This is a genomic window from Acanthopleuribacter pedis (genome assembly GCF_017377855.1).
GTDB classification, from domain to species: Bacteria; Acidobacteriota; Holophagae; order Acanthopleuribacterales; family Acanthopleuribacteraceae; genus Acanthopleuribacter; species Acanthopleuribacter pedis.
In genome coordinates this window covers 346,028-403,698 of sequence record NZ_JAFREP010000002.1, presented here as the reverse complement: position 1 = coordinate 403,698, position 57,671 = coordinate 346,028, and the positions used below count along the sequence as shown (strand labels likewise).

At 56.7% G+C, this 57,671-nt stretch carries 45 protein-coding genes and 2 tRNA genes (2 of these 47 running past the window's edge); 22 read left to right on the top strand and 25 right to left on the bottom strand.

Annotated features, from left to right (window positions below):
• From J3U88_RS03155 to J3U88_RS03140, 4 genes are all read left to right on the top strand, one after another.
• Positions 1 to 666, top strand: the 3' portion of a protein-coding gene (locus J3U88_RS03155; protein WP_207856678.1) for a response regulator. 501 nt of this gene lie to the left of the window's left edge; 666 of the gene's 1,167 nt are visible here — the last part of the coding sequence; its start codon lies beyond the left edge, outside the window; it ends in the stop codon at positions 664 to 666.
• Complete coding sequence (locus J3U88_RS03150; protein ID WP_207856677.1) at positions 663 to 1,820, top strand: HD domain-containing phosphohydrolase; 1,158 nt, start codon at positions 663 to 665, stop codon at positions 1,818 to 1,820. Before J3U88_RS03155 ends, J3U88_RS03150 begins: the two co-directional genes overlap by 4 nt.
• 560 nt (positions 1,821 to 2,380) lie before the next feature.
• Entirely contained in the window at positions 2,381 to 6,478 is a 4,098-nt protein-coding gene (locus J3U88_RS03145; protein ID WP_207856676.1) for a non-ribosomal peptide synthetase, read from the top strand.
• A 203-nt stretch (positions 6,479 to 6,681) separates the two neighbouring features.
• Entirely contained in the window at positions 6,682 to 8,226 is a 1,545-nt protein-coding gene (locus tag J3U88_RS03140; protein ID WP_207856675.1) for a PQQ-binding-like beta-propeller repeat protein, read from the top strand.
• A gap of 14 nt (positions 8,227 to 8,240) precedes the next feature.
• Here the strand turns inward: J3U88_RS03140 and J3U88_RS03135 are convergent, their stop codons facing one another.
• Entirely contained in the window at positions 8,241 to 8,900 is a 660-nt protein-coding gene (locus tag J3U88_RS03135) for a GNAT family N-acetyltransferase (protein WP_207856674.1), read from the bottom strand.
• Positions 8,901 to 9,676: 776 nt separating this feature from the next.
• On the opposite strand from J3U88_RS03135, the gene J3U88_RS03130 reads away from it, so the two are divergent.
• Complete coding sequence (locus J3U88_RS03130) at positions 9,677 to 10,105, top strand: VOC family protein (protein ID WP_207856673.1); 429 nt, start codon at positions 9,677 to 9,679, stop codon at positions 10,103 to 10,105.
• Positions 10,106 to 10,202: 97 nt separating this feature from the next.
• On the opposite strand, the gene J3U88_RS03125 is transcribed toward J3U88_RS03130, so the two are convergent.
• The gene (locus tag J3U88_RS03125; RefSeq protein WP_207856672.1) at positions 10,203 to 10,427 is read right to left on the bottom strand and encodes a hypothetical protein; all 225 of its coding nucleotides are present in this window, start codon (positions 10,425 to 10,427) and stop codon (positions 10,203 to 10,205) included.
• 233 nt (positions 10,428 to 10,660) lie between these two features.
• On the opposite strand from J3U88_RS03125, the gene J3U88_RS03120 reads away from it, so the two are divergent.
• Complete coding sequence (locus J3U88_RS03120) at positions 10,661 to 11,071, top strand: VOC family protein (RefSeq protein ID WP_207856671.1); 411 nt, start codon at positions 10,661 to 10,663, stop codon at positions 11,069 to 11,071.
• Positions 11,072 to 11,274: 203 nt separating this feature from the next.
• Positions 11,275 to 12,126, top strand: coding sequence for a hypothetical protein (locus J3U88_RS03115; protein WP_207856670.1), 852 nt, complete (start codon positions 11,275 to 11,277; stop codon positions 12,124 to 12,126).
• 97 nt (positions 12,127 to 12,223) lie between these two features.
• On the opposite strand, the gene J3U88_RS03110 is transcribed toward J3U88_RS03115, so the two are convergent.
• Positions 12,224 to 13,474 (bottom strand): glutamyl-tRNA reductase, encoded by a 1,251-nt coding sequence (locus J3U88_RS03110; RefSeq protein ID WP_207856669.1) that lies wholly within the window; start codon positions 13,472 to 13,474, stop codon positions 12,224 to 12,226.
• Between the two features lie 762 nt (positions 13,475 to 14,236).
• Between J3U88_RS03110 and J3U88_RS03105 the strand changes: the two genes are divergently transcribed.
• Positions 14,237 to 15,205, top strand: coding sequence for a fasciclin domain-containing protein (locus J3U88_RS03105; protein WP_207856668.1), 969 nt, complete (start codon positions 14,237 to 14,239; stop codon positions 15,203 to 15,205).
• A gap of 138 nt (positions 15,206 to 15,343) precedes the next feature.
• Here J3U88_RS03105 and J3U88_RS03100 read toward each other — a convergent pair whose 3' ends face one another.
• Together J3U88_RS03100 and J3U88_RS34930 are read right to left on the bottom strand one after the other, a co-directional pair.
• Positions 15,344 to 17,632: an Rv1355c family protein gene (locus J3U88_RS03100; RefSeq protein ID WP_207856667.1), complete on the bottom strand. Its 2,289-nt coding sequence runs from the start codon at positions 17,630 to 17,632 to the stop codon at positions 15,344 to 15,346.
• 178 nt (positions 17,633 to 17,810) lie between these two features.
• A complete protein-coding gene (locus tag J3U88_RS34930; RefSeq protein ID WP_207856666.1) occupies positions 17,811 to 18,743 on the bottom strand; it encodes an N-acyl amino acid synthase FeeM domain-containing protein in 933 nt (310 codons plus the stop codon).
• A 901-nt stretch (positions 18,744 to 19,644) separates the two neighbouring features.
• On the opposite strand from J3U88_RS34930, the gene J3U88_RS03090 reads away from it, so the two are divergent.
• From J3U88_RS03090 to J3U88_RS03080, 3 genes are read left to right on the top strand one after another with little or no spacing between them, the layout of a single operon-like run.
• Positions 19,645 to 20,760, top strand: a complete 1,116-nt coding sequence (locus J3U88_RS03090) for a nucleotidyltransferase family protein (RefSeq protein ID WP_207856665.1) — start codon at positions 19,645 to 19,647, stop codon at positions 20,758 to 20,760.
• Positions 20,757 to 20,984, top strand: coding sequence for a hypothetical protein (locus J3U88_RS03085; RefSeq protein ID WP_207856664.1), 228 nt, complete (start codon positions 20,757 to 20,759; stop codon positions 20,982 to 20,984). Before J3U88_RS03090 ends, J3U88_RS03085 begins: the two co-directional genes overlap by 4 nt.
• A gap of 41 nt (positions 20,985 to 21,025) precedes the next feature.
• On the top strand, positions 21,026 to 21,280 hold the full coding sequence (locus J3U88_RS03080; protein ID WP_207856663.1) for a hypothetical protein: 255 nt from the start codon (positions 21,026 to 21,028) through the stop codon (positions 21,278 to 21,280).
• Here the strand turns inward: J3U88_RS03080 and J3U88_RS03075 are convergent.
• Both J3U88_RS03075 and J3U88_RS03070 read right to left on the bottom strand, forming a co-directional pair.
• Entirely contained in the window at positions 21,277 to 21,474 is a 198-nt protein-coding gene (locus J3U88_RS03075; RefSeq protein ID WP_207856662.1) for a tautomerase family protein, read from the bottom strand. The genes J3U88_RS03080 and J3U88_RS03075 overlap by 4 nt on opposite strands.
• Before the next feature lie 26 nt (positions 21,475 to 21,500).
• Positions 21,501 to 22,235 carry an SDR family NAD(P)-dependent oxidoreductase gene (locus tag J3U88_RS03070; protein WP_207856661.1) on the bottom strand — a complete coding sequence of 245 codons (735 nt, stop codon included), beginning with the start codon at positions 22,233 to 22,235 and terminating at the stop codon, positions 21,501 to 21,503.
• 138 nt (positions 22,236 to 22,373) lie between these two features.
• Between J3U88_RS03070 and J3U88_RS03065 the strand changes: the two genes are divergently transcribed.
• Positions 22,374 to 23,258 (top strand): LysR family transcriptional regulator, encoded by an 885-nt coding sequence (locus tag J3U88_RS03065; RefSeq protein ID WP_207856660.1) that lies wholly within the window; start codon positions 22,374 to 22,376, stop codon positions 23,256 to 23,258.
• Between the two features lie 143 nt (positions 23,259 to 23,401).
• Complete coding sequence (locus tag J3U88_RS03060; protein WP_207856659.1) at positions 23,402 to 24,634, top strand: PQQ-binding-like beta-propeller repeat protein; 1,233 nt, start codon at positions 23,402 to 23,404, stop codon at positions 24,632 to 24,634.
• Between the two features lie 21 nt (positions 24,635 to 24,655).
• On the opposite strand, the gene J3U88_RS03055 is transcribed toward J3U88_RS03060, so the two are convergent.
• A complete protein-coding gene (locus tag J3U88_RS03055) occupies positions 24,656 to 26,395 on the bottom strand; it encodes a DUF885 domain-containing protein (protein ID WP_207856658.1) in 1,740 nt (579 codons plus the stop codon).
• A 267-nt stretch (positions 26,396 to 26,662) separates the two neighbouring features.
• Between J3U88_RS03055 and J3U88_RS03050 the strand changes: the two genes are divergently transcribed.
• The gene (locus J3U88_RS03050; protein ID WP_207856657.1) at positions 26,663 to 27,115 is read left to right on the top strand and encodes a hypothetical protein; all 453 of its coding nucleotides are present in this window, start codon (positions 26,663 to 26,665) and stop codon (positions 27,113 to 27,115) included.
• On the opposite strand, the gene J3U88_RS03045 is transcribed toward J3U88_RS03050, so the two are convergent.
• Genes J3U88_RS03045 through J3U88_RS03035 form a run of 3 tightly spaced genes read right to left on the bottom strand, consistent with a single transcriptional unit; the run spans position 27,109 to position 29,353 of the window.
• Positions 27,109 to 27,768 carry a Crp/Fnr family transcriptional regulator gene (locus J3U88_RS03045; RefSeq protein ID WP_207856656.1) on the bottom strand — a complete coding sequence of 220 codons (660 nt, stop codon included), beginning with the start codon at positions 27,766 to 27,768 and terminating at the stop codon, positions 27,109 to 27,111. The two genes, J3U88_RS03050 and J3U88_RS03045, sit on opposite strands and share 7 nt — an antisense overlap.
• Positions 27,768 to 28,874 (bottom strand): hypothetical protein, encoded by a 1,107-nt coding sequence (locus tag J3U88_RS03040; RefSeq protein ID WP_207856655.1) that lies wholly within the window; start codon positions 28,872 to 28,874, stop codon positions 27,768 to 27,770. The genes J3U88_RS03045 and J3U88_RS03040 overlap by 1 nt, the downstream gene beginning before the upstream one ends.
• 11 nt (positions 28,875 to 28,885) lie before the next feature.
• The gene (locus tag J3U88_RS03035) at positions 28,886 to 29,353 is read right to left on the bottom strand and encodes a glycine-rich domain-containing protein (RefSeq protein WP_207856654.1); all 468 of its coding nucleotides are present in this window, start codon (positions 29,351 to 29,353) and stop codon (positions 28,886 to 28,888) included.
• Between the two features lie 214 nt (positions 29,354 to 29,567).
• Here J3U88_RS03035 and J3U88_RS03030 point away from each other — a divergent pair, with 214 nt between their 5' ends.
• Both J3U88_RS03030 and J3U88_RS03025 read left to right on the top strand, forming a co-directional pair.
• Positions 29,568 to 30,107, top strand: a complete 540-nt coding sequence (locus tag J3U88_RS03030; protein ID WP_207856653.1) for an SLOG cluster 4 domain-containing protein — start codon at positions 29,568 to 29,570, stop codon at positions 30,105 to 30,107.
• Positions 30,108 to 30,191: 84 nt separating this feature from the next.
• Positions 30,192 to 30,995 carry an ion transporter gene (locus J3U88_RS03025; RefSeq protein WP_207856652.1) on the top strand — a complete coding sequence of 268 codons (804 nt, stop codon included), beginning with the start codon at positions 30,192 to 30,194 and terminating at the stop codon, positions 30,993 to 30,995.
• Positions 30,996 to 31,529: 534 nt separating this feature from the next.
• Here J3U88_RS03025 and J3U88_RS03020 read toward each other — a convergent pair.
• A complete protein-coding gene (locus J3U88_RS03020) occupies positions 31,530 to 32,516 on the bottom strand; it encodes a 3-oxoacyl-ACP synthase III family protein (protein WP_207856651.1) in 987 nt (328 codons plus the stop codon).
• A gap of 606 nt (positions 32,517 to 33,122) precedes the next feature.
• On the opposite strand from J3U88_RS03020, the gene J3U88_RS03015 reads away from it, so the two are divergent.
• The 3 genes from J3U88_RS03015 (at position 33,123) to J3U88_RS03005 (ending at position 38,532) form a co-directional block, all read left to right on the top strand.
• Positions 33,123 to 33,198 (top strand) — tRNA-Asn (locus J3U88_RS03015).
• 601 nt (positions 33,199 to 33,799) lie between these two features.
• Complete coding sequence (locus tag J3U88_RS03010; protein ID WP_207856650.1) at positions 33,800 to 37,240, top strand: DUF1800 family protein; 3,441 nt, start codon at positions 33,800 to 33,802, stop codon at positions 37,238 to 37,240.
• 20 nt (positions 37,241 to 37,260) lie between these two features.
• Positions 37,261 to 38,532: a DUF1501 domain-containing protein gene (locus J3U88_RS03005; RefSeq protein ID WP_207856649.1), complete on the top strand. Its 1,272-nt coding sequence runs from the start codon at positions 37,261 to 37,263 to the stop codon at positions 38,530 to 38,532.
• Positions 38,533 to 38,888: 356 nt separating this feature from the next.
• On the opposite strand, the gene J3U88_RS03000 is transcribed toward J3U88_RS03005, so the two are convergent.
• The 7 genes from J3U88_RS03000 to J3U88_RS02970 form a co-directional block, all read right to left on the bottom strand.
• Positions 38,889 to 41,978: an efflux RND transporter permease subunit gene (locus J3U88_RS03000; protein WP_207856648.1), complete on the bottom strand. Its 3,090-nt coding sequence runs from the start codon at positions 41,976 to 41,978 to the stop codon at positions 38,889 to 38,891.
• Positions 41,975 to 43,159 carry an efflux RND transporter periplasmic adaptor subunit gene (locus J3U88_RS02995; RefSeq protein ID WP_207856647.1) on the bottom strand — a complete coding sequence of 395 codons (1,185 nt, stop codon included), beginning with the start codon at positions 43,157 to 43,159 and terminating at the stop codon, positions 41,975 to 41,977. The genes J3U88_RS03000 and J3U88_RS02995 overlap by 4 nt, the downstream gene beginning before the upstream one ends.
• 296 nt (positions 43,160 to 43,455) lie before the next feature.
• Entirely contained in the window at positions 43,456 to 43,935 is a 480-nt protein-coding gene (locus J3U88_RS02990) for a hypothetical protein (protein WP_207856646.1), read from the bottom strand.
• 205 nt (positions 43,936 to 44,140) lie between these two features.
• Entirely contained in the window at positions 44,141 to 44,701 is a 561-nt protein-coding gene (locus J3U88_RS02985) for a hypothetical protein (protein WP_207856645.1), read from the bottom strand.
• A 697-nt stretch (positions 44,702 to 45,398) separates the two neighbouring features.
• The gene (locus J3U88_RS02980; protein WP_207856644.1) at positions 45,399 to 45,578 is read right to left on the bottom strand and encodes a hypothetical protein; all 180 of its coding nucleotides are present in this window, start codon (positions 45,576 to 45,578) and stop codon (positions 45,399 to 45,401) included.
• A gap of 246 nt (positions 45,579 to 45,824) precedes the next feature.
• Entirely contained in the window at positions 45,825 to 46,607 is a 783-nt protein-coding gene (locus tag J3U88_RS02975; RefSeq protein ID WP_207856643.1) for a hypothetical protein, read from the bottom strand.
• Positions 46,608 to 46,722: 115 nt separating this feature from the next.
• A complete protein-coding gene (locus tag J3U88_RS02970; RefSeq protein ID WP_207856642.1) occupies positions 46,723 to 48,900 on the bottom strand; it encodes an ABC transporter transmembrane domain-containing protein in 2,178 nt (725 codons plus the stop codon).
• Positions 48,901 to 49,230: 330 nt separating this feature from the next.
• On the opposite strand from J3U88_RS02970, the gene J3U88_RS02965 reads away from it, so the two are divergent.
• A complete protein-coding gene (locus tag J3U88_RS02965; RefSeq protein WP_423842029.1) occupies positions 49,231 to 49,755 on the top strand; it encodes a peroxiredoxin in 525 nt (174 codons plus the stop codon).
• A 193-nt stretch (positions 49,756 to 49,948) separates the two neighbouring features.
• Positions 49,949 to 50,024, top strand: a tRNA-Asn gene (locus J3U88_RS02960).
• A 168-nt stretch (positions 50,025 to 50,192) separates the two neighbouring features.
• Here the strand turns inward: J3U88_RS02960 and J3U88_RS02955 are convergent.
• Positions 50,193 to 51,605 (bottom strand): hypothetical protein, encoded by a 1,413-nt coding sequence (locus tag J3U88_RS02955; RefSeq protein WP_207856640.1) that lies wholly within the window; start codon positions 51,603 to 51,605, stop codon positions 50,193 to 50,195.
• Entirely contained in the window at positions 51,602 to 53,599 is a 1,998-nt protein-coding gene (locus J3U88_RS02950) for a leucine-rich repeat domain-containing protein (protein WP_207856639.1), read from the bottom strand. The genes J3U88_RS02955 and J3U88_RS02950 overlap by 4 nt, the downstream gene beginning before the upstream one ends.
• A 429-nt stretch (positions 53,600 to 54,028) precedes the next feature.
• On the opposite strand from J3U88_RS02950, the gene J3U88_RS02945 reads away from it, so the two are divergent.
• A complete protein-coding gene (locus J3U88_RS02945; RefSeq protein ID WP_207856638.1) occupies positions 54,029 to 54,586 on the top strand; it encodes an O-acetyl-ADP-ribose deacetylase in 558 nt (185 codons plus the stop codon).
• Positions 54,587 to 54,620: 34 nt separating this feature from the next.
• On the opposite strand, the gene J3U88_RS02940 is transcribed toward J3U88_RS02945, so the two are convergent.
• The 4 genes from J3U88_RS02940 to J3U88_RS02925 form a co-directional block, all read right to left on the bottom strand.
• Positions 54,621 to 54,767: a hypothetical protein gene (locus tag J3U88_RS02940; protein ID WP_207856637.1), complete on the bottom strand. Its 147-nt coding sequence runs from the start codon at positions 54,765 to 54,767 to the stop codon at positions 54,621 to 54,623.
• Between the two features lie 155 nt (positions 54,768 to 54,922).
• Positions 54,923 to 55,318, bottom strand: coding sequence for a hypothetical protein (locus J3U88_RS02935; protein ID WP_207856636.1), 396 nt, complete (start codon positions 55,316 to 55,318; stop codon positions 54,923 to 54,925).
• A 164-nt stretch (positions 55,319 to 55,482) separates the two neighbouring features.
• Complete coding sequence (locus J3U88_RS34925; RefSeq protein WP_207856635.1) at positions 55,483 to 56,745, bottom strand: ankyrin repeat domain-containing protein; 1,263 nt, start codon at positions 56,743 to 56,745, stop codon at positions 55,483 to 55,485.
• Positions 56,746 to 57,035: 290 nt separating this feature from the next.
• Positions 57,036 to 57,671 carry the 3' portion of an aryl-sulfate sulfotransferase gene (locus J3U88_RS02925; protein WP_207856634.1) on the bottom strand. It continues 600 nt past the right edge of the window, so the window shows 636 of its 1,236 coding nt (coding positions 601-1,236); its start codon lies off the right edge, out of view — the gene reads right to left on this strand; its stop codon occupies positions 57,036 to 57,038.

The window sequence follows — 57,671 nt, the reverse complement described above, 5'->3', positions numbered from 1 at the left end:
GTGGCGCGCGATGTGTCGATGACGGCCCGCATTCTGCAACTGATCAACTCGCCTTATTTCGGCCTGCGTTATGAAATTCGCAACATCAACCACGCGGTCAACTATCTGGGTTTGGACACGCTGAAATCGCTGGTGCTTCTGATTCACGTCTTTGAATCCAGCGTCAAACAGACGCGCCTGTTGCAAGATTTTTGTGAGCACAGCTTGATGGTCGCCAGCCTGGCGCGCCAAATTTGCCTTCAGGAAGAGGCCGAGCCGGAAGAGGCGGACCAGGCCTTCACCGCGGGGTTGCTGCACGACGTGGGCTGGCTGGTTCTGTTCCACGGCGGCTTCCTGGATGTGCTGCCCTGCAACCACGACGAGGCCAAGCTGCTGTTGGAGGAACGCAAACTATGGGGCAACTGCCATGCCGAGGTCGGTGCCTATTTGCTGTGTATTTGGGGCATTCCAGCCGACATTGTGCGCATTGCCGCCTTCCACCACAAACCCTCCCACGCGGAACGGGGCGGCATTAGCTTGGCCGCGGTCCACGCGGCTGAAATCCTGGCGATGGACCAGCAGGAACCGATTGACCTTCTCTACTTAGAACGCTTAGGCCTCAGTGAACATCTCCCCCACTGGGAGCTGCTTTACCAGAAACTCAAGGTGAAAGGAGTTCGTCTTTGACGCGAAAGGTATTGATCGTTGACGATGATGCGAATTTGTTGGCGGGCTGTCGCCGCCAGCTACGCAAGTTCTGTGAGGTACATACGGCACAAGGCGGCATGGCCGGCTTGCGGGCACTTGAAACAACAGGCCCGTTTCAGGTCTTGGTGAGTGACTTCCGCATGCCGGGCATGGACGGCATTACCTTTCTCAGACAAGCGCGGGAAGTGGACGACGGCGCCATCCACATCATGTTATCCGGCCAGGCCGATATGGACGCCATGATCGAGGTGATTAATTCGGGCACGCTGTTTCGATTTTTGACCAAGCCCTGTCGCACCGGTCAGTTGGCGGAAGCGATCGAAGCCGGTTTTGAGCAGTACCGCTTGGTAAAAAGTGAAGCGGAACTGCTGGAGAAAACCCTCAACGGCAGCATCCAAATGTTGGTGGAGGTCTTGTCGATCACCAACCCCATTGCCTTCAACCGCTCGTTGCGGCTCAAGAAGGCGGCGGTTTCCCTGGGAAAACGCCTCAACGTCGAGAAGCTGTGGCAACTGGAAATTGCGGCCAACCTCTCCCAGGTCGGTTTCGTTTCGGTGCCCAACGAGATTGTGCAAATGGGCCTTAAAGGCGGGCGCTTGTTGGCCCGCGAGGAACAAATGTTTTGGGAATACGTCAAACACGGCAGCCATTTGGTGGCCAATATTCCCCGTTTAGAAGAAGTCGCCCATACCATTGCCTATATTGAAAAACACTACAACGGCGGCGGTTACCCGGACGACAGCGTCGCGGGCGACGCGATCCCGCTGCATTCGCGCATTCTCAAAGCGGTGAGTGATTACGACATGCTCAAGCTGCGTGGTTTTGCCAAAAAACAAATTGAGAGCCAGCTTCAGGAATGGCGCGACCGCTACGATCCCAAAATTTTTAATCTGATGCTGGAAGTGATGGGCTTGAGCGTCCAACTCCAGTGGATCGAAAAAAGTTTGTCCGCGGCCGAGCTCGAGAAAGGGATGATCCTCAAGCAAAACCTTAAAACGAACCGGGGTGTCTTGTTGGTCCCGGCCGGGGTGGAACTAACGGCATTGATGATCACGCGACTGCGCAATTTCGTGGCCAACGGCGCGGTGAACGAACCTTTTTTGGTGAAGATGGAAGCCCCGGCGAACGAATAAGTTCCACCATGGCCTGGGCCGCCTCATGAGCACCAAGTGGTTCCTTGGCGGCACCCTGATTATCAATAAAGACAAAGGCTCCATCCAGACCCTAAAACGCGGGTCTCAAGGTGGAACAGCCGATTTTGATCCGGTATACTGACGGGTTAGCGAACCTTAGCCCGCATTTCTCACGAGGATTCGTCGCGAGAAGCTGAAAGCCTTGTGAGTACGAAGATAACGACCGAGAGCCGGCACAGGGGTCCGACCTTTCGGCGTAGCAGCTGAGGCGAAGGCGGCTCGACCGAGTAATGCGGAAGGCCGCCCCCTCGTAATCGCATGGCATTCGGCTTCGCAGCAGAATTCCTTGTGAGAAATGCGGGTTAGAACTTCTAAGCGTCCTTTCTTTTCAATGCGATCTATCTTTTTCCATATCCATGGATTTTCATTTATTTATTGCAGGTTGCACCATGCCTCATTAGGTACGTGCGCCCGCAACGACGTCTGCCAACCACAGTTAGCCCTTCCAACGAATCACCCGACGGATTCTGTCGACAAAACCAACCTCAATCGGAAGTACCATGCAATCACTTATGTCTTTTCCGCTTACCCCGATGCAGCTCGGGATGCTGTATCAGTGGCGATTGTCGCGCCACGCGGGCGTAAATTTGGAGCAGATGCTCTGCCATCTGCCGGAAGCCATAGACCCCGACCTTATGAAACAGGCCTGGGAACACGCCGTGACCGGTTACGACGCCTTACGCACCGGTTTTGACATCGCCAACCCGGCGAAACCCGAACAAGTCGTTTACGATCAAGTCAAAATTCCGTTTTACACGCTGGACTGGCGTCATCAATCCGAGGCGGAACAAAAAGAAAAATTGGATGCCTTCCTCGCCGAAGACCGGCGCGAAGGTTTTGACATTACCCACCCGCCGTTGATGCGGGTGAACGTGATTCAACATGCCGAGGAACAGTGGACCATGCTGTGGACCTTTCATCACATCGTGTTGGACGGCCGCTCCTTTCCTCTGGTTTTACGCCGATTATTCAACCTATACGCGTCGCTGCAAGCGGGCGAGACCCCGTCACCCCATACAGGGCCACCCTTCGCGGGTTATGAGGAGGCGGTTCGCACCCAATCGTTCGAAAAAGCGGAGCCCTACTGGCGGGATTTATTAGCAGGACTAGAGGATCAAAACCTGCCATTCCCCCACCAATCGCTTCCGATGCTGCAGCAAATCGAGCATGAGCAACACGAGGTGGTGTTAACCCTGCCGGCTGAAGACGTACAGCGTCTTGCCACATTTGCGGCAGACAATAAGGTCACCTTTAACACCTTGGTTCAGGCGGCTTGGGGTCAGACACTCAGCGCCTATACGGGTCAAAGCGACGTGGTCTTCGGGACGGTGCGCGCCTGTCGCTATCTAGACGTCCCCGATCTCAAAGAAATGGCGGGTATGCTGATAAACACCTTGCCGTTCCGCGTTACCATCAACGCGGAAACCAGGGTGGTCGACTGGTTGCAACAACTCCGTCAACAACAAGTCGACGCACGGCCCTTCGAGGCAGTGCCGCTCAATCATATTCAGCAGTGGAGCGGCATGGATATCGAGCACCCAATTGTGCGCACCATGCTGATGTTCGAAAACCAAGTTTTGGAAAAGGTCCTTCAGAAACAAGGCGGCCTCTGGGCAAAACGCGGTTTTAAGCTATTAGAAAAAACCGAGTTTGCGCTGGCGATGAGTGCCTACCAGGATAAGGATCTCAAACTGGTTCTGGAATACAATGCGGGCGTTTACACACCCGAAACGGCAAGGGACATTGCTGAATTAACGGCGCACGTTTTGCGTAGTTTGCCGGATTATGCCCAGCGCACAACGGCTGAATTACCCACGCTGACCCCTGCCACGGAAGCCAAAGTAATGCACTTCCGGTCGGAGGATTTCCCCAAGGACCGAACCCTATTCCAGATGTTCGAAGACAGGGTGGCGAAACAACCGGATACGGAAGCCGTTCGTACCACGGATGAAGTAATTACCTACCAAGCATTAAATGCCTGGGGTAACCAAATCGCCCACTTCCTTATCGAGAAAGGGGTTGCACCCGGTGATTTTGTGGGCCTGAGCTTGTCCAGATCACCCGTCATGATCGCGGCAACCCTGGGCATCCTCAAAGCGGGCGCGGCCTACATCCCGCTCGATCCCAAGTACCCGGAAGAACGCTTGGTGTGGATGATCGAAGACACCGAACCCAAGCTGGTACTCACCCAGACAGCCAACAAAGGCCCCCTGGAGGTCGGCGACACCGCGCTGGTTTGCGTGGACGAAAACCCAGACTGGTTGCAAGCCTATGCAAAAACCAACCCCGACGTGACAGTCACGATGAACAACTGGGCGATGTCTATTTTCACCTCGGGTTCAACCGGGCGCCCCAAGGGCGTGGTGCTCCCCTACCATGCGCTGGTAAACCACATCTGGACCTGCATCCACGATTACGCGATGAAACCGGGCGACCGTATCCCACAAGTCTCCACCATAAACTTTGATGTTTCGGTGGAAGAAATTTTCTCGGCGTTGGGTTCGGGCGCCACACTCGTGCTCCCGGAAGCAACCACCCTGGGTTCGCTCTCGGCATTTCTGCGCTGGATCGACGAGGAACGCATCACCGTGCTTGATCTGACCACGCTATTTTGGACGGAATTGGTTCACTACATGGCGGATCGCGGCTTGACGTTTCCCGATCATGTACGGCTTTTCATTTGCGGCGGTGAACGCGCTACTTGGTCCGCATTTAACGACTGGCTGCGCGTCGGCGGCGAACGCATTCAATGGATTAATGCGTACGGACCTACCGAAACATGCGCGATGGCGACCTACTTCACCACGGATCCAAGCCTTCCCATCGAACCCCTATCCGAGGATCCCCCGATCGGCAAACCGCTCCCCAATTATTGGTGCTACATCATCGATCCCCTGGGTCGCTTAGCGCCGCCCGGGGTTCCCGGTGAGCTGTACATCGCGGGCGCCGGCGTCTCCGACGGTTACCTCAAACGCGACGACCTTACCAAGCAACGGTTTATACCGGATCGGTTCCGCCAGGGTGGCGGTCGCATGTACAAAAGCGGTGATCGTTGCAAACTCGGCCCAGACGGAAATTTTGTCTACCTTGACCGGCTCGATAACCAGGTCAAGTTGCGCGGATTTCGCATTGAATTGGGCGCGGTGGAAAAAGCGTTACACCGCCATCCCGAGGTACAGGACGGCGTGGTGGTCGTCGTCAAAGCGCCCACCGGCAACCGCCAGCTGGTTGCTTATGCCGTGCCAAAAGAAGGCAAGGATCTCACCACGGACGGGGTGCTTGCCACCATGCGCGAAGAGTTACCCGCGTTTATGACGCCGGCGGCGGCGGTGGTCATGCCGGTATTCCCCAAGGCACCGAGTGGGAAAGTCGACCGCAAAAACTTGCCCGAGCCGGAATGGGGAAAGACTTCCGACTCGGGAGGACGCGAACCCGAAACCGAGCTCGAAACCCAACTCCAGGCCATTTGGCAAACGGTGCTCGGTGTTTCGCCAATTTACCTCGACGACGACTTCTTTGCGATGGGCGGCGATTCACTGCGCGCCATGACCATGTCGTCCCAAATCGAGGCCGAACTGGGTCGCACGGTGCCCCTAGCGTTGTTGCTTAAACAGCGAACCTTGGGTGAATATGCCCACGCCTTGGAAAACCAACTTGAACTGGAAGCCTTTGCCCCTTTGGTCCTGATGCGCGGAGGTGCGGGCATCCCGCTCTTCTTGCTCCATTCCTTAGGCGGCGACATTTTGATCTACCGCGAGTTGGCGGAAAATCTTCCCGCCGATGTCCCCATTTACGGCCTACAAATGCAGGGCTTAGATCAACAGACGGACCCGCACGAAACCATAGCCGAAGCGGCCCACGATTTCATTGAGCGGATTCGTGAGATCCAACCCCAAGGACCTTATTATCTGGCCGGTTACTCGTCCGGCGGCATCTTGGCACTGGAAATTGCCCAACAACTCCGCGATCACGGTGACGAGGTCGCGATGGTCGGGATTCTCGACTCAGCGATCCCACCCAAAACGGAAGAAGCCAACGCACCATCGAAACCCGTCTTCGCGGCCCGCTTCCTAAAAAACCTGCCTTGGTTTTTCATGGACCTCAGCTTGTACAATCCCAAGGTCCTTTTTGAGAAAATCCAGCAAAAGTTAAAGGTAACGCGTGAAGCCAAAACCACGCGGCCGGAGACGGGCCAACCGGAAAACGAGGCGGCCCAACCCGCGGTCATCTTTAATTTAAAGGACCATATGGCGGTAGATCCCTCGATCTTCCCGGAATACCGCCTCAAACTCATGGAGAAGCACTACAACGCTTTTTCCAACCATGAACCCAAGCCGTACGGGGGCCGAATCACAGTATTCCGAACCAGACGACAACCGCTCATGTCGCCCCACAACAGCTACCTCGGCTGGGATTTTCTGTGCAACGACAAACCCACCGTGTACCACGTGAACGGTACCCACCGCGAGTTGCTGGAGAAACCCCACGTGCTCCACCTCGCGGGTCAAATGAGCCGGGAACTTGAGCGAACCGGGGCCATGAGCCGCGCCGGTGAGATCCGCACCGACCATGAAATGGATACCCAGCACCCTAATTAAACCGAAACCCCGCGGTTCACCCTCTTTTTCCAACAACGGTCGTCCGGTCATAAACCAGGCGGCCGTTGTCTTCGTTGTACCCTCGGTTTGTCTCCTGATGGGTTGAATAAACCCATCATCACGGCCTTTATTCCCGGCCGCTTGCTCTATCATTAGAATAATGCAAAACGACACACGCCCGCGGGCGTTACCAATGAGGAACTATGAGCCAAGAACACAAAGGGCCGCGCTGGTGGCCGTTGCTCGTCATCTGGGGATTGGCCGGCACGGCATCGCTGGTCATGACCTTCAGTGGGTACCAACTCCACGAACGGCCGCTGTTAATTCGCGCCGTCATCCTGATCATCGCCGCCGGCCTCACCGGCCTGTGGCTGGTCTTTTTTTCACGCCTGCGGTGGCTGACACGGTTTGCGGTGATCGCGGCCGGTTTGGTCGGCATGTTCCTGTTCAACCTGGCCTTTGAAACCCATATGACCGGGGATTTGGTGCCCGAATTTCGCGCCCGTTTCCGCACCATCGATACCCAGCTCGGCGCGGGCGATGCGGCAACCGCCGCCACGGATTACGCCCAATTTATGGGTCCCTCGCGCCGCGCCTACCGACCTGATCTCCACCTTGAGACCGACTGGGAAGAAAACCCGCCGGAGCAGGTCTGGCGCCGCCCGGTCGGCGCGGCATGGTCGGCTTTTGCAGTCGCCGGCAACCTGGCAATCACCCAGGAACAACAGGAAGAAGAAGAATGCGTGATCGCCTACCAACTGGCCACGGGTGAAGAAGTTTGGCGTCAATGTGTCACGGCAAAATTTGCTACAACCATCGGCGGCAGCGGACCCCGTGCCACCCCGACCATTCACGAAAACCGGGTTTACGCCATGGGCGCCTTGGGCGATTTCATGGTACTTGACCGCAACGACGGCCGCGTCATCTGGCAAACCCAACTGTTTGAAAAGTTTGCCGCGGTTCCTCCCGAATGGGGCAGCAGCGTCTCGCCCCTCGTGGTCGACAACCTGATCGTGGTGAGCATGGGCCATACCCAAAAGGGCACCTTGGCCGCGTTCAATCGCGAGGACGGCACCCACGTCTGGACAGCCCAGGGCGATCCTTCCCACTACAGCTCCCCCACCCTGATGACCCTCGGCGGCCAAACCCAAATCGTCATTTTTGCCTCGCAAAGCGTGCGGGCCTTTAACCCGAGCGACGGCGCAACTTTGTGGTCCTACGCTTGGCCGGCGGAAGCGCCGGTGGTGGCGATTCCCGTGCAGGTAGACGACACGCGCCTGATCGTTTCCGCGGGGTACGGCATGGGCGCGGGCGCGATTTCCGTAACGGCGGTGGAAGACGGATCCTGGCAGGTCGAGGAACAATGGCGCAACATCAACCTCAAGGCCAAATTCGCCAACATGATCGTGATCGATGGTTTTGTTTACAGCATGGATAACGGCATCATGACCTGCGTGGATGTCAACGACGGCGAACGCCGTTGGAAGCGCGGGCGTTTCGGCCACGGACAAATGATTCGCGCGGGCAAACACCTCTTGGTGACCACGGAAAAAGGCGAGGTCGTTTTGATGGATCCCAACCCCGAGGCCTACCGCGAATTGGGCCGTTTCCAGGCCGTTGAGGGCAAAAGCTGGAACCCGGCGGCCTTGGCCGACAATTTCTTATTGGTCCGCAACGCCGAAGAGGCGGCTTGCTTCCGGCTCAAAACCGACGAACCCGCCGTCGCAACGGAACCCGCGACCGAATAAGCCGCGGCCGTGGGTTACTTCAGCGGCAGAACCATGAATTTGGTGGACTCGGCGTTGGGAACGGCGCCGAACACCTTTTTGCCCTCGAAGGTATAGTCACTGTAGCGAATTTCATGCGTCGGTTGGAAATCGTGGTATTCCTGAAAGAGTTTCTGGGAACGGGGCCCGGTAGCTTCCACCACGGCGGTCTGGAAACCCAGCTCACGGGCCATCGCCACGGAGTGATCAATCAAGTTGTCGCCGACCCGCTGACCGCTTACATCCAGGTCAACCGCCAGCATGAACATGTGAAAGAACCGGCGCTTGATCGGCGGGTTGGCTTCCAAGTAGGGACCCCCCACCCTCTCCAAAAGGTCAAAAATGGGATGGAAGGTTTCGTGTAGGTCGTTAAAAATCTCAGGCTGCGGATCGTTTAAGTCTTCATTGATCATGGCGCCGAGAACGCGGTTGTCCTCCCGGTTAACAGCAATTTTGGTCAATCCGTCTTCCAGAGTTCGCGCCAAAAGCACTTTGACAAAATCGGTATAGATGGTTTTGGGAATGTTTTGGACAATCGTCATGGGCTCGTGGTTGAGGAACATATGGGATACGAGCTCGGCGGTTTCATCCAAATATTCGGCGGAAAAAGATTTGTAGATGATTTCAGGAATGGGCTTGAGGACACTTTGTGTCATGATGATTCCCCCGTGGTTCAAGTGAGAACAAGGACCTTTTATCGGCCGCAATCGATGTGGTTCACTGTGAAAACCATGGTGGCCTCTCGCAAAAAGCGACGCCAAAAAAATCAACCCAACCGCGTAAAAAGCAGTGCATACAGGTTGCGGGTGGCGCCGGTTAAGTCAAGAAACCGACTGTTGATAAGCCAAACCATGGAAAGCGTGCGGTGACATCAATGTATCGCAATTTCACCGTGATGCGAACAAAAACATCGATTTGGCAGTCAAGGTCCACATGGTTCATCGGGTCGGTCGAAGCCCATGGGCAAGCGGCATCTCACGAGACACTACGACTTGATGTAAAGCAAACCAGATGCAAACTTACCAAAGACACCATGCTTTCGCCAACATTATCTATTCATTTTTTGCGAAGTCTTTAAACTTCCCTAAATACAGCTAACTTACTCGGAATTTGCGCAAAAAATGTCAAGAACCAGGTGGTCTCAATCGTTTAGATTGCCTCTAGAGCACTTGAGAAGTGTCCACCGGTGGAAGCTCAAAGGCACAGAAAGGTTTCGTTCCTCAACCTAACACGCATCGTTTCAGAGGTTAAAGCCTGATAGGATAGGTCGATCCATCACGCGTTGATGTGCCGGCCAAATCGTGTCGCGGTTACCGAGACCGATCCAATGCCTCTCAAGGGCCCCGTTCCTAGCCACCCATGGCGCCATGGGTACGGCCTCGTCAGCGAAGGCCGAGGAACGGGAACATCCAATTCATTGAAGGAGTGACCCATGAAACTCTCCACCATTTACCCTGTCATCACCACGCAGAAGCTCCAAGAATCCAAGGCTTTCTACACGGAACTTTTTGGCTTCCAGATCTTCTTCGAAAATGACTGGTATATCCACATGGGCAACGGCACCCAGCAGCTTGCATTTATGCTGCCGGACCACCCAACCCAGCAAGACATCTTCAAAAAAGCGTACAACGGCGAAGGTTTGGTTCTCTGCTTTGAGGTCAAAGACGCGAACGCTGAATTTGAAGCTTTCCAGCAAAAAAACGTGGCCATTGAAGTCCCGTTGACCGATGAAGCATGGGGCGAACGCCATTTCGCGCTGTACGATCCCAACGGTATCGCGATCAACGTAACCCAAATGACCCAACCCAGCGCGGAATACCAGGAAGGTTACGCGCCACAGGGGGAGCCGGCCGCCGGTTAAACCGTGCGACCGATCATCGGGCGATCCAATCAAAAAGGGCGACATCACGCGGTGTCGCCCTTCTTGCGTTTGAGGTAGGGCCGAAGGCGGCCGGTGTTCAAACGGGATGAATTTTCGCCGGGTTCCGAACTATATAAATGGTTACGGTGGCGGTGTGATCGCCAGGCAAGGTGTAGGTAAAGGAGGTTTCGCCCAGGAAGTCCGTGTAGGCCAAAAACGACCATTCGCCGTTGCTCCAGCGTAAACCACGCGCGTTGAACTCAGGCGGGCTGTAACGGTTGCGCTCGAGGTACACATCGTTGGCGAACACATTTAGGGTCATGCCGGCCACGCTCAAGCGTGAAGCTATCGTCGCGGGCCACGTTCTTCGTGGCACCCCGAACGAAAATTTCCAGTCGGCCGGGTACCTCGTGGGTGCCGTCGGTAACCCAGTACGTCACCACATAAGTACCTGAACGCCCTTCAGCAAAGGGGTGCAGTTCTCGCCGGACCATGGTAAAAATCGAACCCGTCCAAAGAAACAACACGCGGTGAACGGCGCGCGAGGGGGAACCGATGAGTCAATACGTCAGCGGCATCCGGTTATTGGTTCAGGATTACGATGAGGCCATTGATTTTTATGTGGATCGTTTGGGATTCACCTTGGTGGAAGATACGGCCCTAGATGACCAAGGGAAACGATGGGTGACGGTGGCGCCACCGGGTTCACGGGAGACGCGCCTGCTGTTGGCAAAGGCCGCGGATCGAGACGAACGGGGCATGATCGGCTGTCAAAGCGGCGGTCGGGTGTTTCTCTTTTTGACCACGGACAACCTCAAACGCGATTACGAACGGTACAAAAGAAACGACATCGTGTTTGTGCGTGAGCCGGTGGTTCAGCCCTACGGCACGGTGGCGGTTTTCCGCGATCTCTACGGCAACCTGTGGGACCTGATCCAACCGGCGGAACCGGCTGTCTCAGGTTAATCCCGCCAAAAGTCGTTTTCAGGGTGCACCACATGGGCTAAGCGTCCGACGATGCGCTATTTGGTATGATGGCAACCGTCATCGGCCGCGCGACACGCAGGCGGCCCTGGACACCGCCGGGAAAAACGCTTGAGGCGCCCGGGAATCCCCTATCGCGCCGCCCCAAACTTCGTGGTCGTGCGCCTGATAAAAAGGTACCAACCATGAAACACCTTCTCATCCTGCTGTTTTCGGTTCTCGCTCCCCTAGTCGCCCAGGAAAATGCCCCAGACGAGGCACCGCTTTACGGTAACTGGGACTTGGTTAAAGACGACGACCGTCCGCCCGGCACCCCGGTCGAGCAAGAACGCCTCAGCATTTACCCGGACGGTACCTTGATCATTTCCGGGATCCCCGTGTCGCTCACCTATGCGGTTCTTGAGAACCGCTTCGTAGTGACCGCCACGGCCGGCGGGGAAACGCAAACCATGATGGATCGCGAATTTACCGTGGATGAGACCTGGTTTCGCATGAAAAATAACAAACAGGGTTATGTGCACTACCGTCGCAGCAGCGATCCCTTGAAACCCTTGGTCGATACCTCGGTCGCGCGGACGTTTAAAGATGAATGGATCGAAATCAGGGTGCCGGCCGGCTTCCAAAACATGGCCAATGACGACACGTCGAAAGCTCACTACAGCTTTACCCATCCCGAAACACAAATCATTACGCAGATCATGGTCTCCAAAGAAACCGGCGCGGGCGACGTTTTCGAAATCACCCAAAAATTTTCCAATGAAATGCTGCGTCAATTCCCGCCGGAGCATCAACCCAAGGTGGAAACCCTGGAAAAAGACGGGTTTTACAACGTGGCAGGTAAGTCGATCCGCTTTTCAAAAAGTTTCCCAGAGGGCACCATTCATATGTCCTTCCTCACCACCCGCGTTGGGGAACATACCGTCTTTTTGTTTGCCCAAGAGATGGCACCCGCGAGCGGCTCTACCGCGGCGCCGATCCTCAAGGGGATGTTTGCCTCGTTCCAGGTCAAAGGCAAAAAATTAGTGGGAACCCCCTAACCCATGACATATCGCGGTTTCGCGGTCGGAATCACCCAGCGCTTGGCTCCGTCCGGGGTCATGCGGTCTCTTTCAGGCGCTTTTCCAATGGAAGGGTTTAAGCTTGTTTGCGGAACAGAGGGCTTCCCTTGGCAACAGCCTGCTTGATCAAACGCACACCATTCATCCCGAACTCCCGTGCGACCGCCCGTAAGGTCAACACCGGGACCACCGCCAATCGCCGCGCGATATGCCGAACCATGGGCGCCAGATCGTGGAACATGCTTTCGGGTTGTCCCTGCTTCTTGAGGTAGCTTTGCATCATGGCGAGCGCTTCCTTTTGGAAATAGTCTTGAAGGGCGTGCAAATCATCGGAAATGGCCAGACCGCGCCATTTATCCCAAAAAGCACCAACCTCTTGTTCAATGATGCGTTCCGCCTCGGGGATTTCGGCGGCACGTTCGCGACGGTTGCGGCGCAGCTCCGGCTCGCATGCCGCCAAGGACCAGAGTCGGAGGTTATCGGGTAAAACGGCGTCAGGTGCACAATCCGGTGGGGTGGCCGCGTCAAAAACCACGACGGGCCGTGCCGCCGCGGCGCGCCGCAGCCAATCCTCGCCAAACAACACGTGGGGCGCACCGGTCGCGGTCACCAGGGCGTCAAACGGCGGCGGCTTGGCCAGAAAGTCGTCAAGCGTCATTGCCTGACCACCATAGGTCGCGACCAAGTCGGAGTGGGAGCGGTTGACAAAAAGGAACTGATAATTTGCGTTTCCGGCAAAATGGGGCAGCAACCGCCGAATGTAATCGCCGGCGCCGACAAAAACGATGCGTCGTCCCGCGTGTTCGGTGAGGTGTCGGTTTAACTTTTGGTAAATCAAACTCAGGGGCGCAACGACCTGGCGGCCGATTTGGGTTTCGCCGCGCACGCGTTTGCCCGTGTGCAAAGCCGCGGCGACCAAGTTGCTCAAGCGGCGTCCCATCCAACCTAGGGACAAGGCATGACGGCTCTGACTTTTGATTTGGTGGGTGATTTCGTATTCACCCAAGGCCATGGAGGCCAAGGAGGCGGATACGGCAAAGAAGTGGCGAACGCACTGCTGATCAAAACGAACCTGGAACTCCGGCCAAAAGTCCGCGCGCCGAAATTGTTCCTGAAACCGGGTACGCAGTGCACGATGATCGACATCGTCAGCCACCGTGAGGAAAAACTCACGTCGGTTACAGGTTTTGAGGAAAAAGACTTCCTCGACACCAAAGTCACAACGCAACGCGGCGAAAAAAGTGTCCAACACCGGGTCGTCACCGTCGATGGCGCCGAGTTCACGGGGCGCTGCAAAATGGTAATCAAGCGAAAATGAAAGTAACACGGCCATGCTCCTCAGAAGGTCCCAACAAATTCCGTAAAAAACCGCAAACCCATGCGGCAAATTCCGCGACGCGCGCCCTCCACATCCCCAACCGATGCCCGGCGCGACGAATCCACACATGAAAAAGGCGCCTCAACCCTCACCATTCCAGCCACTTATTCGCCTCAATCAAAAGACGCAATCCGGGTGAACGCCAAGGTGCCACCCAGGGTATTGCAAAGGCGAGGCCGGCCATAAATTCCTGCCCAAAATGCCGTTGGAAAAGGCGCAAAACGACGTCCTCTCCTGAAAGAAACACCAAAGTTCACAATTCAAGTCTATTTTTTTCAATAATTTACTCCAAGCCTGCACCGCTGAACCAAGAACCCTTGCGCGTTTTCTTTAAGCAGCAATGCAGGGCCATTGGGCCCACAGGATTCCGGTGGCCACCGATATTTCGTTAAAACCACCCTTTAGGAACCATCAACAGGGGCGTACCAGCCCAAAACATGAATCACCGGGCAGGCGTTCTGTTTGATACACGCCGACAGTCTTGAATCTGGTCGAAAAAAACCATGTCCCCATAAAAAGAACCAACACGTTTAATTCCTGTTGTTTACCAGAGCAAAAATCGAAGTAGGCCACTTTTTTCAACAAGAAATGTGATCCCTGTTGCATCCAGCTTTTCCCCATTCACGAATGACCAAACAACCAACAGGTTCGGCCGACCCGGAGGAAAAAGCTTTTTGTTGACCCACTTCTGGTTCAATTAGGAGACCCACCATGCGGATGTTTTTGTTTTTATCGCTCGCTTCCCTCTTCCTTTCGGCCCCCTCACTCGAGGCGCAGTGCGGCTCGAAAAAAACCGCGCATCAAGCGTACAAGCAGCATACTGAACGTCAAACGGTTGCCTACCACGATAACCACCGGACACACCGGCCGGACCTGGTCGAAACAGCCCTGGCCAACGGCAACTTCAAAACGTTAACAACGGCCTTGGGCAGCGCGGGCCTGGTGAGCGCATTGCAGGCGAAGGGTCCCTTCACGGTGTTTGCACCAAGCGATGCCGCGTTCGACAAGTTACCCGCCGGGACGGTTCAGTCCTTGTTGCGACCTGAAAACCGTGAAGCCTTGACCGCCATCTTGACCTACCACGTGGTCAAGGGCGCCTACAACGCCGAACGGGTTACCCGCCAAAGCGGCGCCGCCACCCTGAACGGGCAGCGCTTGCCTTTTGACACGGCGTCCGGTGTCCGTGTAGGACGTGCCTCGGTGGTGCAAGCCGACATCCATACCGCCAACGGCATCATCCATGTCATCGACGAGGTCTTGCTTCCCAGTGACCAAAATTTGGTGCAGGTCGCCGCCGGTACCGGTGACTTTGAGACGCTGATTGCCGCCGCAAAAGCGGCGCAATTAGACGGTCTGCTTGCCAATCAGGGACCATTCACCGTCTTTGCCCCGACCGACGATGCCTTTGCCAAGTTACCCAAGGGCACGGTTCAAAACCTGCTGAAACCCGAAAACCGAAACCAACTGGCCGAGATCCTCAAGTACCATGTCGTAAAGGGTCGGGTCTTTGCCGATGAAGCAGTCGGGGTGGGATCGGCCCACGCGGTTAACGGGGACGACTTGCAGTTTAGGCTGCGTGAGGGCCGTCTCAATGTAAACCAAGCCAAAATCGTTGCCTCGGATGTCCAAGCGCAAAACGGCGTCATCCACATCATTGATCGGGTCCTGTTGCCGAATTAAAAAGATGATGCACGGAAAAGGCCTTAGGGGCGGCGGGCATCCGCCGCCTTTCTCGTTTAGGATTCGATTAAAGGGGATTCGCAAATGGCGCATCGGCCAGGGAATTTTCCCAGAATCTCACCCGTGGTTCCGAAACCTTTACCTTGCGGGTTGATCAGAAACGGGGACGGGACTACCCAGACGTACCAATTCGGCCAGGGATTTGCGACGACTACGCCGAGGGCTTGGTTGGCCCGGGAAACAGCGCATTAGGAAAACGGCACGGTCGGTGTTGAGGTTGAATTCGCCCCGCAGCGCGGCGGAGACCCGCTCGAGCTCGTGGATTTCATGATGGTTGAAGCCAAGCTCAGGACGATGCTTAGCCAGGCGAAGAAGAAACAGCGTGGTGCCGATGGGTTGGACCAGCCATCCATTTTGATGCAAGGAAAGCCAACATCGTTGCACCTGGCGCCCCAATTCAAACCAATCACCGGGGCGGTCTCGATCAAGGTGGAGGGAGATCAAGGCGGGCGATGCAGCAATCGGTGCGGCAAAGCCGGCACATAAACCCCGTGCGCCGTTTACAGCACGCACCTCGGCAACGACCTCCGGCCGCTCGAGCAGGCGAACCGCAAGTGCTTGCGCGGGGGCAAGATCCAGTTCTCCGTATTCAATTCCGGTACGCCGGTGTGAAAAGGCGCCGTTATCGCGGTAGATCTCATGGAACAAATCGCGATGCAGCTCGGGATGAAGGCAACGAATACGTTCACCCACCGCAAGCAATTCACCCATGCGGGTACGCGCGGCCGGATCCTGCCAACACTGAAGGCTTAGGTTTTGGGGGAACAGATCGCGGAGTCGCTCAAGAGGAAAAGGGGGTGCCTCACCTCCCGGCGGGCCTTGCCGCGAGGTCAAGCGAGCCCCAAGCGCGCCGGCGAGTTGGGGCAGGCCGGATCGATCCGGTTCGGCTGACCAGGTGCAGCGCGCGGAGACATCGGGTTGATCGGGAAATGGAAAAGGAGAAACGGTGAGACGGCCACCGAACGCGGCGGCTTGAATCGCGGCATTTTCCACCGCCGCCCCGTGGGCCATCCAGGTTGGCCCGCGGTCGAAGTCAAGGGCCTGGACAACGCCCGCGTGTTCCGCGCGAACCCAAAAACCGTCCTCGTCCACGTGGAACCGCCAGGGTTGGCTGTTGCCGCCCGAAGGCGCAAGCCGGGCCGCATCGAGCAGCGCGTGTAGCCTCGGATTCATCCCCTCCGGTGTGGCCTGCTCCACAGCACAATCAGGGCCGGGTTTTGTACAGGCTTCGGCCGGCCCGGTTAACAGAGGTGCTTGCTGCAAGGCGCCGAGGCCGTCGAGGATCCAGCGGCCGGAGCCCTGCACCCAACCGAGGGCAACCGCGCGTACGGCGTGACAGACATGGCCGCCGCCGGCAACCACATCGGCCGCCAGTTGCGGCCAGGTGGTCAAGGTATCACCGATTTCCAGAATGGAAGCCAGCATACGCGGGGAAACGTCCTGAATCCGATTAATTTGTAAGGCCAAGTCCATGCGCGCGAAAGGATCGCGCGCCGCCACCGGTGCCTCCTCCTTCACCAAACCGTGAAAAATTGGCCGATCCGGTTCCAAATCAAAACGTTCGATATCAAGCACGCCGCGGTCACTGGACTCCATAATCACGGGAATGCGGCGCGCTTTGGCCTCGTGACGCAAGCGAACCTTTAAGGCCATGTCGTCACATTCTTCGACCAAAACATCGAGTCGCGGGCTATCAAAAAATTCGGCGAGGTTGTGATCGTGAATGCCCTCGTGAAAGCAAGATACCTGGAGGTAGGGATCCTGCTCGGCGATTTGACGCGCGGCCAGCACGGTTTTGGCACACCCCAAGTCGGTCACGGAGGCACGGATCCGATTCATGTTCGACAATTCAAGGGTGTCAAAGTCCGCCAACTTGACGGCGCCGAAACACCCTTCCATGGCCATGGTCAGCGCCATCGCGTTCCCGACAGAAAGCCCAACCAGACCAACCGTTTGGCGTGACAGGACGGCTTGTTCAGCAGCGGTAATTTTGTTCTGGTTACGGTTGAGGCGCAGTTCGCGAAACAAAGCCTCGGGAAGAAGCTGAACCAGAGTTCCGGTCCAAGGGTAAAACACGTAATTCCCCCAGTTGCGCGGCGATGCGCCTTGCAGCAGCGCATCGCACCACGCCTGGTAAGCGGGCTCTTGCAAGGGCCCCTCGGGGAAACGGATACCCGCCAGGCCCCGCAACTGTGGGCCCAACGCATCCACGAAACGAACCACGCGTCCCGTCGCACATAAAGATTGCAGGGCATGCCACTGGGCGGGATTTGAAGCGGAAAACACAAGGGGCCGATAAACGGCATGATCAGCAACAGAAATGCTGACAAGATCTTCGATAAAACATTTTTTTTCAGAAACTTGCATACAACTTTCCTTTTGAATGATACGGGGACACACGCCGGCCAAACACCGGCGAGCCAAAAGCCGGTCTTTTGGGTGAACCGCTACCAAACACAAGCAGGGGTCTACCCCTGTGGAAACCTAAGAAGCGGCGCCCAACCCACGCGAGGCGAGTCGGGAACCGGATTTCAGACCACGGTGTTTAATGAATTTGACACAAGGTCTTTTTTAGCCGACCGCCCATCAAACGCAGCAAGGCGCCGACATGGTCGAGATTGTTCATGATGTGACTTTGAAACCAATGACGGCCAAGCACCATGGTATCCAACGGGCTCGTGGCAACCACATCGGCGCTGCGCGCGTCCTCGGTCAACAGGGCAAGCTCGCCAAAGAGATCACCGGGCCCCAATTGGTTGACACAACGGCGTGCCTCACCCTGACGCACCAGCACATCGGCAGAACCATCGACGATGTAGTAGGCTTCACGTCCTTTGTCGCCGGCATGGATCACGGTCTCACCCGGCTCAAAAAAGGCGCGTTCAAAGTTTTCGGTATAGTGATGAATTTGCTGATTTTCAATAAATCGCAAAAAAGATTCGGGTAAATCTCCCAAAGCCAAAGCCATGGGGCAAATAACCAACCCGGTCTCAGCTTGGGTGAAGGTTTCGGCAATGGGGCGAAAGCCCATCCCGGTCAACTTCTTCACCACGGTGGGGCGAACGGGTGCGAGTAGATGGCTCATGCCGTTGTGATAGGCATAATAAGCAGTCATCAACAGTAGGTTTTGAATGAGTCGTTGTTGGCCCCGAAAGGCGGGATCGACACACAACATGCTGCAAAATAGAACCTGATCGGGGTTAAGGTGTTGCGCTTGAATAAACGGGTTGAAGTCAAAGTAGGCTCGGGCGGGATCGCCGGCTTGAATACCTCGGGTCAAGCGCACCCCCCCGGCAACGATCCCCGCCTGTTCCGCCATCAAATTGACAGTAGAGGGGAATGCATCAAAACGACCGGCGAGCCGGCCGTCGGGAGAGAGGGGGGCCAAACGGTCTTGTTCGGCAAATACGCGATGTCTGAGTTGGAATAGCTCATCGAGCTCCTTGGGAGTTTTGGCAATACGAATAAAAACGCCCACAGAAATACCTCCGAAAAACGAGAAGTGGAAGCACATTAGGGACACAAGGACGCGAATAATAGGTCGGAAACACCCAGGCCACAAAAATTCTATATTGATATTCCGACAAATCTGGTTAACAGATCGGAACTTGTGGCAATGAATCAGACGAATTTTTGTCTGTCTTCATCTTCATTATGGGTGACATCCGGGCAAAGTCGAAGGAAAAGGAAAGCGATCTTACAAGGACCCGCGGGAATGTAGCCTCGGTCACACCTTCCGAAAAGACGCACCCCAGCATGATTCACCGATCACCGCGAACGCGTGCGGCCAACCCAAACCCCTGTGAACAAATTTCCTTTGGATCCTTTTCACTTAGCCCGCGGTTCTCACAAGGATTCGTCGCGAGAAGGTGAAAGCCTTGTTAGTGCGAAGATTACGACCAAGCCACGGCACAGGGGTCCGACCATTCGGCGTAGCAGCTGAGGCGAAGGCGGCTCGACCGAGTAAAGCGGCCGGCCGCCCCGCGGAAGGCAAACCCTCGTAATCGCATGGGTTGCCCCGTAGCAGAATTCCTTGTGAGAAATGCGGGTTAGAGATAAGTTCCACAACCCTGAAAACCGAGTCAAGGATCGGCACCCCGAAGCGCATTCACCGACCCCGGGCCCAGTCGCTCGGGTGACGGCGGGGATTTGGGCTGCGTCACACGAGGTTCTTTCCCGAGGCGAGACACGTCTCACAAGGGCACACCCTGAGACACATTCTGAGACAACACCTGTGTCTCAGACTTGTCTCAACTAATCATCTACAGAACAAACTCTTTTTTTTACAAGCACTTAAACATCTTCATAAAAGCCGGCACAGGCACTGCTCTAAGGTATCGCGCCGAACAGGCAACCCATTCCCGACGAGGAGTCACCCCATGAGCCATGTTTCACACCTTGCTTCCGTTTCGACCGTATCCGCCCCGGCGACGATTCCGGTTGTCATTGATTACCACCACGTCCCCGAGGAAATGGTCGCCGCGGAAGCCGCCATGGCACTGCCACTGCTGCCTGTCGGCCGGGTAACCCTTATCGAAAAACAAATAGCTTGGCTGCGCCAATGCGGGTTTCGGAAAATCCTGATCAACCTGCGCACGGGGCACCGCGACACCCGCCTCTTTTTGCAGCGCCGCAAGGTTCAGGGTGTCTCCGTTTCCGTGGTGCCCGAACGCAACGCCAACGACTTACCTCGCTTGCTGTCCGAGGAAGAACCCGCCACCGGCCAAGGGGTTTTGCTGATGTCCGGGCTCTTCCTCGGCAGCTTTTTTTTACCCAGCATCTACCATCACAGCACCCTGTTCTCGGCTGGACGCGAAACCAAACCCTTGTGTTACATCGCGCCAAGGACCTTGCTCGCCCAAGTGGCCTCCATGGCACCCGGTGTTTCGACAGAGGCAATCGTGAAACGCCTGAGCCGGCAGAACCAGGGCATCCGCAACCTGCGGCTGTCGGACCCCAGCTTTACCCTGAAAAGTTTGGCCGATTACCGCGAGCTGAACCGGTACACCAACTTTGTGGAGGGCAAAGATATTCTCATAGGGGCCCACTCGAAGATCGCCAAAGATTGCACCTTCATGGGTCCCAACTTGATCGGCGAAGGGGTGGTGATCGAGGAAGGCTGCACGATCGGGCCCTACGCCACCCTGGCCGACGGCGTTCACGTTGGGCGCAACAGTGTTGTACGCGACGCCATTGTCACCCACAACACCCAGGTCCCGGCGGGAAGCCTCCATGAACACTGCCTGGTTTTGCCGGACCTCGCATTGAACACGCGCCTGCCTACCTGGTCTCACAAAACCAAGCTGCCGAGCATCACCCGCATCCGCCCCAAACAACCACCGGCGCGGCAGGCTGTCGGCCGCTTTCGGCATCTCAAATCGGCCTGGACCTTTCTCGGCCTCCAGTTCCAATTCTTCTCTGAGCAAGTCGAGGTCATCGGGTTGTTTCCAACACCTCTGGGTCGAAGCCAACCGGCACGGGGGAAACGCTCATGAGCGCAACCAACCAGCCGCGCCTAGAAGTGCGATTAAGCCAATTGCACGACACCCTGGCCGAACAGCGATTAGAGGCGGCACGTGGAACGGCGGAAATAGAAGGCGTCCACCGACGCCTGCGCCTCTTGCATCAACGTCTCAACCAACACCAACGATCGATGCACCTAATCCAAGAACGGTTGAAACGCTGTACCGCCATGCTGCGCGGCCTCAACAGTAAGTAACCGCAACCACGTTAAAAAACCTGTCGGTGCGGGAGGTAACCATGTCGGCATCATCTCAAGAACTCATAGAAGTCCTGTCCCGGCGTTTCCCGTTCGGGCTGGACGCCCAACACTACCTTGTCGCCCTCGATTTGGTGCGACCCAGCCACCCGGATCGCCGCCTAACCCGACTTTTGGCACAGTTGTCGGGCAAAAAAAGGCACCAAGTTCTGCAGGACATCTACCGTGGAAGATCGGAACATAGGGAGCGACCCGCGACACGTTCGCGCCGCGGGTCCAGTGGCGAACCGAATTAAGTGAACCCATTGGGTCCGTACTGTTTGGCCATGCGCCCCCAATTTTCACGCGGCAGGGTCTCGATAACGACCATCGTGTGCTCGGGCTCTTTTCCCAGCACTTCTTGAAGCGCCGCGGTGGTTTTGACAATGAGTGCACGTTTTTCCTCGGGGGTTACCCCGTCATCGGTAATTTTGATATTCACATACGGCATGAAACACACTCCTTCTTGATGTTTTGTTAGCGGCCGGCAACATTGCCGCCGTCTACCGGCAAGATGACGCCGGTGGTGAAATTGTTTTGTGCCAAGAACAACGCGGCCTCGGTGATGTCGCGCGGTTCGCCGATTCGATTAAGCAGATGCATTCCCGCCAGTTGGTCGACCTGCTCGGGGTTGTGCAGCGGGGTACGAATGATGCCGGCGGCGATGGTGTTGACACGGATGTTGTCGTCGGCCAGCTCGGCGGCGAGGTTTACGGTGAGGCCGTGCACCGCGCCTTTGCTGGTCATGGGCGCGGTGACCGGGAAAGCCTTGGCGGCATGGTCGATCAAAACGGTGCCGATGTTAATAATGGCCCCACCACCACGGACCTTCATGACCCGCGCCGCGGCTTGACTGGTAAAAAAGGTCCCCAGTAAGTTGGTGCGCCAAAACTTCAGTAAATCGGTCTCTTCAACTTCCAAAAAAGGCTTGGGCTCGAAGATTCCCGCATTATTAATGAGCACGTCGACGCGGCCGAAACGCGCCAGGGCTTCGTCTACCAAACGCCGCCCGGTTGCGGGATCGCCAATATCGCCGACGACGGTTGCGACGCGGTCCGACTCGCCCAAGGCGTCGGCGGCACGCGTCAACTTGGCCGCGTTGCGGCCGTTCAGAACAACCCGCGAACCGGCTGCCAAGAAGCCGCGCGCCATATCAAACCCCAAACCTTGGGTCGCGCCGGTAATTAGAACGGTATCGATGCTTGCTGTCATTACATTCTCCAACAACATTATTTCTTGCGGTTTGGGTGAGGCCTCATCCCGACACCAAAGATAAACGCGGCGACGAACAGAATCCAATGTTATTATTTCCTCATTCTGATAACTAAAAGCTATCAAGGACTTAAAAATATGACGCACGAACAGCTAAGGGTGCTTCAGGCCGTGGTAGAACACGGCGGCTTTCGGGCGGCGGCGGAAGTGTTGTTCAAATCCCAGCCGGCGGTCAGCAAGATGGTGCAAAAGCTCGAACAGACCTGTGGTTTCCTCATTTTGGATCGCGATCACTACCGGCCAAAACTCACGCGTGAAGGTCGGATTTTTTACGATCAAGCGGTGAAAACCCTGCACCAGTTTGCGGTTCTCGAAGGGGTCGCGGCCCGTTTGGCAACACCGGAAGAAAACGAGGTGGCGGTGGCGGTCAACGCAATTTGCCCATTGGATCCGGTCCTGCGCGCGTTAAAAAAAGTTCAAAACCGGTTCCCCGCCACGCGGATTCACCTGTCGATGGAAATGATGGGCGGTCCTTGGGAACGGGTTCAAGACGGTTTGGCGGCTTTTGCAATCACGACCCTGGACGGCATTGACCCGGGGTTATGCGTGACGGCGCCCTTGCTCACGGTTCCCATTATTCCCGTGGCTCACCGCGACCACCCCGCCGCCCAACACACGCATCCGTTGAGCCGCGACGACGTGGCGGCCTTCGTGCAAGTGCTGGTGGCGGATAGCAGCCGTCATTCACCCGAACAATCTCGGGATGTGGTCTTTGGCGCGCGCCATTGGCGAGTCACCGATATCAGCAGTAAAAAACACATCATCATGGCGGGCATGGGTTGGGGCGGTCTGCCCGAATACCATATTCGCGGGGAATTGGCGGACGGCCGCTTGGTGGCCCTGCCGGTCGAAGGCTTCCCGATTCGCAAGTCACAGCAACATCTGGTACGCCGCGCGGCGGGCCCACCCGGCCTAGTGGCAGGCCAATTTTGGGACGCGCTTTTGGCCGAAACCACGTTTTAAAACGGAGCGCCCCGCTTCAGATCCTCGTGTGGTTGACCCCGTGAAAAAGGCAACCTTTACTTGCGTAGCCCGCGTACACTAGCAACAACCACGTTCTTCATCCAGCCGGCCCGCGCGGCCTTACTTTATTTATGGAGTTTCCCATGACCCCGATTTGCCTTCTGCTCTGTTTGCTCAGTTCCGGCGCGGAACAACCCTGGCCACAATGGCGCGGCCCCCAAAGAGACGGCACGGTCGCTCATTTCAACCTACCGACGCGTTGGCCGGACCAACCCGCCAAACTTTGGTCCCTGTCCATTGGCAAGGGGTACGGTTCACCCATCGTGGCGGCGGGTCACATTTATGTACTCAGCAATACGGACGACACCGAACACCTTCACGGCATCTCGCTCAAAACCGGGAAATCGGCCTGGAAGGTGAGTTATCCCATTTCGTTTAAGGAAAATCCCGCGGCGCTTCGCTTTGGTAACGGACCTTTTTCCACGCCGCTTTACCACCAAGGTCGCGTGTTTACGGTCGGCACCACCGGGCAAATTCACTGCCTCGACGCGGCAAGCGGTAAGGTCCTCTGGAAAAAGACCTACAACGGGGACCTGACGGACACCCGCAAGTATTTTTGCGGTAATTCGGTTTCACCGATCATCTACGGCAACACGGTGATCGTCCATATCGGCAACGAATCGGAAGGGATCATGAGCGCCTTTGATGTGGAAAGCGGGGCTGAGAAGTGGCAATGGCGCGGTGATATTCCCGGTTACGCCTCGCCGGTCATCGCCAAGGTCGCGGGCGAGGACCACATGGTGACACTCACCCAAAAGTTCCTCAACGGCTTCGACCCGAAAACCGGCACCCTGCTGTGGCAAGTCCCCTTCACGTCGACCTGGCGGGAGAATGCGATTTCGCCGATGGTGATGGGCGACACGGTGATCATTTCCGGGGTCGAACGCCAAACCATGGCCTTGGCGCTGTCGCGAAAAAAGGGGAAATGGAAAACGGAAAAACGCTGGGTCAACCAAGAAGAGGTGCTGTACATGAGCAACCCGGTCCTGTACAAGGGCACCCTGTACGGTATGTCCTACAAGGGAAAAGGTCGTTTCTTCGCCATGGATGCAGCCACGGGGAAAACCCAATGGCAAGGTCCGGCACGCATGGGCAAAAACGCGGCGGTTCAGCTTATCGGCAACCAAGTCGCGGCCTTGTCCACGGATGCCAGGTTACGGCTGTTCACGGCCCAACCCAGCGGATTCGCCTTGGTTAAAGAATACAGCTTCGACTTAAGCACGGTCTGGGCGGAGCCGGTTTTCTTCGACGGGAAGATGCTGGTGAAGGACGACGAAAGCCTCCACCTCTACACCTTCGCCATCGGCAAAAAATGATTGCGGCCGTGGTTTAAGGACCTAACCCTTGGCGGCCTCTTCCTTGATAAAGCGCTGAATCGCCTGTTCCAGAATCGGAAGCGGAACACTGCCGTTGGCCAAAATCGCGTCATGGAATTTGCGTTTGTCGAAACGCTTTCCGAGGGTTTGCTCGGCTTGCGTGCGAAGGGCTCTGATTTTGAGTTCTCCGATCTTGTAACTCAACGCCTGGGCCGGCCAAGTAATGTAGCGATCCGTTTCCGTGGTGCATTCGTGAATTGAAAGCGCCGTGTTGCTCGCCAGGTAATCAATCGCCTGTTGCCGCGTCCAACCCTTGGCATGAATCCCGGTATCAACCACCAAACGACAGGCGCGCCACATTTCGTAGGTCAGGCGGCCGAAATTACTGTAGGGATCTTGGTAAAAACCCACTTCCAGGCCGAGGTATTCACTGTAAAGCGCCCAGCCCTCGCCAAAAGCGGAAAGGTACAGGTTGCGACGGAAGGCGGGCAGGTCGCCCAACTCTTGCGACAGCGCGCTCTGGAGGTGGTGGCCGGGAACGGCCTCATGTAAGCTCAATGCCTCCAGTATGTAAAGCGGGCGACTTTTCAGATCGTAGGTATTCAACCAATAAGTCCCGGGCTGGGTGCTTTCAATCGAAGCGGGAACATAACGGCCACCGGTGTAGCCGGGAGCCAGGTAATCGGGCACGGGTTCCACCGTGTAGGGTTGACGCGGCAAGCGCGTGAAGAGCCGGGGCAAGGCACCGTCCATACGCTTACAAATCCAGGAAGCACGCTGCAGCAGCTCCTCCGGGGTTTTGGCATAAAACCGGGGGTCGGTGCGCAGGAATTTCAAAAACGCGGCAAAATCCCCTTCGAAACCCACCGCTTCAATCACCTTCTGCATTTCGGCGCGAATGCGTTTCACCTCGGCCAATCCCGTTTGGTGCACGTCCTCGGGGTCCAAATCAAGGGTGGTATAGCGTTTGATCACGTGGCGGTAATAAGCGGCGCCGTCCTTGGGCAACTGACTTGCCCCAAGGTCATCACGGGCGGCGGGGATATAGGTGTTCACCATAAAAGCATGAAAATCGCGGTAGGCGGGAATCACCGCATTGCGAACAACCTTCTCCGCTTTAGCTTGCAGTTTTTCCCAAACAACGGTTTCGACCCCATCCGCTTTTTCCAGGAACGGGGCGTAAAAGGTGCTTTGGCGGGGATCGTCAATGACGTGGGCCGAAATGGTACCGGCAATGCGGGTCAAAGAACCCTTTGGCAAGGTCCAGCCAGTGTCGACGCCCTGTTGTAAAAAGGCGGTTTGTTCGGCGAAGTAGCGTGGAAATTGGGCGAGACGGCGGAGGTAATTCTCATAGTCCTTAGCCGTTTTAAAGCGGGTGTAGCGCGGCAGGCTCGCCAGGGAGGAGTGGAACCCGGATTCGGCCGTCAAACCGAGTCGGAAGCCCCCCAACGCGTAATCGCGAATCTCGTCACTGAGGAGTTCGATAAAAATGGCGCGGCTAACGGCGTCACGGGTGGATAGGGTTGCGGGGTCAACCGCTTCAGCCTGTTTGCGAAAGGCACGTAAGGCCTCGGTACGCCGCTTTAAATCAGCGGGCGTGTTGGAAGACAAACGGTCATCGTAATCGTGAACGCCCTCGGCGGTGGCGGAAATCGGATATTCACGATGGCGCCATTGCCGTTCCGCCTCAAATAGCTTGTGTAAATCGTCGGCGGAGACAAACAAGGAACTCAAAAGTAGTGAAAAGATGACGAAACGCATCGGTGCAACCTCTCCCAGCTAAAAAGTAACTGCAACCTAACAATGGGTGGAACCGGTGTCAATTCTTTTTTGATATATCACTGGAACATCATGTCAGTTTGCGCCGGCGCAAAGTGAATCATTCGGTTTGCGTTGACAATCAACCACGCGGCAAAGGAAACGCCACCCATACGCACCGCGCGTGACAGCCGGTGGTTCAACCTAAGAAGCGCGATAACGCGCGTTTCTTAGGTTCTACCTTTGCGCCACATTCTATTGTGAGGTCACATGATGTTCGTTTTATTGCTCACCACCCTCATCGCGGGTACCCCGCCCACCACCCCGACCCTCTCCCCCGAATTACGCGCCTTGTTGATCGAGGAAATGAAGTTATTGGAAGAAAGCGTGAACAAAATCCCCGGCCTGCTGGCACGAGGCGCGCTGTATCCCGTGGCGGTCCAGGCCCATCAGATGCAAGACAGCTTCGTGCTAAAAAAGAAACTCACCCCCGAACAGCGCACGGCCTTGCACCGGCAACTGCCCGCGGAATTTATCAAACGGGATCAGCGCTTTCACGCGTTGGCCGGAAAGCTCCACGACGCGGCCCTGGCCGGCGACGCCGAACTCAGCGCGATGTTCTTCGGTCGCTTGGTGGAAGCTTGCATCGGCTGTCACGGCGATTATGCCGCCCATCGCTTCCCCAAGCTAAAAACACAACCCAAAGCAGCGCATCATCACTGACCCGCCTGCCGCAGCAAGGCTTCGCTTCGGATGATACGGATGTGCCGCCGGCCACAGACAAGCAACCCCTGCTCCTGCCAAGCCCGCAATTGCCGACTCACGCTGTAGAGGGTGGTACCACACATTTCGGCCAAATCCCGCCGCGACAACCCCTCAATCGGCACACGGGTTCCGGGCGCCGGTCCTTCACTCAAGGCCAGCAGACGTCGGGCCAAGCGGGCCGGCATCGATAAGGTCGCCTGCTCACACAAGCGATTTTGGGCTTCAATCAACCGGCGCGAAACATACCGCAAGGCGTGGGTGAGCAAAGCGGGATGGGCCTGCATCAGGGCAAAAAGGCCCGGGCCCGGCCAGCGATACAACCTGGTATCGAGGTTGGCGGTCGCACTGAGCGGGTAAGCGGCACCGCTCCAAGCCGCCACCCCGCCAAACAACTCGCCCTCGACGGCCCAACGATGGATGACTTGCTCGCCGGCGGCATTAAGCTGCCGCAGCAAAACGCGGCCCCGCGCCACCAGGTAACAGGCGTCGGCCGGTTCCCCTTGATGGAAAATAGCGGTCCCGGCGCTTACCGACATTTCGGAAGCGCCGCCAATGATTTCGGCACGGGCCGCTTCGTCAAGGTTGTCTAGGAGGGAAAATCGGGCGCCCATCAGTCACCGCCACAGCCACCACAACTGGAACAACTGGAACAGCTCGAGCAGCTTGAACAGCCGCCGTCGCCGCCCCCGAGGTCCCAAAAGCCGCCGTCGCCGTCACTCGAAAAAAACCAAGAAGTGGCGCCCTTGCGCGTTTCTTCAACCGAAACATCCTCCCCAACCCCCACCAAGGAATGCCATGCGGCGGGAATTTCCAACGCGGTGGCGGGATCGAAAAAGTCGCCGTCCTTTACGTCTATCGGGGTGTCGAAGACTTCCATCACGGTGCTGCCGGCCTCGTCTATCACGGTCACATCCGACAAACGAACCTCGGAATCCGCCAACATTTCGCCCCACAACAACAGGTAAAACGCGGCATCGCCCCATCCGTGGTAATCGTGAAAAACGGGACTGGCGCCTGCATGAGCATGGTGAAAGGGCGTGGGTTTGGTGTAACGTCGGTGCGTTCGCACAATCACGGTTTTTTGTTCCTGTTGGATGTCGTCAGAGGGGATAATGGCCCGCACCTCGCGACGAATTTTGGCCACAAAACGGTCAAACTCGGCGCGGAACACTTGTTCATGGCCCGCATACCGGACTGGATCGTCAAACAAAGGTTTCATTTTCTGTTTTACTCGGCTCGCGTCCTCGCCGGGTTTGGCGGCGAAATCACACATAACCCCGTCAATTTCCACTTCAATCGGGTGTTGTCCGACGGCATGGGTGCGGTTCACCCGCACTTGGATCAGGTACTCCAGGTTTTCGTGGCGATGCTCCAGTACCATGTATAAAGAATTGAACAGTTCAGATTCGATGTGATCGAACTTGAGCATAAAAGCGTCAATGGCTTCCTGAAGATCGTCTTCCTTGCCCTCGGCATCGAAGTAAAGGTCCATGTCGTCTTTGGCAAGCCGCACGATGTTGGTAATGCCGAGGCGTTTAAACACCTGATAAAACTGTTGCAACACACAAATCGCGGCAAAAGTCTCAATTTCTTCTTTTTCATTTACCAAACCGACCGTCAGCACATAAAGCAATCGCTTAAAAGCCTTGCGCGGTTTCACCTTTTGAATTTCGGTCACCTTGGACGGATCCACGGTGAATAACGCTGATCGAAACATACAAACTCCCGTTATAGATCGTTGGGGTCGGCCGCCGAGGATTCCGGCACCACCGCGTCGCCCTCACAAGCCCCGCAGGCGACCTGAGCGTGAAGCGCACCACAACCCCAAAGTTCAGGGTCGGCGGCACCAAAAAACATGCTGAACAACTGAAGGGTTTTGCGGTACTGACGCGCGTTCTCGGCATCGGTCCCGCCGGGATCGTGATGGATAAAACGCCCAAAATGTTGGTGACAAAAACCATGGTAAAGACGCGTACAAAGAATGAATTCATGCCACACCAAGTCCAGTTTGCGCGGCGGTGTCAGCCGTTGTTTCGACCAAGCGATCAAGGCCATGAACCGCAGCACCTCGGTTAAATAAGCCGGAACCTGTTCGGGCGAACAGGGCACCCCGGCCTGGATTTTGTCGCGCAAAACCGGTTTTTCGGCCAAGAGTGCCGCGGCCAACCGGTCGGCCGGAAAACCTTTGGGATTCACAAAACATCCTTCAAATCGGACTCAGAAACACGGAATAAAGTGCCCTAATGATACAGCGCGGTCATTCCTGAAGCAAAGCCGATCACCAGTCTGAATCCCACACGTGGGATCGTTCCAAGCAAAAGCCCACATCAAAGGTTGGGGCTCGCTGTCGGCTTGGCGTAAAAGCGGCGCTCCGTTACAATGGCGCGATACCCCGGAACAGGAGGCCACCATGGTTCTGGCCAGGTTGCCCATCATCGGCGTCATGGGTTCCGGCAGCGAAGACGGCTTGCCACTCGCCGCCGATTTAGGCCGGTTCCTCGCGCAACAACCGGTCCACCTACTGACCGGCGGTGGTGGCGGCACCATGGCCGCGGTGTCCCGCGCCTTTTACGAAACACCCGGTCGACGCGGCTTGGTAGTGGGTGTCCTCCCCTGCGCAACCCGCGAAACACCCACGATACCCAAACCGGGTTACCCTAACCCCTGGGTTGAACTTCCGATCCGCACCCACCTCCCCTACTCGGGGGAACGGGGTGAAGACCCGCTCTCTCGCAACCCGATTAATGTACTGAGCGCGGACCTGGTGGTGGCGCTGCCCGGCGGCGCCGGCACGGCCTCGGAAATCCGGCTTGCCCACGCATATGGGCGCCCCATAATCCACCTATCCCCCAACTCAAATCCCTTCATCGAAAAGCACAACCTAACCAGAGCCAATAACTTAATTGATTTTCAAACCTTCTTCCAAACCTGGTTGGCCGGCTTTCGCTAGCACCGGGGTTTTCCCGTTTACCCATTCAACCGCGCCTCATCACCCGGACACCGCCACCACGCATCCGCCCTAGGAGTACCAACCATGAACGCCTTGCGTCACCAAATGCACGAAATCATTTTTGAAGCCGACACCCCCGCGGGCCGCGCCTTCGATCTCTTGCTGATCGTCGGTATCCTCGGCAGTGTCTTGGCGGTGATGCTTGACTCCGTTCAATCGATCCGCGCCGATTACGGCACCATCCTCCTGGCCGCCGAATGGGGTTTTACCATTCTGTTTTCGATCGAGTACATCGCCCGGCTTTACTGCGTGGGCAAACCGCTCAAATACGCAACCAGCTTCTTCGGAATCGTCGACCTGCTCTCGATTCTGCCGACCTTCCTGAGTTTATTTTTTCCGGGAACCCAATACCTCTTGGTTATCCGCACCCTGCGCACCATACGGATTTGGCGCATCCTCAAGCTGGCGCAGTACCTCCACGAGTGGGATTACATTGTGCGCGCCATTCGCGCCAGCACCCGCAAAATCACCGTGTTCCTGGTCTTGCTGATCACCTTGATCACCATCCTGGGATCGCTGATGTACTTGGTTGAATCGGAAGAGCACGGCTTCACCAGCATTCCCCGCAGTATTTACTGGGCCATCGTCACCATCACCACGGTCGGTTACGGCGACATTTCCCCGCAATCCGACTTGGGGCAGTTCTTCGCGGCCATTGCCATGATCTTAGGCTACGCCATCATTGCGGTCCCGACCGGGATCGTCACGGTCGAACTGAACCACGCCCGCCGCGATTTCAAGGTCTCAACCCAAGCCTGCCCGGAATGCGCAAAGGAAGGACACGATCACGATGCCCAGTTTTGTAAATTTTGCGGTGCCAAATTGTGACCTGGGCAACAGTTCATGCACATTCGTGCATCTATCACCTCCTAAAAACCACATTGCAATTTCGTGCAGACCATCTATAAGTATATTTATTCAAGTCAATTAAAAACAAAAAACCTGCACCAATCGCAGAAAGTCTCCCAGAATTCAAAAAGCAAGCACCCCAAGCGACCATGCATTTTCGTGCAATCCAACCATGCTTTTTGATGCAATTGCTAAGAAAAAAACCTAATCCCTACGGTACCAACGATTTAAGCATCCTTAAAAAAAGTGGCACCGATTTCGCTTTAAGGGAAAGCAAGGCTAGAGCGCACCGCTCGCCAACCAATTACCCTTGAAAGAAAGCCTCATCGAGGCAACCGGGGGAAGTCAGTCACCTTCCCCCACCTTTTCCGAACCGCTTCCTAACTGTGGCTCATTCACACGTCTAGTGTGCCATAGGGGATCTGCTCTGCAGATCCCTATTTTTTTTGCCTAAATTCAAGGTTTACGGCGAAACGGCCACCGCGAAGGCGAACCGTTTCCACCGCCGATTCCTCAGGCAACGCGCTGCAGCGACATGCCACTCCAGGCCAAACCCGCGCCGACAATCACCATCATGACGCGGTCCCCACGCTGAAACCGCTCCCAGTTCTGACTAAACACACTGGGTGCGCCCGCGGCCCCACCGTTACCAAAGCGATCAACATTAAATAAATGACGGTCGGCATGAATCTCGGCCCGCTTACACACGGATCCCAACAGACGCAAATTCCCCTGGTGACCGATAAAAAAGAAGTCATCGCCCTGATGGTTGCACCGCGCACGCAAACCCTTCACCATGCTCACCGATTTAGTAATCGCGAACTTTTGCACGGCGGCCCCGTCCTGCTGAAAGTGGCTGCCGCGTTTGATGTGCACTTTGTTCCATCCCTTGGGATCACTTTTAAAATCAGAGCAACACAGCCGCCAGGGACCGGGGACCGTACGCGAAACAATCACCGCGCTGGTGGCATCCCCCCAGAGGACGGCGGTTCGGCGGTCACTGTAATCGACAATGCGGGTATTGTTCTCGGGGTTCACAATAAGAATGTAGTCCGGCAGCGCGGCGGCATCCATATGCCGAATAAAATGCAGTTGCGTGCCGAAACTCGAGCAAGCGGTGCCAAGGTCGAAGGCGGGCGCATCAACCCCCAACTCGGCCGCAATCACCGAGGCCTCGGCCGGTGTGCTGTATTGCGGTGAACAGCCGCCGGCGACAACCAAACCAACATCGTCAGGGGTGAGACCGGCCCGCGTCAAGGCGAGGCGCGCGGCGTGGGCGCCGGTACGCGCGTTGGTGTAGACGGCGGCTTCCTCGGCGGCCTGGGGATTGTGATTGCGGGTGTGGCGAATGTAGTCAAGCGGCAACACCGTGCGGCGTTGATGAATACCAACCCGGTCGAGGGTCCATTGGGTATCCGTTCCAATATCGAGGCTTTCCAGAAATGCGTTGTCGATGATGTTTTCAGGGTGGAAATGCCCCGCACCATGTAGGTACAACATGAGAGATCCTTATCAAGGGTCGTCCAACCGGAGCGACGAACATGCGGCACGGGGCCGCGGTTGGGGAACAAGCGTCCAATCGGCAAGAGAGGCATGTGCGCCGGAAAATCGTGGCGACAGCCGATGGTTGCGGGCGGAAAAAAGGGAAACAGAACAGGGGGGTCACCCAAAAAAGGAAACCCACCTCGGGCAGAACAAGATGCATCAAACCCATACCCGCGCCGCCGAACCTCGGACACACAAGGGGACAAAAACAGCCCGCGCGCGCATGGGGCCGAGCACCATTTTTGGGGACTCGGCCAAAATCGGCGCCATCTTAGCACGGGACCAATTACTGAACACGCTTTCAGATCACAAGCCTGTTTTCAGCACCGCCAAAGCCCCGAAATGTGCGCTTTAACCCCTTTCATCACGGCTGGTTAGCCAACAGCACCAAATAAATAGACGGGAGCCGTCCCCGGCGAGCCCATCACCAAAAGGCGAGGTCCTCGGTCCACCAAGGGTTCGCCCATTTCTCCAACATTTTTTTCAAAAAAGCGTTGACTCAATCGCCAAGATGAAAGAGAATCTCCACTCAGCGCGGCACACTTCGGCGCTAAAAATTGATCCGGTGTAGCTCAGTTGGTAGAGCAGGTGGCTGTTAACCACCTTGTCCGCGGTTCGAGTCCGTGCACCGGAGCCAACATGAAAGGCGTTAACCGAAAGGTTAACGCCTTTCTCCGTTTTGGGACCTTCATGGTTCAGGTCCCCCCTTGCCAAGCGCTTGATTGGCGGCAAGCCGGCACCCGCCCCAATCCCCTGAAACGGCTCCTCCGCCACGGTGAAACCTTCCGAGGCACACCTGAACCTCGGAGCGTGACAGGTCCCGCGCCCAATGGTTCCGATCATTTCACAACCGACGACAGGAAAATGATCGACCACACAAAACACACCGCGAAAGCGTGAGCAAGCGCGCATTCTCACCCAAAAACAACAACAGCGCGGCCGGCATAGGAATTGCCCCTTAAGGGCTCGAGCCCTGCGGCCCCCCGCTTGAAGAATCCCCCAACCATCTCCCATGGATGCCGGGTCTTCCTTCTTGCCTGATCGAAAAACCACCTTTTCTTGGGTTTCATCACACGGGGTCGCCAGTGCTTCAACGCCTGTTGCGCGTTGATCGAATACCAGACGGGAGAGATCCAATGAACGATCTTCGAAGGGGCTTCCTATGCCTCTTACTGGGGTTGCCCTGTGCCTGGGCCCAAACCACAGGTGAACCATGCGGCCGTTTTGAACGGGACGGAGTGCCCGGCCAAAGCCGCCAGGATTTGAATGCAAACCTCGGTTTCTGGGCCGCGCCCACCCTCACGCAAACCCATCAAGTTGCCGACTACGACGGTGATCGCCGCATTACCGTGCTTGATTTCGTCCGCCAAACCAGCTGTCTTCAACTGGGCCCCGGCCTGGTCGGTTCCTATTTCGGTTTTGCGGAAGGCGCGGTGCAACCAAACCTCACCCTTCGGGATACCGACCAACCCGGTTTCAGCCCCGCCGCGGTGCACGTAACGCCCCGTCTCGACGATGACGGCAGCGATGCGGTTTTCCTCAACAGCGACATGCGCCAAGCATTTCGCGCCGAGTTTCGCGGCTTTCTTCAGGTCCCCGAGGATGCCGAGTACCGCTTGCAATTGCTTCGCGGCCATGGTGCCCGGCTCTCACTGGACCACCAAACCCTGATCGAATACGCCGCGGCCCCTTTCATAGGCGAGGTGGTCCTCAACCTGGACGCCGGCCTTTACGAACTCGCCGTCGATACCGTTCACCATACCGGCAACCCTGAAATCATCTTCGCATGGGCTTCGACGGGAAGCGTGATCGGCCCCCACCTTGTCACCGTGGACCCCACCTACCTCTGGCACAATCGAACCACGCCGCCACCCCATGCCAACACGGCATTAAGCGTCCACTTTTCGCAGCCAAATTTCAGCCGGGTCACCCAGTCCCCACGCCCCCTAACGATTTCACTCCTGAGCCCTGAAACCAATTATCGATTCGAACTGAACGGACGCGATATCCCCGTCAATGACGGTGTCATCCACCACAACCTCGATCTCGAACCCGGTTTAAACCGTATCCCCTGGCGGGCCGTAACCGGGGAAAACCGGCAGGTCGCAGGTGAACTGGTGCTACAGTACGACGACAACCAACCTGGAAATCCCGGCCTTGCCACCCTGTTTTACAACAACGGCCCCGGCATCCACGCCCACACCATCGGTACCGCGGCCACCCCGGTCATCAGCACCATTAGCACCACCGCCGAAATCGGGCGTTTTCGCGACGGCGGCCGACTCCAATTGGACGGCCGTCTAATTGGCCGAGATTTAACCACCTGGAAACGGGGCCGAATTTGGATCGAAACAGCCGGAACCTACTTTTTCCGACTTTTTAGCAATAAAGCGGCCCAGCTACGCATCCACGGGCAACCCTTGATCACCCAAGCAGAACGCGACCGAATCAATCGGCCGATCTTTTTAGAACGCGGCTACCACCAACTCGAAATCGCCAACACCGAATTCTTCCATTCGCCTTTCCACGAATTCACCTGGCGTGGTCCTGGGTTCGACTGGCAAAACGTCCCCGAACGGCTGCTTTCCCATCTTGACCATGACCGCATCGCCGTACCCGATTTCACCCATAATCAGGGCCACCCCGGCCGCGTGGGCGGCGACCTCATTGCCGAATATCTGTTCGAAAAGGAGCGCCTTTTCGCGGATTCCGGTGAACACGGGTACGACCTATGGGCCGATACCCGCGTCATGCCACGCGAACAAGGCGGCTTCACCAGCAGCGGACCATTTGAGATCGGTTCCACCGCGGCGGGCTCGCACTTCGGTGAGGCGGTCAAAGCAAGCGGCGCTTTTACCTTCGAATTCGATTTCGTTTTTCGACCCGCGCCCATTCCCACCCGACGGATCATCATGCTCGAGTGGCGCAGCGTCGTTCATGACCCCTTTCTCCACTTCTTTTTGGTCGGGAACCAACTCCGATTTCGGTATTTCAACGGCGAACACCACCTCGCCCGACTCAACACCAACACGCGTTACCATTTTGTGGTCACCCACGACGAAACCGCGATGCGGGTGTACCTCAACGGTTCCGAATTACCCGAATTTCGCGCCCCCGGCGGCCCCGTTCCCAACCGGTTCCACAACACCCAAACGCTGCGATTTCGCGAAATGTTTGGTACCACCAACGTCTTGGCACTTTACAGCCGCGCACTCAGCCCCGAAGAAGTTGCCGTCAACGACCAAGCAAACCGGGTCTTACGGCAAAACGATTCAGCCTCCCCCGCCTATTGGACCGTCGGCGAACCTTTTGACCCGGTTCCACCCGGAACCAAGGATGCGGAGGTCGCCGAAGCCCTGCATGTCCTCCACCGCGCGGCGTTCGGTCCCTCTCCCGAAAGCCTCAAAACCATCCTAACCATGGGCATCGATGCCTGGCTAGAGGCCCAACTCAACCCGGAAACGGTACCGCAATCGCCCCTGGTGGAACAGGACCAAACCTTCTTCGACGCGGACGCTAACAGCAACAACCTACGCGCACGGATGCTTCTGCGCATGGTGCATTCGGAACGGCAATTGGAAGAGGTCATGACCTGGTTTTGGGAAAACCATTTCAACACCGACCTCACCAAAACGGCTTCCGTCCGGGAGGAACGCCGTGAAAACGACCGCTTCCGTGCGCTCGCGCTGGGCCGCTTCGAAGACCTACTCCTCGCCTCCGCGCTGAATGTGCCGATGACCCGCTATCTGGACAGCGCCACCAACGTGGTCGGCGCGCCCAACGAAAACTACGCGCGTGAAATCCTCGAACTACACAGCCACGGGGAAGACAACGGCTATGTTTACGAAGATATCGTGGCGGCGGCGCGGTGTTTCACCGGCTGGCGCGAACGGGACGGCCGCTTTTACTTCAACCCCGGGCGCCACGATTTCGGCGAAAAACACCTTCTCGGCATCACCCTAGCCGGCAACGAAGGCCTTGGCCAGGGCTTGGCGCTGATCCGACATCTTGCTCGATCACCCCACACCGCCGAATTTATCAGCACCAAACTCTGTCAATTCTTTGTAGCCGATACACCGCCCGCGGAAATCGTCAGCGCCTGTATGGAAACCTACCTGGAAGCAGACGGCAGCATCCGCGAGGTGTTGCGCACCTTGTTCCACCATCCTCAATTCCGCAACGATCCGCGCTTCCGCCGTAACAAGATCAAAACGCCCTTGGAATTTTGGGTGTCCGGGCAACGGGCACTGGGTGCACGGGACCATCAGGGCACCAGTCAAAGTGGATTCAACCTACTGGGTATGAACCTTTTCCATTTCATGGAACCCACCGGTTTTTCCGAACGAAACGATGCATGGGTCGATACGAACGCCGTGTTTTACCGTTGGCAAATCGTGAATGACTTGACCACCAACCAAACCAACGCGGGTACACCCTCGCTCAACATCGACGTCCTCCGCCGAAATTACGGGCTGCACACCGCCTATGAAGCGTTGCGTTTCATGGAACTGATGTTTGCCCACGGCCAAAGCCATCCCACCGTCCGCCGGATCACCGAGGAATGGCTCACCAACGGCAGCATGCAGGACGTACGCTTGGACGACAACCATCGTGTCCACAACCGTTTGCCCCAAACCATCAACCTCTACATGCGCCTTCCCGCGTTTAACGTGCAATAGCATTTCAAGAGAGGCTCCTCATGAAAAGACGTCACTTTTTAACCGCCGCCGGCTTATCATTCGCGCGTTGCGCGGCAGTCCCCCTCCTCGCAAGGCAACCCAAACGCGGTCGCACCCAAAAAAATGAGCTCAAGAAGTTGGTGGTCATTTTCCAACGCGGCGGCAATGACGCGATCAACACCCTGGCCCCGGTCGGTGATCGCGAGCAACAACAACGCTACCGCGCCATGCGGCCCGATTTATCCATCCCCAACGAACATTTGCTCTCCCTCAATCCGAGTCCCTTCTTTGGGTTTCATCCATCCTTGGCACCGCTTTCCGACATCATCAACGCGGGTAAGGCGAGTTTCGTGCATGCGGTGGGTTACCCATCCATGAATACCTCCCACTTCGTCGCCCAGTCCTTCCTGGAAACCGCGGAGCCGGGGAACCGCCGCGGCTCGGGATGGTTAAACCGATTCTTCGCCGCGGACCCGGCGGCTCGCCCGTTCCGTGCGCTGATGGTCGCGGCCAATGTTTCGCAAACCATGACCGGTCCCTACACCGTCCCAGTCAGCAACAATTTCGGTTTGTTGAACATGCCGCTCCACGGCCGTTTGGCGGCGAACGAACGGGACGCTTACGAACATGCATTGCGCACCTTAGCCGTCGAAGGCCACGACCACCGCGTACCCGCACTCAAGCGCACCACGGAAAGTTTGCTCGCGATGTTTGATCGTTTTGAGGATCGAAACGCCGACAGCTACCAACCGGCCAACGAAGCGGAATATCCTGAAACCGATTTAGGGTACCGCCTCAAACACGCGGCCCAAATGCTCAAGGATGAACCCAGCGAACTCAACATCGAAGCCGTTATGGTCAATCACGAGGGTTACGATCATCACGCCGCCCAGGTTGTTCCCGGCCAGGTCACCCAGGGAAACCACGCCAACTTGTTGGCGGACTTAAGCAGAGGCATCCAAGCACTTTACCAAGATCTGGGCCCCGATGCTTTAGACAACGTGGTCGTTCTGGTGATCAGCGAATTCGGCCGCACCCTGCACCAAAACGGCAGCCACGGCACCGACCACGGCCATGCTTCCGTCGCCATGGTCTTCGGCGGCGCCAACCACGGTGTCGCCCTCAACGGCGGCGCCGACTGGCCCGGCCTCGAAGGCAACCACCTCCCCTGGCGCACGGATTACCGCGATATCTATAGCGAAATCCTACGCGGCCACCTGAACGCCGGCGACCACGAAATCCGGCAAGCCATACCCAACCACACCCCTACCCCTTTGGGCATCCTTGGTTAAGACAGGGAATCTGGCCCGCATTGCTCACCAGCTTTCGTCGTGAGTGTGCCATAAAACCTGGTAGCACAAGGCTTGCGACCGAAACCGGGAACAGAGTTCCCACCTTTCGGCGTAGCTGCGCTACGTCGATGGTCGGCTCTCACCGTTGCCATGTAACGGTGAGAGCAAACGCGGTGATAGCAGGTTTTTTGGCTTGCGAAGCAGATGTCCGGTAAGAAATGCGGGCTAGCCGACAATGAAAACCAAGAGCTGGATAGAAACTGCGCTTGGGATAACAACAGAATAGTGTTCGGCTCTGACAACCAAGACCCATAAAAAACGATTTCCAACCGCGGTCGAACCGAGACCAGCCTATGTCAAGAAGCGGCGGTTACCCGTTCCTTCGCCTGCAAGGCGTCAGCGTGGTGGAACAGCCGGTACAAGGCCGGGATGAGCACCAGGGTGATCAGCGTAGAACCGATCAAACCGCCGACGACGGCCCGTGCCAACGGCGCTTGGGCGTCGGCGCCCTCGCCAATACCGAGCGCAAGCGGCATCAGGCCCAAGATGGTGGTGGCGGTCGTCATCAGGATCGGGCGCAAACGACGACGGCCGGCCTCGGCCAAGGCGTCTTTGGTGGCCATGGCTTGGTCGAGCCGCAACCGACCCGCCTGGTCCACCAGCAAAATGGCGTTGTTGACCACAATGCCGCCCAGCATGATGCAGCCGATGTAGGACTGCACATTCAGTGTCGTTGAAGTAAGGAACAGCGCGACCAACACGCCGATGGCCGCCAAGGGCACCGAGAACATGACAATCAGCGGATCAACCAGCGATTCATATTGGCAAGCAAGTACCATGTAGACCAGCACCAAAGCCAAAATCAGGCTGATCACCAACTCGCGGAAAGCTTTTTGCTGCTCCTCGTAGTTGCCGGCCAAACCCAGTTCGTAACCCAGGGGCTTGGGAATCTCGTCCAGGCGCGCCTCAACCTCGCGCGCGACCGAACCCAAATCGCGGCCGGCCAGGTTGGCTTTAACCGTGAGCAAGCGTTGCTGGTCCTTGCGGTCGATGAGGATCGGCCCCAGGCCGCGCTCGATGTCGACCAAGTTGCGCAGCGCGATGACCGCCCCACTCGGCGCGGTAATGGTGAGGTCGAGCACTTCTTCCAAGCTGCGTTTTTCGGCGTCTTTGAGTTGCACGAAGATGCGGTAGGCGTTGCCCTGGGTGCGAAAATCGCCGGCTTGACTGCCGGCCACCGCGGTTTCCACCAGTTGCGCCACTTGGCGAACCGACAAACCCACATCCGCGATTTTGGCGCGATTGATGCGCAAAAACGCCTGGGGCGTGCCTTTGCTGTACGTGGTTTCAATGTCGGTAATGCCACGCACGTCCTGAATGGCGGCGACGACCTGGTCCACCAAATGTTCCAGCGTGGGGATTTCAAAACCGCGCACCTCAATGGTTAAACCCTCGTCACCGCCGAGGATGCGTTCCAACAGAAATTGGCCCTGGGGGGCGCGGATTCGCAGGGTCATGCCGGGAATCTGCTGATCCAACAGCTTGCGCAATTCACCGGCGATTTCGGTATTGGAGCGCGTGCGTTCGGTGGCGGGCTTCAGAGACAGACGAATCTCACCGCGCGAGGCCGAATCGGGGCGAAAGCCGTTGGCGCCGACACTGGCCACGGTGGCGATGCTTTCCGGTACCGCCGGATACACAAACTGCTCCATAAGCTGGGTTTGGGCGTCGACCAGCCCCAGGCGGGTGCCGACTTCCATTTCACCCGTGACGCGCACCTCGCCCTCGTCGCTGGGCGGAAGGAACTCGGTCCCAATCATCGGCAACAGCAGCAAGGCGCCGGCCATGGCGACGCAGGCCGCGGCAACAATCAGCCAGGGCCGACCCAGCGACCAACGCAATAAATCACGGTAGCCCAGGGTCAAACGCCGGACGCCGGCTTGGTTACCCTCGGCCGCGCCCCCATCAGACGGCGCCGGTTTGAGCAGCTTCGCGGCCAAGAGCGGCACCACGCTGAGCGACACCAACAGCGAACAAACCAGCGAAAAAACAATTACATAAGCCAGTTCTTTAAACAAAATGCCGGAGACACCGCGCACAAACACCAAGGGCAGGAAAATCACCAAGGTCGTGATCGTGCTGGCAATAATCGCGGGGGCGACCTCGGCGGCGCCCCGAACCGCCGCCTCGGCAGGCGATTCTTGGTTTTCTTCGCGGCGGCGGTAAATGTTCTCCAACACCACAATCGAACTGTCGACCATCATGCCGACACCCAAGGCCAAACCACCTAAGGTCATCAGGTTCAGGGTAAAACCGCCGAAATAAATCACCGCGAAGGTGGCCACAATCGAAATGGGAATCGAGACCGCGATGACCAGGGTGCTGCGCAGGTTCCGCAAAAAAAACAACAACACCAAAATCGCCAGCGAACCACCGTACAACACGGAATTGGCCACGTTTTTAATGGAACGTTCGATGAAGTTGCCCTGGTTAATCACCGGGACCACCTTCACCTGGGGGAAATCGCGGTTAACCGCTTCGATCTCGGCCATGATCGCTCGAGAGACCTCGACGGTGTTGGCGTCGGCCTGCTTGCGGATACCCATCCGCAAACCTTTGCTGCCGTTGACCCGCACCAGTCGGGTACGACGCTCGTAGGTATCCTGCACCTCGGCTACCTCGGCCAAAGTAATGGTGCGCCCGTTGCGCGTCGTCACCACCGTGTTGCGAATCTCGTCCATGTCCGCATAATCCGCCGGCGCACGTAGGGTTAACTCAAAACGGCCTTCGTCGATAGAGCCCGCGGGTAAATCGAGGTTGGCGTCACGAATGGCGCGCAACACCTGATCCAAAGGCAAACCCAAGGAAATCAAACGCTCCGGCATAATGCCGACCCGCACCTCACGGCTAAAGCCACCCCACAAATCGGCCTGCGCCACCCCCGGCACCCGCGCGAAGCGGTAGCGTACATGGTCGTCGATCAACTCAGTCATTTCCACCGGGTCAAGATCGCTGGATATCCCCAAAATGACTACCGGAAACGAGGCGATGTCGAACTTACTCACGCGGGGTCGCACGATGTTGTCGGGCAGTTCGTTGATTTCGTCGTCGATTTTGGACTGCACATCCTGGGCCGCGACATCAATGTCGGTCCCCCACACGAAATTGATGCGAATGGTGCTGGTCCCTTCGGCTGACAAAGAAGTCATCCGTTCCACGCCGGGCACGGTTGCCAAAATCTCTTCCAAAATCTGGGTCACCAGCCGTTCCATCACCTCGGGGCCGGCGCCCTCGTAAACCGTGCGCACGGTGAGCGACGGCATTTCGACCGTGGGCAACAAATCAATTCGCAACCGGCTCAGGGCCACGCCGCCCAAGATCACCACAATCATCGTGAGCATCAAAGTGGTAATGGGTCGGGCGACACTTCGTTCGGGTAAATTCATGGCGTGCCCGCCTCGGCGGCGGCTTCCGCGGCTTCCGCGGCGCCGGCGTTGGGAATCACCACCGCCGAGCCGTCGCCAATCAACTGCTGGCCCAAGGTAACGACGCGGCCGGCCAAGCCTTCGCCGGAAACCGCAACGCGCGTTTCGGATCGAATTCCGGTCTGGACGGGATGCCAAGCAACACGGTCACCCGCATCGTTCACCAAAAAGACGCCGGTTTCGCCGAAGCGATCCACCAGCGCCTCAATCGGTACGGTCACGACCCGCTCGGCCCGTGCCACCACAATTTCAGCCCGCACAAACATACCGGGCTTCAGCAACTCGTTGGGATTCTCGATATCCAACTCTACCCTTGCCTGACGGGACAAAGGATCGAACACGGGCGCGATGCGTGCAACCCGACCAGAAAACGTTTCGCCGGGAAAGGCGTCGCAGTGAAGTACCACCGACTGACCCACACGAATACGCCCGTAATCCCGTTCAGGCACGGACACCTCGGCGATGATCGGGTTCAATTCCACCAAACGAAACAACACCTGGTTGGGACGCACCAAATCGCCTTCCTGAACCAACCGCTCGGCAACGACGCGGCGCACCCCCTGGCGCCAAGCAGCGCGCAGCTCAGTTTCGTCTAAGGTCAGTTGTTCCACCGCGAGCGCCGCCTTGGCCCGTTCGACACGTGATTTCGCCACCGCCAAGGCGCTTTCTCCGTTAATGACCGCGTTGCGGGCGTCGTCAACCTGCGCATCCGTGGCTACACCTTGCTTATAAAGCGCGGTTTGCCGCTCGAGTTCCCGCTGCTGCAACGGTAACCGCTGTTTGGCTTGCGCGTATTCGGCCTCGGCCACCGCCATTTCAGCCGCGCTCAGGTTAACTGCTTGGCGCGGCGCTTCGTTTTCGAGCGTTAAAACCAATTGCCCGTTTTCGAGGGCCGTCCCCAAATCGGCCAAAAGTTCTAAAACCCGCCCCCCGGTTTTGGCGGCAAGTTCAAAGCGCCGCGGCGAAGCGAGGCTCCCGCTGAAAACGCGGCGCATTTCAATGGGTTCGACACGCACCGCGGCCACGGAAACCGGGGCGATCATTTTCTTTTTGCCCGTCTTGGTCGCGGACTGGTCGCCACAGCCAACCAAAGTTAAAAGGAACAAACAACACAAAAACCAGCGCGCGCTTATGGATGACATTCGTTCGCCTTCCGTTTCGCCGAAATCCCACTCGGTGAAGCAAAAAAATAAAAAGTAAGTATGCAACCATCCAAGCGGATCAACAACCAACCGAACAGAATCCTGCCGCCCACACGGGTCACACCAAGACACACGGCTGGTAGACCAACGGGGCAAACGTCCAGGAATGACAGGATGTCGAAACCCTGGGTTGTGAAACCCGCGGCCGGAAGGATTGCCGACAGGACAAGACCAGAAGCAAGAGCCGAAAGATGAGATGCGCCCAGAAATGTACCACAGGGAAGCGGGAAATACCCTTATGCAATCGCGATAATTTCCCGTTCACGCTCGCGAGATGCGCCGTGAAGGATCACCACATCACCCACCTCGCTCCCAACAAGCTGCCTTCCAAGCGGCGAAGCACCGGTAATGATCGTAAAAAACCGATCATTCCAATGAATTTGGGTTCCACCGCCAACCGGACCTAAGAAATAGTCCTGTTCGCCTTCTTCAGAAGAAAGCGTAATCAAGGCACCCTGAGCAATTGGGTCGTCCTCACCGAAAACAATCGGCTTCATATCCCGGTAGCGCTGGACCGCCAGCTTGAGTTCTTGGGCGCGCTTGGACTGAGATTCAGCCAGATAGGATGCCTCTAAACCGCGGGTATCATATTTGTTTTCAGCACGATTCTCCTCGTGCGTCGCAGCCTCATAAGTCGCCATGGCTGCTTTCATGACCAGATCAAATTCTTTTTGGAAGTGATCGGCAATGGCCGTTAAGAGCGATACCTTATCCAAAAAACGCCTCCTACCACGCGCCGAGTCACCGAATCCTTGTGCCACAAACCTTTGCGAAACAAGAAAGCCGGGTAAGAACCCAAAAAAACAAAAGGCAATCTCGGCCTATGAAAAACGGCCCATCATGCCACAGAGCAACCCACCGGAGCAAGTAGCTGCGCCCCACCCACAGGCGTAACCAATAAACCCTTTTAAATTCAGTTATTTAGGCGCTACTCCAGCCGAACTGCAACTGAGACGGCGGTTCGGCGCAAAAACCAACGCGTCGCGCGCTTCCCACCCGAACGCGACGAGGTTGTTCCGCGCGTGGGTCAAGCATGAACCAATCCGCGTCACGGCGAACCATCAAACGACGAATGTGGCGGCGCTGGACTGACTCGGGATTGGGTTCTTTGGTTTCTTCAACACCAATGATGTGATGGGCTTGCACGGGCAATAAGTCCATTTGTTGCTCGGGATCTTGGACCAACCGAACAACCCGACGCCAACAGCTCTGCGCCAACTGCCAAGCAGGATGAAGATCCTTGAGCCACTTGGGTGCGCGCATCGACCAGGACTGTGCCACAAAAGGGCGCAAACGGTCACTGATAAAACGGGTGAGGTCCGTTTTGGCGACAATCCAGCGCTGGGTGCGGGAACGCGCATAAACCTGACCGTAACGATGCTCGATTAAGGTCAAACACAGGGTCAAAAAATCTTGGTCAACGGTGTCTTGATAAGCGACTTTAAAAACCTGGTAGCCCCAGCGCTCCCGCTTGAAGATCATCTTTTCACCTCACGCGGGCATATTAACACAATAGTGAAACGCGAGGCGATTTAATTAACAACGCAAACCATTTTTTTTAAATGCCGGCGCCCGCTCCTTTTTCGCGTTAAGATCGCAGGCCCAAAGCAAGCAAAACACCGCTAATTCCTGGCCAACAAATCGGCCAAAACCAAACTCTCATAAAACACAAATATCACTTGCAATTCCAAACTCTAAAAAACTATCAAACAATAACAACAACACACACCTCAGAAAATCCAAATCGCCGCGTAAATCACTAATAATCCACAGCAGTTTTAACAACCAAATCTAAACCACACGGACCCATCACAAACACGAACAACTATTATTCAAATAACAACACCCTCTTCAACTTTGAGACACGTTTAGTCATTATGTTTTGCGACACTCAATCAGGCTTCAAAATACCTGTACATGACACACCTTCTAAAATATTCCTGGTAAATAAGCGCACCTTCAGGCGCGAAATGCGTGTCTCGTATCGCCTAAACGCCCCATCTCTCAAGCGACGTGATAAGAACGGCTTAACTGAGAAAATCCGAAACAACTCAAAAGCTCACAGTAAAATGGCAACCGTAACATCGTTGAAGAATTCGGATTTGTCTGTGCCAAAAGAACGGGCCTGTTTCATTAAGCGATACCCAACCGCCTCGTCAGAAGGATATGGCGTTTTTATTTAGGGAAACATCCCATCCACGCCCAAACAAACACCACCTCCCTCGAAATCATTTCTTTTCAGCCAGATAGGTTTTTCACCAATGATCCATCGGTCACAAAATCGATATACCGCCACAAAAAACGCTTGCAATGAACGCGAAAGTCCACGGATCAACGAACCACCAAAAATCAGAAACATCGACGTGTAAAACCCCTCCTCTGCCAAAAGCAAAACAAAACTTAGCCTAAGAATACGATGACATGTAACGATTGAAAACATGCCTCTCGAGTAAGCGTTTGCATGTATTACGCGCTTCCCGAATCAGAGCGTGAAACACCCAAGGGTCCGGCTCAAGTTGGGCGACGTGGATTCCTTGGTGAGTAGGTGGCTTGTTAATTTTTGGGATACTACGGACACCAAAAGGCGGGAAGAATCCACAAAGGGTCATCCAATCTTTGCGTGGGCTTCGCGACACAGGGCACGGATGCGGGCGACACAGCCCGCACTCACTTCATAGCGGGGCGCCAAATAATCCAGCATCGCCTCCGCCGCGGCGACATTCCCCACGTAACCCGGGGCAAATTGGGCAAGAAGCGCGGGGCAGTCGGGGAATCGCTGCTCGAAACGACGGTCATTGTTAAAGGGATCGCGCAAGGCGGCCGGCGCGTGGCCGCTTATTTCGATCAGGGTCAAGAGGTGGTCCAAGGCATAAACTTGAATCATTTTGAAAGCAGCCAGGCGCTCGCCGCGGCATTCCCGTGACAAACCCACCAGCAGGTTGGAAAGAATCTCACCCAGCAGCCATTGCGGCGCATGCTTGTGCTGGGGCGAACGATCCATTTTCGGGATGACCAAGGTTTCGTCAAAACCGACCCGTCGCCAGATGATGCGGCCGGGGCAAAAAGGAATGCCGGCCAACTCGTGCGGTTCAAAAACGGCGAATTCGCAAAAAACACCGTCTTCATACAGCAGTTTGCAGCCGTCGTCGGTGTTGGCGAAGGAAAAAACGACGGTCCCTAATTGGGTCAGCCAATCGAGCGAGGAAAGATAACCGGCTTTGGCGCCCGGCGCCACAATCACAAAAAAGTCGAGATCGGAATAGCGGTCCAGCCGTGCGCGTTCCCGACCGACCGATCCTAAGCCTAACAAACACAAAGCATCGGGCCGCCGCGTCAACACCTTCGCGATGGCTTGCAAGCGGTTCTCCAGCACTTCGGTATGGTCCATAACACACGCCCAATTTCGGAAAGTGACCCCTTCCCTATTATGCACGGCGAAACAAAGCTCAGGTCATTAAGATGATTCCTTTGGGTTTTGTTGTCGCGGTCCCACACCACGGCAATCATCCGGGAGCATGGCCTGATGCCTCGTCTCGGCGACCTCGCGCGGCGCGTTTGATGCGTTCCCGTAGGGCGGGTGAAACGTCCATCATGGTGTGGAAATGGTCGCGACGCAACTCAAGGAGCAGGGTCGGCGTGCGGGTCAAGACGGTGGCGCTGCGCGGCACGTCGTCCAGAAGCGCCAACTCGCCAAAAAAATCACCGGTGTCCAGGAGCATTCGTTTGAAACGGGTTTCCCCTTCGGCATAAGGCAGCACCTCAACCATTCCGTCGGCAATGATGCAAAACCGGTCCGCGGCATCACCTTTCTTAAAGATAGCCGTTTTTTCGGGAACCAGACGCGAGGTGAACAGACCACAGAGGGTTGAAAGTGCCTCCGGTTCAACGTCGGCGAACAGGTCGATCCGTGCCAAGCGTTTTTGGGTAATTTCGGCCTTGGTTCCGTCGGCGCTGATGGTAAAGCCTTGTTGCTTGTCCCATAAGCCACGGTAAAGATCGTTGCTCGCCAATAAGCTTTGGTGATTTCCGCGCGCCACAATGCGACCGGCATCCATCACGAGAATTTGTTCGTAGGCCACCACCGTTTGCAACCGGTGGGTCACGGTGAGAAGAACGGCGTCGGACACGGCTTGTTCAAGCGCGGCCATCACCTCGCGTTCGGTTTTGGGGTCGAGGGCCGAGGTGGCTTCATCTAAAACAAGCACAAAAGGCTGACGTAAGACGGCCCGCGCCACGGCCAACCGCTGTTTCTGACCGCCCGATAGACGCACCCCGGCGTCGCCAACCAAGGTAGCGTATCCCTCGGGCAAGGCGCGGATCGCGTCGTCGATACCGGCCGCCGCGGCGGCGGCCGCCACGGCGTCATCGTCGGCCGCAAGGTTACCGAGCCGAATGTTGTCGCGCACGCTCATATGGAACAAATAAGGTTCCTGGGGAACCAGACTCAAATGCTCGCGCCAGGCGCTTTTGCTGTAAGCGGCGGCGTCGTGACCGTCCAGCGCCATCACGCCGGCTAGGGGTTCCTCAAAACCCATGATCAATTTGAGCAAGGTACTTTTGCCGGAACCGCTGGCGCCCACCAAGGCGGTCCGTGTCCCCCGCCCGGCCTCAAAAGACACATCCAACAGGGTCGGTCGCTGTTGTGGATAGGCGAAAGTCACCTGGCTCAAAGACAAGGCATGATCGGGCTTCGGCAAAACCTCGAAGCGGGTTTCGGCCGGGCGATCATCGCTGTAGGCAAACAACTCGTCGACCCGTTTCATACTGCTCCCGGCTTTGACGATTTGGGGAACAGCCCCTGAAAGGTGAGAAATACCGGCAACGAGGTTCTGCAACAGCGCGGAGAAGGCAACCATGGTCCCAATGGTTAACGAACCTTTGATGACGAAAAAACCACCGAGGATCAGAATCGCGATCTGCAAAAAACTCGCGCTTTGGGAACCGGATCGGCCGACCAGGGCGTCGGCGCGGTAGGCGGCCATCGCCTTTCGGTCTAATTGATCGACTTGACCGGTGAACCGGGCCCGCATCATCGGGTTGAGATTAAATGCTTGGATCACTTCACCCGCGAAAACCTGCTCCTGAATGTTGTCGAGCAAGCGGCCTTCGGAATTTTTCCGGTCGTAATTGGCCTGATGCGCCTGTTTGGAAAAAAGTTTGGGCAATTGTAAACCGGCGAGCATACCGACCACGGTCAGCAACGCCAAACGCCAGTCCAAATAAATCAACAAACCCAAGCTGAGCAGCACATTGAGCACGGAAAACATCACCACGTGGGTGGTCTGAACCACGGCCTGTTCGATGAGCAACAAATCCGTGGAGAAACGCGCGGGAAGATCACCGCCCCGCAATTTTTGCAGACGCGCGGGCGACAAACTCATGACCAAATCGTACATGCGCTCGCGCAATTGTTGGATGATGGTTAATCCGGCACGGGCGGCGGCGGCGTCCTGACCCAAGGAGGCAAGGGCTTGCACCAACCAAAAAACAGTCATCACGCCAAACAAGGTCCACAGAAAATCCAAATCTTGATGGGCGATGCCGACATCAAAAACCGCTTGAAAAGCAAGCGGCATGGCAAGCCGAAAGGCGGTTTGGAGGATAATGGCGGCGAGAATCAAGCCGAACCAGAAGCTTTGACGACGAAAATAGGCGGCGAGCCGTTTGAAAAAAATCAACATGGGAAAATCCTATACATGATCGATTAATGAACAAGGTGCGCTGTTAACCGGCCTCAAGAAAACGCGGCCGGGGCAGGCTCATCTTAACCCGCACGACGTGAATGCCTTTGGCAAAAGAAAATCGGATGTTAAAACCTTGAAAAAGACATACCGACCCTTTCTCCCCTTGGTGGTTTGGCTTTTCACTTGAAGCACGGGCCGATATTGGTTAGAAAGGGGCACGTTTTGTTCAAGCTTCACGCGTTTTCAGGCGACCTCTCGCCGGCGCGGGTCGATCTCAGTCGCACGGTACCGCGTTGTACCGTCACCAAATCCCAAGGGAGTCCGATCATGATTCTGCAAGTACCCCAAGTCGTGTTCAAAACACGTGTTCGCAACGAAGCATTGGGTGGTCCCAACCCATTCGAATGGAAGGACCTTTCCACCGACGACATTTTTAAAGGTAAAAAAGTCGTGCTGTTCTCCTTACCCGGCGCCTTCACACCGACCTGCTCCACCTCCCACCTGCCCCGCTATGAAGAACTGTACAGCGAATTCCAAGCGCAGGGCGTCGATGCGGTGGTTTGCCTCTCGGTGAACGATGCCTTTGTCATGTACCAGTGGGGCAAAAGCCAAAACGCCGAAAACGTGTTCCTGCTGCCCGACGGCAACGGCGAGTTCACCCGCAAAATGGGAATGCTGGTCAAGAAAGAGAACCTGGGTTTCGGCGACCGTAGCTGGCGTTACGCGATGTTTGTCGACAACGGCACCATCGAAAAGATGTTCGTGGAGCCCGGTTTCGCCGACAACTTCGGCGCGGATCCCTTTGAAGTATCCGATGCCGACACCATGCTGAAATACCTGAAATCCCGCTAAGCCGCGGCGCCGCGGTCCGTGTGCTTCGGTACACGGGCCGTGGGTTAACGACGCGGTTCGGAAGCCCCAAACAGCGGGAACCGCGGCGGCTCAAAAGGGCAGCAATTTTTTTCAAAAAAACGGTTGACGCGCGCCGAGGGCTCCCCTAAAATGCGCTCTTGTTGCTGAGGTACAACACCTCACAAAACAACATTCCGGTGTAGCTCAGTTGGTAGAGCAGGTGGCTGTTAACCACCTTGTCCGCGGTTCGAGTCCGTGCACCGGAGCCACATGAAAGCCGCCTTCTTAACCGAAGGCGGCTTTCGCCATTTCTGGGCCAATGTTTTCGTCGATGACGGCCTTCAGCCTGGCAGCAGCGAACCACGATCACGAAGGTTCACGCCCAAAACTTACGACCGGAACACCAGCATGTCCCGGTCGGTTGACACCCTGAACCCTTATCGATTCGGGCAGGCCTCGAGCACGACCACATCATGCTCGGTCGTGCTCGCAAGCACCTCGGAGGGCCCGCAAAACGCGGGCTGGTCCGGGCCCTGAAAATTGGGCTCATCGTCCACGGTTGTCTCGCGATTGGTTGGGTAGGATCGAACGGTGGCAGAAACCGTCCCAAGCGCGGCTTGGCCGGCGGCATAAGCGCGGGTGGTCGCATCAAAAGAAAACCATCGGTCATTGGTACGCGCCTCGGCGGTGTGGGCATACCATTGGGTGCCGACCTGGAACAGATTGGCACGGTCCGCGTAGGCCGCGCCCAAAGCCTGCGAGGAGAAAGAACCCGACACCAACATCACGGTCTGTTTGCGGTCGCTCGCGGCCTCGGCGTCCACAAATCCGCCTTGGCCGTTGTCGGCCACCAAGAAGCCGACCCGGCGTTCGGCGGGAAAGGCAAGGGTCCAGCGCGTCAGCCGATGCACCGTGCCCGCCAAATCGCAGCTCACGGAAAAAGACCACTGCGAATCAAAGGCAACGGTCCTATCGGCGGGAAGGCCGCAAAGATCGACGCGAACACGATCACTGTCGGCCGCGCTTTGGCAAGCCACTCCAAAACCCATCCCCACGAAAGCTTCGTTTGTGAATGCAATGGGATAGGTGATCAGTTGATCGAGGTCGGGGACCGCCTCCGAGGCGGTAATCTGTTCGGGAACGGCGGTAAAAGCCGAAACCAACTGGATCAAGCGGCTCCCGCCCCGGGTGCGCGGTGACGTTTCCAGCCGCGCCTCGCGAAGGTCGACACACAGCAGCGTTGACACCGCGAAGGTGCTTGCATCGTTGGTATCAAAAGGGTTTTGTCGCGTGTGGTAGGGCAAAGTAACCTGTTGTTGCTCGTATAAGATGCCGTAATTTAAATAGGAACGACTCGCGGAAATACCAATGCTCCAGCGAACGCGGGAAAGCGGGCCGGGCGCGGTCGGTCCCTCATCGCCTAGCAGCCAAGTCCTGGAAGGTCGCTGAATCCGAAGCCAGTAACCCGACTCACCCTGAATCCAGCGGACGATGGAAAGCGTATCCGGTGGCGCGACGACGACACCACCCATCGGGGAATAGGGTTCCAGCGGCACGAAGATGGGATGGGAAAAACGCCCGAGTTCGGGACGATCTAAATCCACCAAGGTCTCGGCGAGAACCGCGCCATCCTCCAAGTGGACGTATATAAAAACGGGCGTTTCCGGGGTTGCGGTGGGAAACGCATCGGCGTCAATTAAAAAGCTCAAAACGCCGGCCTGGTCGGCATGACTCATCGCCAAGACCGACCGAAGGGTGGCATGTAACTCACCCGCGCAAACCGGCCGCGTAGCCAGAGCAAACAAAGCCGCCGTCACCAAAAGTTGCAGTATGGGTACCAAGCGCTTCATGGCCGACCTCCTTTCAATTGAGCATCTTCACAAAGGGTGTACGGCGCGATAACAGCAGGCAGCCGGTTCACGGTAGCCACCAATTCAAGCACCGAGCCGTCGGTTCGGTGCCAATCAGGTAACCGACCGTAAAAACGCCCGCTGCTCTGCGGGTTCACCAACAACACACTTTCGCCGTCTTTGATGCGGGATGCGAGGGTGCTGAAGACAAAACAATGCGCGCTGTCGTCGGTAAATTGATTGCCACGCACATCCAAACGATGGCCGGGGCCTTGAAAAAGAAAAGCCAGATTGAGAAGCGGCAAAGGATCGGTTAGATCGTTGTTGCTGAGATCCAGATCAGCCAATTCACCCAGCCCCAACAGCGGACTCAAATCGGTAAAGGCATTAAAGCCTGCCCGAAGACGCTGAAGGCGGGTTAGGCGCGCCATGCCGTCGAGCGAGGTCACCCCCAGCCCGGTAAGGTCCAACTCGGTGACCTGCAGCGCTTCGCCCTCGTCGAGGCGTTGATCGTTGTTCTGGTCGTGGGCGTCAATCACGGCCAGTTCCAAGCGCTGATCGGCAAATTCCACAAAAGAACAGGGGCGGGTTTCGAACAAGCCGGCAACGGCGATGGTTTGCTGAAAGGTTTTGTGAATGCGACAGCGTTCCGCTTGCCAAGACGCGCTGAAGGGCGGCGGAAAACTTGGCTCGACGGGCTCACCGGGCACGAACAAAGAAAGATGAGGCGCGGCGACCAAACCCGCAACCCGCTCACGCGCCACGACCCGCGCCTGGAGGTCGAGGGCGAGCACCGCGCCGATGTCCTCGTTCATGACGACCTGAGCGGTGCGGCTCACTAGGCCGTGGGTATGATCCACAAGATCCGCGGCAAAACACCAGGCGCGGGAAAAAGCGTCGTTTCCGAAAAGCGTTTCCTCGACCAGCCAGTAGGTATCGGGCACTCCGGTTTCCGAGGTGGCTGAAAGCGGAAGCCCTTGGCCGTCGACAGCCACTTGAAACCCAAAAGCCCCCTCGACGGGAAAAGCCAGCGCGAGACGGCTACCCTGACGAATCTCAGCTGAACCGCATTGCGCCGACACCCGCAATGCGGCGTCCAGGAGGATAGGGTCGGGTTGATTCACGGTATCCCGGCACATTTCGGCGAACCCCGAACGAAGCACGGTTGCTTCCATGTCGCAGCGAAAACGCGTCGGACCCTGCTGGACCTGGACGGCCGCGTTGCCGTGGATTTCCAGGTTGACCGGGTCACCGGGATCAATCTCGTCAAGCGCGGTCGCGGTGGTAACCCGTTGGCTATGTTTGAAAAAATCGGCCTGACTCAAAACCCCGCTGAGGTCACGGTTAAACGAAGGGGTGGTGGTACTGTAAAACAAATCGCCGCAAAAAAGCAGCGACACGGCCTGCTCGCGCGACGGGTCGGACGGATTAAAGGTAGGCGCCGGTAGGTTGGCACGGCCTGCCGCATAATCGCGCGCCAAGCGCGCCCACCCGGCCGCCGCCGACGCACCCAGCCACAAACGCACGGTTTCGTCTTCATTGGGCGCCCGCTGTACCTTGCCGTCGCCAATCCAAGTGCTGCTGCTCGCGGTAAAACGGATCCAGATCTGGTTCTCGCCGGCGACCCAGCGGACCACCGCGGCCGTGTCGGCAGGCGCCTGGATCAGCGCGGTTTGCGAGGACGACACCAACAGCAAGGGCAGATAGATCGGGCGAAACGCCGACCCCTCGCCCGGCCCCACCAAGGTTTCGGCCAAGGTGGCGCCGGCGCTCAAGGAAACCCGCAGGTAAAGCGGTTCCGTCGCGGAGGCATCGGCCGCGACATCAGATCGGAAATCCACCTGGAACAGCCCTAAATCCGTGGCGCGACCATGGCCGTCCAGTTCCCGGCTCTGGCGACCAATCTCAATATCGTGCGGCGTTTGGGCCAAAAGCAAGGGGCCCATCAGCACCATCCCCAAAAGCCCCAAACCAAGTCCGTGTTTTTTTCTCATGAAAGCGCCCCACTCCTTCTTGAACCATCACGCGGAACACAAAGATTCCCTTCAACAAAAACCGTCTCAACCCCGACCCGCGGGACTTCGCGCGTTATTCGTTTCTGAACACCAACGCGCAAAATCCTCTCGATTCCAGGAGAACATTGCAAGAAAAACAGCAGCCGCCGTCAGCGGAGATTTCCTTCTCCCCTCATAACAAACACCTTGTGCCATAAAAAAAGAAAGTGCTTCAACAACTACCGGAAGCAAAGATTGCACGTACGGCTGCTTTAGGGCGGGTTTCGTAGAAAAAAAGCCCAAGGTCTTTTATTGTAAAACCAACACAAAGATCTTATTGTTTCATCCACACAAAGCATGCTAGGCTTGCCCGCGATATCGAGCGCACGATCAAATCAGGACTTGGATCATCGGTAAAGGAGCGCACCCATGAGCAACGAGCACCGACTCTTATTATTTGAAGGCAACATCGTGACCCTGGCCGTCGACGCCATCGTCAATGCCGCCAACAAAAGTTTGCTCGGCGGCGGTGGGGTCGACGGCGCCATTCACCGCGCGGCAGGCCGGCAACTGCTGGACGAATGTCGCGATCTCAACGGCTGCAGGGTGGGCCAGGCCAAAATCACGGCCGGCTACAAACTGCCGGCCAAACACGTAATCCACACGGTTGGTCCTATTTGGTCCGGCGGCAACAGCAAAGAACCCGAAAAGTTGGGTGACTGCTACCGCAACAGCTTGGCGATTGCCCGCGACATGGGTTTAAAAACCATCGCCTTTTCCGCGATCAGCACGGGTGTGTACCGCTTCCCCGGCCTTAAAGCGGCGGAGATCGCTTTGACGGAATCATTTAACCATGTATCCACTTACGATCACCCGGCCCAAGTAATCTTCGTTTGCTTCGACGCCAAAACGCGGGCCTATTACGAAGAAGCCTGGACCAAAATCCACCCCAACGCCGATCCCCTTGCCGACTTTCAAAAACCATAAAGTTGGCCGTATTGTTTCGGTGCTGTAAAGCCCGTTAGATGTTCACCAACAACCAGAAGTGAAAGGCGATGATCGCCACACGGAGTAACCCGCTTAACAACACCCAGACGGCACCTGGCTGCGGATGCTCCTTGTGAATACGCCAAGCCTCTTTTGCGTTGAGCAGGGAAACAAGAGCCACAAACGGAATCACCACGGGCAACAAAAACACCCAACTGTTGCGGCGACGACGCCGAAATTCTTTGGCCCGCGGTTCTCACAAGGAATTCTGCTACGAAGCCGAAACCCATGCGATTACTTCGCTTACTCGGTCGAGCCACCTTCGCCGTAGCGCTGCTACGCCTGTGCCGTCTCTCGGTCGTAATCTTCGTACTCACAAGGCTTTCTGCTTCTCGCGACGAATCCTTGTGAGAACCGCGGGCTAGCCGCAAGATAAGCCTCTTCCGCGGGATCCACTTCCTCTCCCTCGACAGCGGCATCTTTGGCATCGGCAAGAATCCCCAGTAAATCGTCGTGCGCCTTTTGGGCATGAATTGCCGGCACCGCAATTTGGACGGGTCCAAACGCGGGTACGCTGCCCATACCGGTAAAGCCGGCACCCAAGCTATTGGCGGTATCCAGCGGATTCATGGTGAAAGGAATCTCGTTTTTGTTCAAATATTCTTCGATAAGGGTTCGCTCAGCAGCATCATGACTCACCAAAATCGGGACGGGTCCACCGCCATCAACCACATCCTACTCCGACTGGTGTCGGGGCGCCTGATAGGGATTCTCATTCATGGGTCAAACTCCTCCGCGGAAATCAAGGGGCGCACAGGACGCCCCTTTCTTATCGACGCGCAATTGCAGCAAAAAACCAAGCGGAAAAAACCGATGCGGTGTAGGGAAACCGTGGGTTAACGCAACAACTCCACCATGCGTTGGTTTTCCAAGGTGCGGGCGATGTCAAGCGGGGTGAACCCGGCCGAATTGCGCAGGGAAGGGTCGGCACCGTGGTTTAACAACAAAGTCGCAAACACCTTATTACCGTACATCGCGGCCATGTAAAGCGGAGTTTCACCACTTTCGGTCGCGATGTTCACATCGGCGCCCAGACCCAAAAGGAATTGGGCCGCCGCCAGAGCCTGTTCCCGCTGTTCCATTATTTTTAAGCCACGCGCCCGAACCAAGGGCGTGTACTGCTTGGGAACAGCCCGGAAACTGGACAGGTTGAGCAACAGGATCAGGGCCGGGGTTCCCAGATTGTCGCGACTGTTCAGCTCGGCGCCGTTGTCCAGCGCGGATTCCATCGCTTGCAGGTCCAACTGATACACCGCTTCAATAAAACCTTGGTTGAGGTCTGTTTGATCGCCGTTTTTGGTGACCTGAATCTGACGAACCTCGGTACGCATGGTGAGTTTGTCCTGGCCGGCCAGTTGGGCGGTTAAACTTTCGGCGAAGCGGCGCACGCCCGGGTCGCCATGGTTGAGATAGCGGGCGATTAGGTCGCTTTTGTCGTCGCGTTCACTGGTTGACCACGCGAGCATGATGTCGCGGTGGACGTCGGGGTTGGCGTGATCGAACAGGTCGGCGAACCAGGTGGTCGACGCGGGCAAAGCCACCAAATCCAGGTGCAGCAGCAGGTGGGATAGTTGAGAATCGTCGCGATAGGCGCGCACCAATCGACCCAACATCTTTTCATGGGGCGCCTGATCGAACTGAGACAAACGATTCACGGCGATTTTGCGGACCGCGGCGGGCCGTTCGGGATCAAGCAGCACCAAAGTGTACCGCTCAAACAGTGGGCCGGTGGTTTGCGACAAAGCGTTGGCGAAAAAAACCCAGTCCTGTTCTCGCCAGGTTGCGGTAATGCGGAAGAACCGTTGGTCCAGGTAGTCGAAGTGAAAGACCGTAAGCAGTTGAATCAGAGCGCCGCGACACACGCCCTCGGCCCGGCCCAATGCCTTAACCAAATGCCGGGGCGAGCCGGGCGCACGACGGTATTCGTCCATGGCACGGTTTCCAAACAGGACAATGCCGCCACCTGTTTCACCGTGGCGGGATTTTTCGATGTCACAAACGCGCGCCAAAACATCATCCTCGTGAGCGGTTACGGCCCGTTTCTGACAGGCCGCGGTGGCAAGAAGCAATAAAAGACAAGGGACAAAGATTTTTTTCACGGCTCACCTCTACACATGTAGATTTTTTACCACATCTGTCGCGTCCATGCCGGCCGACCCAGGGAAAAAACCGAAAGCAGCGCCTCGTTCCAGTTATTTATTTACCTGTTTTTTATACTTTATTACCAAATTTTAAACACAAACAACTCACTTCGATTTTCATCAAAGGTTTACCAAAAAGTGATGTCTGATTGGATGGTTGCTGCCTGCCGAAATGCGACGCCAACCAAAAAAACCCCGAGCGAACAGCGGTCTCGGGGTTTTTGGAAGGCAGCAAAACTTAGCGTGGGTCACAGCGCCTCGTGGCGGTGGACGCGAAAAACATTGCTGCCGTAGGCAAAACGCCATACCTCATTGCCTTCCGCATCGACCTCGAAAAAGACACCGGCGGGACCGTCGGTGATCAAGGTGTTGCCGTTGGAGAGGCGCTGCGCGCCGGATATGAATGAGGCGTAAAAGGCTTCACGGGGCGAGCCGGTGTAGGACCAAACCGGGGCGCGCGGACCAAAGGCGCGGGTGATGGGGGTGATGTAACTGCCGTCGGGGCGCATGGCCGGGGTAAACTCGTCAACACTGGAGTAATCGCCGTCGGGACGACCGTCGCCGTTGTTAAAAACCAAGATGTTGCCGGCACCGGGATAACCCTCGGGAATCCACTTGGCGTCGTGTTGCACGAACAGAATCTGATCATCGACGGTACCACGCCCATAGGCGGCGGGGTTCCCCCAGCGGTAGAGTAAATCACCACCGTGGCCGTAACGACCACCACTACCGGTCGCCGCTTCTTCCGTGGTGGTGCCGTGGTCAATCACCCACAGCTCACTGAAATTACGCACGCTGACCAAAATTTGATCCAAGTCCGCGTTGTAGTCAATCCCGTTGCTATGGTTCCAATCCGCCTGATCGGTGCGGCCGGACCCCAGGTA

Bases quoted from the DNA above. Each gene is read 5' to 3' on its own strand.
- J3U88_RS03145 (WP_207856676.1), top strand. From the start codon at position 2,381: ATGCAATCACTTATGTCTTTTCCGCTTACCCCGATGCAGCTCGGGATG.
- J3U88_RS03140 (WP_207856675.1), top strand. From the start codon at position 6,682: ATGAGCCAAGAACACAAAGGGCCGCGCTGGTGGCCGTTGCTCGTCATC.
- J3U88_RS03135 (WP_207856674.1), bottom strand. From the start codon at position 8,900: ATGACACAAAGTGTCCTCAAGCCCATTCCTGAAATCATCTACAAATCT.
- J3U88_RS03130 (WP_207856673.1), top strand. From the start codon at position 9,677: ATGAAACTCTCCACCATTTACCCTGTCATCACCACGCAGAAGCTCCAA.
- J3U88_RS03125 (WP_207856672.1), bottom strand. From the start codon at position 10,427: ATGACCCTAAATGTGTTCGCCAACGATGTGTACCTCGAGCGCAACCGT.
- J3U88_RS03120 (WP_207856671.1), top strand. From the start codon at position 10,661: ATGAGTCAATACGTCAGCGGCATCCGGTTATTGGTTCAGGATTACGAT.
- J3U88_RS03115 (WP_207856670.1), top strand. From the start codon at position 11,275: ATGAAACACCTTCTCATCCTGCTGTTTTCGGTTCTCGCTCCCCTAGTC.
- J3U88_RS03105 (WP_207856668.1), top strand. From the start codon at position 14,237: ATGCGGATGTTTTTGTTTTTATCGCTCGCTTCCCTCTTCCTTTCGGCC.
- J3U88_RS03100 (WP_207856667.1), bottom strand. From the start codon at position 17,632: ATGCAAGTTTCTGAAAAAAAATGTTTTATCGAAGATCTTGTCAGCATT.
- J3U88_RS03090 (WP_207856665.1), top strand. From the start codon at position 19,645: ATGAGCCATGTTTCACACCTTGCTTCCGTTTCGACCGTATCCGCCCCG.
- J3U88_RS03085 (WP_207856664.1), top strand. From the start codon at position 20,757: ATGAGCGCAACCAACCAGCCGCGCCTAGAAGTGCGATTAAGCCAATTG.
- J3U88_RS03080 (WP_207856663.1), top strand. From the start codon at position 21,026: ATGTCGGCATCATCTCAAGAACTCATAGAAGTCCTGTCCCGGCGTTTC.
- J3U88_RS03075 (WP_207856662.1), bottom strand. From the start codon at position 21,474: ATGCCGTATGTGAATATCAAAATTACCGATGACGGGGTAACCCCCGAG.
- J3U88_RS03070 (WP_207856661.1), bottom strand. From the start codon at position 22,235: ATGACAGCAAGCATCGATACCGTTCTAATTACCGGCGCGACCCAAGGT.
- J3U88_RS03065 (WP_207856660.1), top strand. From the start codon at position 22,374: ATGACGCACGAACAGCTAAGGGTGCTTCAGGCCGTGGTAGAACACGGC.
- J3U88_RS03060 (WP_207856659.1), top strand. From the start codon at position 23,402: ATGACCCCGATTTGCCTTCTGCTCTGTTTGCTCAGTTCCGGCGCGGAA.
- J3U88_RS03055 (WP_207856658.1), bottom strand. From the start codon at position 26,395: ATGCGTTTCGTCATCTTTTCACTACTTTTGAGTTCCTTGTTTGTCTCC.
- J3U88_RS03050 (WP_207856657.1), top strand. From the start codon at position 26,663: ATGATGTTCGTTTTATTGCTCACCACCCTCATCGCGGGTACCCCGCCC.
- J3U88_RS03045 (WP_207856656.1), bottom strand. From the start codon at position 27,768: ATGGGCGCCCGATTTTCCCTCCTAGACAACCTTGACGAAGCGGCCCGT.
- J3U88_RS03040 (WP_207856655.1), bottom strand. From the start codon at position 28,874: ATGTTTCGATCAGCGTTATTCACCGTGGATCCGTCCAAGGTGACCGAA.
- J3U88_RS03030 (WP_207856653.1), top strand. From the start codon at position 29,568: ATGGTTCTGGCCAGGTTGCCCATCATCGGCGTCATGGGTTCCGGCAGC.
- J3U88_RS03025 (WP_207856652.1), top strand. From the start codon at position 30,192: ATGAACGCCTTGCGTCACCAAATGCACGAAATCATTTTTGAAGCCGAC.
- J3U88_RS03020 (WP_207856651.1), bottom strand. From the start codon at position 32,516: ATGTTGTACCTACATGGTGCGGGGCATTTCCACCCTGAAAACATCATC.
- J3U88_RS03005 (WP_207856649.1), top strand. From the start codon at position 37,261: ATGAAAAGACGTCACTTTTTAACCGCCGCCGGCTTATCATTCGCGCGT.
- J3U88_RS03000 (WP_207856648.1), bottom strand. From the start codon at position 41,978: ATGAATTTACCCGAACGAAGTGTCGCCCGACCCATTACCACTTTGATG.
- J3U88_RS02995 (WP_207856647.1), bottom strand. From the start codon at position 43,159: ATGTCATCCATAAGCGCGCGCTGGTTTTTGTGTTGTTTGTTCCTTTTA.
- J3U88_RS02985 (WP_207856645.1), bottom strand. From the start codon at position 44,701: ATGATCTTCAAGCGGGAGCGCTGGGGCTACCAGGTTTTTAAAGTCGCT.
- J3U88_RS02980 (WP_207856644.1), bottom strand. From the start codon at position 45,578: ATGTTTCTGATTTTTGGTGGTTCGTTGATCCGTGGACTTTCGCGTTCA.
- J3U88_RS02975 (WP_207856643.1), bottom strand. From the start codon at position 46,607: ATGGACCATACCGAAGTGCTGGAGAACCGCTTGCAAGCCATCGCGAAG.
- J3U88_RS02970 (WP_207856642.1), bottom strand. From the start codon at position 48,900: ATGTTGATTTTTTTCAAACGGCTCGCCGCCTATTTTCGTCGTCAAAGC.
- J3U88_RS02965 (WP_423842029.1), top strand. From the start codon at position 49,231: ATGATTCTGCAAGTACCCCAAGTCGTGTTCAAAACACGTGTTCGCAAC.
- J3U88_RS02955 (WP_207856640.1), bottom strand. From the start codon at position 51,605: ATGAAGCGCTTGGTACCCATACTGCAACTTTTGGTGACGGCGGCTTTG.
- J3U88_RS02950 (WP_207856639.1), bottom strand. From the start codon at position 53,599: ATGAGAAAAAAACACGGACTTGGTTTGGGGCTTTTGGGGATGGTGCTG.
- J3U88_RS02945 (WP_207856638.1), top strand. From the start codon at position 54,029: ATGAGCAACGAGCACCGACTCTTATTATTTGAAGGCAACATCGTGACC.